The organism is Sorangiineae bacterium MSr11367 (genome assembly GCA_037157805.1).
GTDB lineage: Bacteria > Myxococcota_A > Polyangia > Polyangiales > Polyangiaceae > Pendulispora > Pendulispora rubella.
The window spans coordinates 5,476,750-5,534,420 of record CP089983.1 but is presented as its reverse complement, the minus strand read 5'-3'; the positions used below and the strand labels follow the sequence as shown (position 1 = coordinate 5,534,420).

Annotated in this window: 39 protein-coding genes (2 of these 39 only partly in view); 15 read left to right on the top strand and 24 right to left on the bottom strand. The window is 65.5% G+C overall.

Annotation, left to right across the window (positions count from 1 at the left end):
* Window positions 1-1,561 carry the 5' portion of a tetratricopeptide repeat protein gene (locus tag LVJ94_21455; GenBank protein ID WXB09784.1) on the bottom strand. Its footprint begins 128 nt before the window's first position, so only the first 1,561 of its 1,689 coding nucleotides appear in the window; it begins with the start codon at window positions 1,559-1,561; its stop codon lies off the left edge, out of view.
* A 43-nt stretch (window positions 1,562-1,604) separates the two neighbouring features.
* Here LVJ94_21455 and LVJ94_21450 point away from each other — a divergent pair, with 43 nt between their 5' ends.
* Both LVJ94_21450 and LVJ94_21445 read left to right on the top strand, forming a co-directional pair.
* Entirely contained in the window at window positions 1,605-2,705 is a 1,101-nt protein-coding gene (locus tag LVJ94_21450; protein ID WXB09783.1) for an aminotransferase class V-fold PLP-dependent enzyme, read from the top strand.
* Window positions 2,706-2,733: 28 nt separating this feature from the next.
* Window positions 2,734-3,516, top strand: coding sequence for a methyltransferase domain-containing protein (locus LVJ94_21445; protein WXB09782.1), 783 nt, complete (start codon window positions 2,734-2,736; stop codon window positions 3,514-3,516).
* On the opposite strand, the gene LVJ94_21440 is transcribed toward LVJ94_21445, so the two are convergent.
* Window positions 3,500-4,321: an alpha/beta fold hydrolase gene (locus LVJ94_21440; GenBank protein WXB09781.1), complete on the bottom strand. Its 822-nt coding sequence runs from the start codon at window positions 4,319-4,321 to the stop codon at window positions 3,500-3,502. The genes LVJ94_21445 and LVJ94_21440 overlap by 17 nt on opposite strands.
* Before the next feature lie 141 nt (window positions 4,322-4,462).
* Between LVJ94_21440 and LVJ94_21435 the strand changes: the two genes are divergently transcribed.
* Both LVJ94_21435 and LVJ94_21430 read left to right on the top strand, forming a co-directional pair.
* Window positions 4,463-5,353 carry an MBL fold metallo-hydrolase gene (locus LVJ94_21435; protein ID WXB09780.1) on the top strand — a complete coding sequence of 297 codons (891 nt, stop codon included), beginning with the start codon at window positions 4,463-4,465 and terminating at the stop codon, window positions 5,351-5,353.
* A 283-nt stretch (window positions 5,354-5,636) separates the two neighbouring features.
* On the top strand, window positions 5,637-6,440 hold the full coding sequence (locus tag LVJ94_21430; protein ID WXB09779.1) for an ABC transporter substrate-binding protein: 804 nt from the start codon (window positions 5,637-5,639) through the stop codon (window positions 6,438-6,440).
* On the opposite strand, the gene LVJ94_21425 is transcribed toward LVJ94_21430, so the two are convergent.
* The 4 genes from LVJ94_21425 to LVJ94_21410 form a co-directional block, all read right to left on the bottom strand.
* On the bottom strand, window positions 6,431-7,153 hold the full coding sequence (locus LVJ94_21425) for a hypothetical protein (GenBank protein WXB09778.1): 723 nt from the start codon (window positions 7,151-7,153) through the stop codon (window positions 6,431-6,433). The two genes, LVJ94_21430 and LVJ94_21425, sit on opposite strands and share 10 nt — an antisense overlap.
* 11 nt (window positions 7,154-7,164) lie before the next feature.
* Window positions 7,165-8,424 (bottom strand): hypothetical protein, encoded by a 1,260-nt coding sequence (locus LVJ94_21420; protein ID WXB09777.1) that lies wholly within the window; start codon window positions 8,422-8,424, stop codon window positions 7,165-7,167.
* 304 nt (window positions 8,425-8,728) lie between these two features.
* Entirely contained in the window at window positions 8,729-9,121 is a 393-nt protein-coding gene (locus tag LVJ94_21415) for a hypothetical protein (protein WXB09776.1), read from the bottom strand.
* Between the two features lie 40 nt (window positions 9,122-9,161).
* A complete protein-coding gene (locus LVJ94_21410; protein ID WXB09775.1) occupies window positions 9,162-9,662 on the bottom strand; it encodes a hypothetical protein in 501 nt (166 codons plus the stop codon).
* A gap of 287 nt (window positions 9,663-9,949) precedes the next feature.
* Here LVJ94_21410 and LVJ94_21405 point away from each other — a divergent pair, with 287 nt between their 5' ends.
* From LVJ94_21405 to LVJ94_21395, 3 genes are all read left to right on the top strand, one after another.
* Window positions 9,950-10,426, top strand: coding sequence for a response regulator (locus tag LVJ94_21405; GenBank protein WXB09774.1), 477 nt, complete (start codon window positions 9,950-9,952; stop codon window positions 10,424-10,426).
* A gap of 286 nt (window positions 10,427-10,712) precedes the next feature.
* Window positions 10,713-12,464, top strand: coding sequence for an ATP-binding protein (locus LVJ94_21400; protein ID WXB09773.1), 1,752 nt, complete (start codon window positions 10,713-10,715; stop codon window positions 12,462-12,464).
* A gap of 116 nt (window positions 12,465-12,580) precedes the next feature.
* Complete coding sequence (locus LVJ94_21395) at window positions 12,581-16,504, top strand: protein kinase (protein WXB09772.1); 3,924 nt, start codon at window positions 12,581-12,583, stop codon at window positions 16,502-16,504.
* Here the strand turns inward: LVJ94_21395 and LVJ94_21390 are convergent.
* The gene (locus tag LVJ94_21390; GenBank protein WXB09771.1) at window positions 16,496-16,942 is read right to left on the bottom strand and encodes a VOC family protein; all 447 of its coding nucleotides are present in this window, start codon (window positions 16,940-16,942) and stop codon (window positions 16,496-16,498) included. The two genes, LVJ94_21395 and LVJ94_21390, sit on opposite strands and share 9 nt — an antisense overlap.
* A complete protein-coding gene (locus LVJ94_21385) occupies window positions 16,939-18,168 on the bottom strand; it encodes an MFS transporter (GenBank protein ID WXB09770.1) in 1,230 nt (409 codons plus the stop codon). Before LVJ94_21385 ends, LVJ94_21390 begins: the two co-directional genes overlap by 4 nt.
* A gap of 187 nt (window positions 18,169-18,355) precedes the next feature.
* On the opposite strand from LVJ94_21385, the gene LVJ94_21380 reads away from it, so the two are divergent.
* Window positions 18,356-19,984, top strand: coding sequence for a hypothetical protein (locus LVJ94_21380; protein ID WXB09769.1), 1,629 nt, complete (start codon window positions 18,356-18,358; stop codon window positions 19,982-19,984).
* A 13-nt stretch (window positions 19,985-19,997) separates the two neighbouring features.
* Here LVJ94_21380 and LVJ94_21375 read toward each other — a convergent pair whose 3' ends face one another.
* Window positions 19,998-20,993 carry a phosphoribosyltransferase domain-containing protein gene (locus LVJ94_21375; protein WXB09768.1) on the bottom strand — a complete coding sequence of 332 codons (996 nt, stop codon included), beginning with the start codon at window positions 20,991-20,993 and terminating at the stop codon, window positions 19,998-20,000.
* A gap of 4 nt (window positions 20,994-20,997) precedes the next feature.
* Window positions 20,998-21,942 (bottom strand): hypothetical protein, encoded by a 945-nt coding sequence (locus tag LVJ94_21370; GenBank protein WXB09767.1) that lies wholly within the window; start codon window positions 21,940-21,942, stop codon window positions 20,998-21,000.
* 112 nt (window positions 21,943-22,054) lie between these two features.
* On the opposite strand from LVJ94_21370, the gene LVJ94_21365 reads away from it, so the two are divergent.
* The 3 genes from LVJ94_21365 to LVJ94_21355 all read left to right on the top strand — a co-directional run bounded on the left by LVJ94_21365 (window position 22,055) and on the right by LVJ94_21355 (window position 23,572).
* Window positions 22,055-22,378: a metalloregulator ArsR/SmtB family transcription factor gene (locus LVJ94_21365; protein ID WXB09766.1), complete on the top strand. Its 324-nt coding sequence runs from the start codon at window positions 22,055-22,057 to the stop codon at window positions 22,376-22,378.
* A gap of 14 nt (window positions 22,379-22,392) precedes the next feature.
* The gene (locus LVJ94_21360; protein ID WXB09765.1) at window positions 22,393-22,878 is read left to right on the top strand and encodes an SRPBCC family protein; all 486 of its coding nucleotides are present in this window, start codon (window positions 22,393-22,395) and stop codon (window positions 22,876-22,878) included.
* 160 nt (window positions 22,879-23,038) lie between these two features.
* Complete coding sequence (locus LVJ94_21355) at window positions 23,039-23,572, top strand: hypothetical protein (protein ID WXB09764.1); 534 nt, start codon at window positions 23,039-23,041, stop codon at window positions 23,570-23,572.
* Between the two features lie 8 nt (window positions 23,573-23,580).
* Here LVJ94_21355 and LVJ94_21350 read toward each other — a convergent pair whose 3' ends face one another.
* Window positions 23,581-25,113, bottom strand: coding sequence for an RtcB family protein (locus tag LVJ94_21350; GenBank protein WXB09763.1), 1,533 nt, complete (start codon window positions 25,111-25,113; stop codon window positions 23,581-23,583).
* Between the two features lie 208 nt (window positions 25,114-25,321).
* Between LVJ94_21350 and LVJ94_21345 the strand changes: the two genes are divergently transcribed.
* Together LVJ94_21345 and LVJ94_21340 are read left to right on the top strand one after the other, a co-directional pair.
* Window positions 25,322-26,071 carry a hypothetical protein gene (locus tag LVJ94_21345; protein ID WXB09762.1) on the top strand — a complete coding sequence of 250 codons (750 nt, stop codon included), beginning with the start codon at window positions 25,322-25,324 and terminating at the stop codon, window positions 26,069-26,071.
* 57 nt (window positions 26,072-26,128) lie between these two features.
* Complete coding sequence (locus LVJ94_21340; GenBank protein WXB09761.1) at window positions 26,129-27,034, top strand: sigma-70 family RNA polymerase sigma factor; 906 nt, start codon at window positions 26,129-26,131, stop codon at window positions 27,032-27,034.
* Here the strand turns inward: LVJ94_21340 and LVJ94_21335 are convergent.
* The 5 genes from LVJ94_21335 to LVJ94_21315 form a co-directional block, all read right to left on the bottom strand.
* Complete coding sequence (locus LVJ94_21335; GenBank protein WXB09760.1) at window positions 27,025-27,678, bottom strand: transglutaminase-like domain-containing protein; 654 nt, start codon at window positions 27,676-27,678, stop codon at window positions 27,025-27,027. The two genes, LVJ94_21340 and LVJ94_21335, sit on opposite strands and share 10 nt — an antisense overlap.
* 37 nt (window positions 27,679-27,715) lie before the next feature.
* A complete protein-coding gene (locus LVJ94_21330) occupies window positions 27,716-28,357 on the bottom strand; it encodes an SCO family protein (GenBank protein ID WXB09759.1) in 642 nt (213 codons plus the stop codon).
* A gap of 5 nt (window positions 28,358-28,362) precedes the next feature.
* Complete coding sequence (locus tag LVJ94_21325) at window positions 28,363-30,090, bottom strand: multicopper oxidase domain-containing protein (protein WXB09758.1); 1,728 nt, start codon at window positions 30,088-30,090, stop codon at window positions 28,363-28,365.
* Between the two features lie 13 nt (window positions 30,091-30,103).
* Window positions 30,104-31,201, bottom strand: coding sequence for a choice-of-anchor D domain-containing protein (locus LVJ94_21320; GenBank protein WXB09757.1), 1,098 nt, complete (start codon window positions 31,199-31,201; stop codon window positions 30,104-30,106).
* Window positions 31,202-31,359: 158 nt separating this feature from the next.
* Window positions 31,360-32,253 carry a LysR family transcriptional regulator gene (locus LVJ94_21315; GenBank protein ID WXB09756.1) on the bottom strand — a complete coding sequence of 298 codons (894 nt, stop codon included), beginning with the start codon at window positions 32,251-32,253 and terminating at the stop codon, window positions 31,360-31,362.
* A gap of 71 nt (window positions 32,254-32,324) precedes the next feature.
* Between LVJ94_21315 and LVJ94_21310 the strand changes: the two genes are divergently transcribed.
* Both LVJ94_21310 and LVJ94_21305 read left to right on the top strand, forming a co-directional pair.
* Window positions 32,325-33,914, top strand: a complete 1,590-nt coding sequence (locus tag LVJ94_21310; GenBank protein WXB09755.1) for a hypothetical protein — start codon at window positions 32,325-32,327, stop codon at window positions 33,912-33,914.
* Window positions 33,915-34,044: 130 nt separating this feature from the next.
* Window positions 34,045-35,601 (top strand): Ig-like domain-containing protein, encoded by a 1,557-nt coding sequence (locus LVJ94_21305; protein ID WXB09754.1) that lies wholly within the window; start codon window positions 34,045-34,047, stop codon window positions 35,599-35,601.
* Here LVJ94_21305 and LVJ94_21300 read toward each other — a convergent pair.
* From LVJ94_21300 to LVJ94_21265, 8 genes are all read right to left on the bottom strand, one after another.
* A complete protein-coding gene (locus LVJ94_21300) occupies window positions 35,595-36,896 on the bottom strand; it encodes an erythromycin esterase family protein (protein ID WXB09753.1) in 1,302 nt (433 codons plus the stop codon). The two genes, LVJ94_21305 and LVJ94_21300, sit on opposite strands and share 7 nt — an antisense overlap.
* A gap of 63 nt (window positions 36,897-36,959) precedes the next feature.
* Window positions 36,960-37,877 (bottom strand): cupin-like domain-containing protein, encoded by a 918-nt coding sequence (locus LVJ94_21295; protein ID WXB09752.1) that lies wholly within the window; start codon window positions 37,875-37,877, stop codon window positions 36,960-36,962.
* A 36-nt stretch (window positions 37,878-37,913) separates the two neighbouring features.
* Window positions 37,914-49,319: an amino acid adenylation domain-containing protein gene (locus LVJ94_21290; protein WXB09751.1), complete on the bottom strand. Its 11,406-nt coding sequence runs from the start codon at window positions 49,317-49,319 to the stop codon at window positions 37,914-37,916.
* Window positions 49,320-49,323: 4 nt separating this feature from the next.
* Window positions 49,324-51,534: a B12-binding domain-containing radical SAM protein gene (locus LVJ94_21285; GenBank protein ID WXB09750.1), complete on the bottom strand. Its 2,211-nt coding sequence runs from the start codon at window positions 51,532-51,534 to the stop codon at window positions 49,324-49,326.
* Window positions 51,535-51,581: 47 nt separating this feature from the next.
* Entirely contained in the window at window positions 51,582-51,719 is a 138-nt protein-coding gene (locus tag LVJ94_21280) for a hypothetical protein (GenBank protein ID WXB09749.1), read from the bottom strand.
* Window positions 51,716-52,810: a hypothetical protein gene (locus LVJ94_21275; protein ID WXB09748.1), complete on the bottom strand. Its 1,095-nt coding sequence runs from the start codon at window positions 52,808-52,810 to the stop codon at window positions 51,716-51,718. The genes LVJ94_21280 and LVJ94_21275 overlap by 4 nt, the downstream gene beginning before the upstream one ends.
* Before the next feature lie 220 nt (window positions 52,811-53,030).
* The gene (locus LVJ94_21270; GenBank protein ID WXB09747.1) at window positions 53,031-54,860 is read right to left on the bottom strand and encodes a carbamoyltransferase; all 1,830 of its coding nucleotides are present in this window, start codon (window positions 54,858-54,860) and stop codon (window positions 53,031-53,033) included.
* A gap of 76 nt (window positions 54,861-54,936) precedes the next feature.
* Window positions 54,937-57,671, bottom strand: partial view of an amino acid adenylation domain-containing protein gene (locus tag LVJ94_21265; GenBank protein ID WXB09746.1) — the 3' portion only. It continues 13,879 nt past the right edge of the window; the window shows 2,735 of its 16,614 coding nt (coding positions 13,880-16,614); its start codon lies beyond the right edge, outside the window — the gene reads right to left on this strand; it ends in the stop codon at window positions 54,937-54,939.

Sequence of the window (57,671 nt, the reverse complement as noted above, 5' to 3'; positions counted from 1 at the left end):
GGATCTCCCACAAAATCGCGCGTATCTCCTCCCGATGTTCCGGCTCGGCGCGTGCAATCTCCGTCAATGCCACGATGCCGGTCATTGCCGTCCAATCCATGGGACCGTGCACCAACGAAAGAAGCGCTCGCTTGCGCCAAGAGCCGTTCCATCCTTCGTCGATGGCCGCGAGCACATAGGCGCATGCCAATTGCAATCGTGGAATCCAGCGCCAGGGAGGCAATTGTTGCTCCGATAACGGAGGATGCACCATCTGTGCGAGAAGCAACGGTGCCTCCTCTGGGCGAAAGCCCTTGGCGGCGGCACGAGCCGAGCGAAGCCACGCCGCGGCTGAAAAGGGTTGCGATGCCAAGTTGACGACGCCTGCCATCTTTTCGCGATCGGGTGGGGGAAGGTTGGGGTGCGGCTCGGTCCCTTCGTAGCGCCAGACGAGCCAATCGACTGGCGCGAAAGGTACACGCGGGTCGGGTTTTGGGACCTGTTCCACGTCGAAGACGATGCGCGCGTCCGGGCGCACCACGGAGAGGAATTGCGCGGCCACGAGCCTCACGCTGGGGGCCTCGAGTGCGCTCACGTGAAAGGTCCACCGGGGCGAAGGCGGTACGGGCTTGCCCGATTCGATATGCTCCAGAAGCCCAACGATCGCGTGAATGCTCGATTCCTCGGGCGTTGGGAGATAACCGACCCAAGGGGTCGCCGCATCGAGCAAGGACTGCGCGCGTGCGTCGTCGGGGTGCGACTCGGCCAAGTCGTGAAGCTCGTGCAAATAGGCCCGATCTCCCGTTATTTCCAGCTTTGCACACAAAAGGGAGGCCTTCGCCCACGTGGAGTCGGGATCCAGGACCAGCGCGCGCTCGTAGGCATTGGCCGCATCCTCGAATCGTCCGGTATCGAGAAGAATATCCCCGATATCCAACCAAGCCGGAACCAGCTTTGGATCGAGTTGCAGCGCTTCCTCGAACATCGCGATGGCTTCGTCGTGCTCCCCGTGGGCGCGCAAGGTGGTGGCCACGATGACCGCGAGCTCGGGGGTGCGCATCTGCGCGTAGGCCTCACGCGCAACGACGAGTGCTCGCTCGTCGCCGGACTGGCGCAGAAGCCGAACGAGGGTTGCGGCCAGCGCGGGCGAGCGCGGATGGTGCGCGCGGAGTGCTTCGACGAGCTCGACGAAAAACGGAAGCAGCACGCGCGCGTACTCGTCGAGACGCGCCATGGCGGTGACGACCGCGCCAGCCGCCGACGTAGGATCGACCTGCTCTCCCGATTGCCGCGCCCATGCAGTGGCCCACGGGAGGTACGAGACGTCGGGCCTGGTCGCAACCACTTGCAAGAGCAACTCGATGGCTTCCGTGACCTTTCCCCGCGTCGCCAACACGCGCGCACGCAGGGCGACCATGGCAAAGGTGGTTTCCGTGTGGAGTGGGACGAGCTCCAGTGGGTCTTTGGCGGCCGCGATCCATGCATCGGCCAGCGCGAGCGTCTCGGAATCATTGGGCCGCACGGCGAGAGCCCGCGCGAGATCCTCGGCGGAATGGGGAGTGTCCTTTGTGTTCGGCGGCATCGTGCGCGCAGCCTAACCTTTCGACGTGCTACTGTCGCATTCGATGTACGTGTATCTCGACCACGCTTCACTCGTCCCGCCCGTGACGGAAGCCCTGGATGCGATGCGCTCGGCCGCGGAGTCCTTTTGGGGGCAGCCTGGTTCGCTCCACGGCATCGGGGCCCGCGCTCGGTATGCGCTCGACCAGGCCCGACAGGAGGTCGCGGAATACGTAGGCACGCTGGCCCACGAGATCGTGTTCGCGGCCAATGGGCGGGACGCCCTGCGTCGCGCGCTCGAGCTGGCGCTGGAGCGCGCGCCCGCCAATGCCTCCATCGTGTCGAGTCGTTTGGAGCATCCGTCGGTGCAGGTTCTCGTGGAGCAGGCGACGCGTTCGGGGCGCGCCGTCCATTGGCTGAAGTTGCCCGCGGGCGTGCCCAGCGAAGAAGATTTGATGACCCTGCGCGCGGCCGATCTCGTGGCGCTCTCGATATGCAATCACGAAATGGGGACGGTGCTCGATCTTGCGTCGGTCGCGCCCCATGCCGTGCGTGTCATCGACGCCGTGCAAGCGGCACCGTGGGTCTCGTTGGAGGGGTTGAACGATGCGCGAACGTTCTACGCGCTTTCGGGTTCCAAGCTGGGAGCGCCCATGAGCGTCGGTGTGCTGCGCGTGCCCAGCGATGTCCACTACGCCGCGCTCGCGGACGGATTGCAGCTCGAAGGGGACAGCCCACCATGGATGACCGCGGTTGGCCTTGGGGCCGCATGTGCGAAACGCGCTCCGCTCCGCGAGCAAGCCCTGGAGACGGCGCGGCAATTGGCGAATCGCCTGTTGCAGGGTTTGCGCGCAATCGAACCGACGCTGCTGCTGAATGGTGACGAAGGCGCGAGACTCGGGCCCATCGTGAATGTCTCGTTTCCGGGCCGGTTCGGAAAGTCGTTGGTATCGGCTCTCAGCCTCGAGAAGATTTGCATTAGCCATACAGCTGCGTGCCAGGCGCGGCATAGCGAGATGTCACCCGTGGTCCGGGCGGCCTATCCCGACACGCTGGCGCGCGCCGAAGGCGCCACACGGTGGAGCGTTTCCGAACGCGTGACCGAGGACGAAATCGACCATGCGCTGGAGACCACGCGGAAGATCCTGGCTCGGATGCGAAACTGATTCGAGCCGTTGCGCTGGACGGGTCGATGTGGGCCCGATAGCGTTCTCGATCATGTTCGATTACGACGCGGAGCTCCGTCGGTACACCGAGCATTTCCGGGCGGCTGCCAACATCGGGCCTGGGCATCGCGTATTGGACATCGGCTGCGGGGGCGGACAGTCCACGCGGGATGCGGCCCGTGCGGCGGTGGGCGGCCATGCGCTGGGCGTCGACGTCTCCGAGCGGATGCTGAAGACCGCCCGGGAGCGGGCCGTCGCGGAGGGGCTCGACAACGTCACGTTCGAGCTGGGCGACGCGCAGCAGTATCCGTTTGCCGACAGCCATTTCGATGTGGGCATAAGCCGCTTCGGCACGATGTTCTTCGCCGAGCCGGTGCGGGCCTTCACCAACATCGCGCGGGCGCTGCGGCCCGGGGCGCGCCTGGTGATGCTGGTATGGCAGGACAGTGACCTCCAAGAGTGGACCGGCGCTTTCCGTCAGGCTCTCGCACCGGGGCGGGAGGTGCGTACCGGGGCCAGTGGCGCCGCGTTCTCACTCGCCGACCCGGCCACGCTGGACGGCATCCTCGGCGCGGCGGGCTTCGGCACGATCCGCCGGACCGATTTGCGCGAGCCCGTTTGCTACGGGCCGGATGCCGCCAGCGCCTACGATGCGGTGCTCGACCTGTACATGACCACGGACCTTCTTGCCGAGGCCGACGACGAGCGGCCGCGCGCCCTCGAGCGGCTGCGCGCCTTGATGACTGCGCACGAGCGCGGCGATGGCGTGTGGTTCGACGCGCGGGCGTGGCTCATCACCGCGCACCGGTGATGTGCTCCGTGAGCCGTCGGAGCAAGTCGGCGAGGAGTGGGGGAGGCAGTTCGTGACCGACGCCATCCCAGCGGACCAGCGTCGCCTTCGGGATGCCCTTCGCGAGAACTTCGGCGTGGCCGTAGGGGTAGATGGGATCCTCGGTGCCGTGCACGACCAGGGTCGGCGCCTGGATCCGAGCCAGATCGTCGATGCGTGACGATGCCGAGGGCACGTAGCTGGCGGAGAGGTTCGTGCCCCGGGCGTGATCGGCGGCGACGACGGCGCGGTAGTACGGCGCGTCGAACGCGAAACGACTGCCGGCGATGGCGCGGCAGAACGCGACGGTTTGCTCGGCGATCGCCTCCGCGTTCTTGGCCGGCTGGTCGAAGCAGTCGAAGACGGAGCCGTCTCCCTTGGGAAGGCGTGCGTCCGGCCCGGGCGTGCTGCTGATGAGGGCTAGGGAGCGCACACGATGGGGGTGCAACAAGGCCGCCGCCAGGCAGACCATCGCGCCCATCGACACACCGACGAGGTGCGCGGCATCGATTCCGACCGCGTCGAGAACGGCCATCGCATCGCCGGCCATCGCATCGATCCCGTACGTGGCCGTGGCGGGATCGACATGGGTGGACAGTCCGACGTCCCGATTGTCGAACTGAATGACGCGGCACCCCGCGCCGACGAGCCCCTGGATCAGTTCGGGTGGCCACCAGACCACCGAGCCGCCACCGCCCATGACCAGCAGCACCGGCGTTCCTTCGGGCCGGCCGAGCTCCTCGTACCACAATCGCACGCCGTCTCTGTCCAGAAACCCCGAGGTCATCGCGCCACCTCCTTCGTGATTTCTATCCTGCCTCGAGCGCATTGCAATCTACGACTTGGATCCTCTCGCCAGGGGGTGGTGGCAGAAAACGAGGGCACGTTGTCCTGTCTGACACGCCGATCGCGCCGTACGTTGGCCCTCATGACGGATTTGCGAACCTATGTTGCAAGCCTCGTTGGGGCGCTCGTGCTGTCGGGCTGCGTGCCCGCCGAATCTCCCGCAAAGAACGATGCGGACGGGGCCATGGATGTACGGCTCATTCGAAGTGCGACCGTGCTGGTCACGTACACGAATGCGGCGCGTAGCATGAAGATCCTCGTCGACCCGATCTTGGCCGATGAAGGCGCGGAGCCGCCGATCGACTATTCGAACGATCTCAAGAATCCAAGAATCAAGTTGCCCATCGAAAAGAGCGAATTGATGAAAGGGGTCAGCGCGGTGCTGCTCACGCACTACCATTCCGATCATTTCGATATGGAAGCCGAAAGGACCTTGCCGAAGGACATCTTGATCTTCTGCCAGCCGTACGATGAAGCTCACCTTCGAGAAAAGGGCTTCACGAACCTGAAGGTCGTCCGCGATGTGGTTCACTGGGAGGGCCTCACCGTTTCTCGATTCCGCGCAAGCCACCACCAAGGGGCGACCGGAGCGCCACCCTTTGGGGAGTCATCTTCCTATTTCCTGCAAACCAGGAACGACGACGTCTTCTTCACCGGCGACGCCATCCTCGACGATTCATTGAAGAGCAGCCTGCGCGCCACGCAACCGAAAAGGATCGTGGCCAATACGGGGGAGTGTCAATTCACCAAAGAGAACCCGTTGTTGAGGCCGGGGATCACCATGACGCTGACCGCCGCGGAGCTGAAGGAAGCCGCACGATTGCTCCCTTCATCGAAAATCGTGGCCGTGCACATGGACGCGATCAACCATTGTCCTTTGACGAAGGACGCGCTGAGAAGGTACGTCGACGAGGAGCAATTGAACGATCGCATCCTCGTCCCGAACGAGGGCGAGTCGGCGCCGCATCCGTGATGTACTTTTCTGGCGTCGAAATTCCGTCCGGACAGGGCGAGGTTCACGCCCCAATCGCGTGGATGGGCACGCTGTTCGAAAGAAATCTGAAGGAGCACTCGAAGCGGTGTCCATCGCACGGCGCGCGGTTGCGTTGGAACACGTGAGTAGGGCCGCAGGACGAGGGAACCAAAGGATCACAGTGCGAATCTTCTTGGGCTAGATGGATATCCAAGATTGACGCTGGCGAAACATGAGCTAAACGCTCGCTGTTTCATCCGATACGTTCAAGGAGAGTCTCGTCTTGTCGACCCTCAAAAAGTGTTTCACGTTCGGCATCGCCGCGCTCCTATCGGTGTGCGCCGTAGGTTGCCGCAAGAACGCAGCCGATGTTCGGCTGGTCAAATCCGGCACCCTCATGACGTGCACGAACCTTCCGCACGCGCCGTTCGAGTTCGAACGCGATCGGACGATCGTGGGGTTCGACGTCGACATGATCGATCTGGTCGCAAAAAAGCTGGGCGTCAAACAGGCGTTCGTCGACACGTCGTTCGAAAATTTGAAGGCAGGAACGCTTCTCGACTCCGGTCAGTGCGATGTCGTGGCCGCAAGCCTGACCATCACCGAAGAACGCCGCAAGAACGTCGATTTCTCCGAGCCGTACTTCGACGCGCATCAAGTGCTCCTCGTGAAACGCGGATCCGGCATCACGGACCTCGGGACCCTCAAGGCATCGGGAAAGCCGATAGGCGCACAAGCCAATACGATTGGCGAAGATTTCATCAAGAGCAAAGGGTTCCAACCCATCTCGTTCGAGAGCACGGAGGCCGTGCTCCAGGCGCTTCGTAGCGGTCGCGTGGATGCGATTATCGAGGACCAACCCGCCGTCCAAAATTGGATGAAGGAGGCGGCGCACGCCAACTTCCAAGTGGCGGCGCAATTGGAATCCGGTGAGAAGATTGGCTTCGCCGTCAAAAAGGGAAATGGCAAGCTGCTCGCCGCGATCAACGAGGTGATCGCGCAGGCGCGCGCCGATGGCACGTACGAGCGCCTCCGCGAAAAGTGGTTCGGCCAGTCCCTGGGCGCCGTGCCTGCGCCTCAGAAGTGAATGCCCACACCGGCCGTGGCGGACCAGGCCGCGCCGACGCTCGACCCGCTGGCCTCGAGGACGCGGGCCTTGGCTTGATTCAACGTATTCACCTCCTGCGGTGTCGCCAGATCGCGTGCGGATACACCGTGTCGTGTGATGAACAGAAGGTCACCTCCCAGCGATGCGCCGAAGGACACGTTCTTGGTCGCATAGTAGTCGAGCCCGAGCGCTAGGCGTGTGTTGACACCGTTGACATCGAGCCCTCGCTCGAGGCCCGAGATGGCCGTCGAGAGCCCTCCGAACGTGGCATATCCGCCGGCCAGGGTGATGTAGGGCTCGAATCGTCCGAGCGGCGCGCGGAAGCCCAACTCGGCATCGAGGGTCCAGAGTTGGAAGCCACCGCGGCGGTCCGGTGCATCCGCGTAGAAGTTGCTGAACCGGCCACGCACCCCGATGGTCGCGAAGACGATGCGCACGCCCGCACCGAGCCCGATCGTGGGACCCGCGGCGGAGCCGGGCAGGACGCCCCACGTGACCGCGTCGGGGTTCGCCTCGAACGTGCGCAGGTGGAGGCTCTGGACTCCCAGCTCGGTGTTCGCCCATACGATCTCGCGTTTCGGCTGCGGCTCGTTCGGCTCGGCCCGATCTTTCGCGGGCTCGTCCGCGTGAACGCTTGCCGGAAGGAGATGCGCGATGACCATCGTGACGGTCACCGCGCACGCCCTGAGCATCGCGTTCGCCTTTACTTGGCGTGCGTGCTGCACGACTCCGTTACCTCCGCGCCGGCATTGGCAGCCACTTGCAGCGTCCCTGCAGAGTGCTCGGCCGCTTGGGCCGCAGCCGTTGCGCATGCAAGTGATTTCACGTCGAGATCGCCGGATGCATGCAGCACCGCGGAGCCGCTCGCGACGAGATCCTTGCCGATTTGGACGACGCTTTCTCCGTGCTCCTCGGCCGTCGCGAAGAGGGGACCCAGGTTCGCATTGATCGTCGCGACGAGCTTTTGCACGTCGGACGACGTTTGGGTGTCGCACGCGAGTTTGACCGTCGGGGCATCGCATTTGGCCTTGGCCGCCGTGCTGGTCCGACAGCTTGCGAAGCAGGCTTGGTCGATCTCGCACTTGGGCGGCGTGAAGGTCGTCTCGCAGACGGGGTCCGTATACGTCGACGTGCACGAGCCCTTGCACTTGACGCTCGCGCCGCACTCGATCCCTGCCGAGGCCTCCACCTGACAGCGCCCGGTGCATTTGCCCGTGCACATTCCGCTGCACTTGCCATTGCAATTGGCGTTGTTTTCGCTGATCTGGCCATTCGCGTCGGTGCACGTTCCTTGGCAGCTACCGCGGCATTCGGCTTCGCATTTGCCCTCGCAGTTGGCTTCGACGTCGACGCGGCCTTCGCAATAGGATTGCGCTTTGCACTTTTCCGAGCACTGCACGCTCAGCTGGCCGGGTTGACAGCGCTCCTCGACCTTCCCTGAATCGCATTTCGTTTTCGCCGTACACCCGGCCTCGCAATCGACTTGTGCCTGAAAGTCGGCCTGGCACTTTCCCCGCGAGACCACCAGGGCGAAATTCGCACGCTTGCCCGCATCGCTCTCCATGATGGCAACGATGCGTGCGCGAGCCGCGTCGCAGGCTCCTGTCCGATTCTCATTGGCAATGGACTCGTCTTTGTCGCCGATGGTCGACCAAGTATCCTGTGCACCGAGATCCGTTGCGACTTTGACGCACGCGTTCTTGACGTCCACCTTCACCTTGTCGGTAATGCTGCGTAAGCTCGCAGACGCCTGCATGAACGCGTGCACCTTCGCATCGACTTTGATATTCGCATCGATGGTGGCACCGCTCGTTTGAAATTCGGGGCATCCCTGGGTATCGCCATCGGATCCGGAATTCGACGACGTGGTCGACATACAGCTCGTAACCGCGAGCCCTCCAACGACGAGCGCGGTCGAGACCGCGAACGGCCGCAGGCCGAGCCTTGTTTGCACAAGATTCATTTCGTCCTCCTGGGTAAGGAATCGAACGGAGCCGACCTCACGAGGGTCGAGTCTGTCGTTTGCGACGAATCGCATAGGATATGCCATGCGCAAAATATGCAGCCTATCGGCGCACTATCGCATTAGGGCACTTCGCGAGAATGCTACGGCGGGGCGTCACCGCACGCCGCACGGCTGAAAATGAGCCCTGTTGGGATGTTTGCGGCCCTTGCGTAAGTGCGTGCTTACAGCTTCGCATGGTCCGGCTCAAACAGGCCGGTACCGCTATCGTGCAATGCGCCATGACGGGCGAGGTGTCCGTCGGTCAAGACGGCTTCGTCGATCGCGTGCGCGGCGGGTGCCACAAGCCTCGCAGCCAGCCAAAGATCAAGATGCAAAAGCCTAGGGGCAATAGCCACGCTTGATGAACGATGGCCCCAATCCACATCACGATCTGCCCTGCGATGCGGGTGTGAACCGCGCCGCGGGTCATGTGCCGAGACACATACCGCCCCATGGGGGTGCGTCGGTACGGCTCGAGATCACATCGAAATAGCAGCCACGCCGTCACGACGATGGAGGGTGCGAATGCGACGACCAGCGCGACCTGCCACCGTCCCTCCCACAGCAGCCAGGAAGACAGGAACGACGTTGCGAAGTCGGTCAGAAGCTTCACCGGGTGGATCTGGTGGTAGAGGAATTTGGCATTGCGATCCATGCGACGCTCTCTCGATGTCAATCGCTCGCCACGTGCTTGCTCACCACTTGCACTTATCGACGGTCTTCGTGCACTTGGCCTGGGGCACGCCATTGGGCTTTACGCGGATGCAGCAAACGTTCTCGCACTCGGCCGCGCATAGGTTGCAGTACTGGGGGCACCCGCTCCCGACGCAAACCCGAGAGCCGCAGTAGCACGACGGGCCGCCTTCCTTGCCGCACGCTCCCGCATCTTCCTCGACGGAACCGGCGTCCTCGCTCGAGCCAGCGTCTTCCTCGGCGCTGGCGTCTTGCCCGGAGCCGGCGTCCTGCCGAGGCCCGGCGTCCTGCCGAGAGCCGGCGTCCTGCCCGGAGCTGGCGTCCTCGTCGTACACCGTCGCATCCGCGGGACTACGACCGTCGGGCAGATCGAACGAGGCATCGCTACTGGGCCCGTCGACCCGACCATTGTCGAACTCCAGATCCGGGACGGATTTGCATGCGAGAAGAAGCGGCCCTGTCAAGACGGCGATGACTGCGACCAAACCACGAGATGAAGCCATCGACGAACGACTCACGATCGCATTGATTTAGCACGCCCGCCACCAGCTCGGAAGAGAGCCCCCGACAGGGCCTCCAGGGGCTTTGTGACATCCTGCGACTCCGCGCACAACGGTTCAGCGCGGCGTGCACGTTCGTGCTTGAGCTATGGCCATTTTTGACCCTTTCCACCGCGACCGCGACGCGCCGGAGCCGCATCAGAATAGGTGAATAGGCCATCATCGCGATGGCGACGATCCTGCACGGAAGCTGCTGCTAAGCCGCTATCCAAAGAAAAAGGGGGTAGGCCGTGGATACGCGATTCCTGAGCGCGACTGCGCTTCGATACGCTGACGCGTCCGATTCATCGCCGGCCGAACGGCCGACGGATCCGTCGTTCCCACTCCGAGGGGTGCACGTTCTCGTCGTGGATGACGACGCCGAGAACCGTGAAGCCATTCAGGAGCTGCTCGAAGACCGTGGTTCGCGCATTACCACGGCCGCCAGCGTGTCCGACGCGCTGGAGAAGTTCGAGCACGAGGTGCCCGACGTGTTGCTTTCGGACATCGGGATGCCGGGCGAAGATGGCTTGGATCTCATTCGTCGTGTGCGCGCTCGCCCGAAGTCCCTGGGCGGTGCGGTTCCCGCCGCTGCACTCACGGGCCACACGCGCGTGGAAGACCGCCACGATGCACTGTGCGCTGGGTTCATGGAGCACGTCCCAAAACCGGTGGACCCCGACGAACTGATCGCGCTGGTCTCCTCGCTGGCGCGTATGGCGGCCTGATGGCGCGATCCGGACTTCCCGTGTCCGCATCACGGCCCCGACACGACCCGTAGGTCGTGTGCCGACCGTCAGTGAGTACTTGCGTTCGGATGCCGGTGCTCGGCGCCCTATGTGACAACTTTGTTGGGCACATCGTTCGATGATCGACGCTTCGATACGATATCGTCGAATGGTCCGAAACCTGCGAACCCTCACAATCGTGCAAACGAGACAAACGGGAGCGGGTGCGATGCGGTTCTGTCGTACTCGCTCGTGGGGGGGCCAGCTCTCAAGGGGAGGCTAGCCAATGCGAAGCGAACGGAACCCTGCTTTCTCGACGCGGACCTCGCAATGGCTCGTCACGCCCCGCGAGGTGACGATGAACGACCGCGACGAAACGAAAGAGCTTTCGAACCCCGGCGACCTCCAGGAGCGCGCGCGCTCACTCGACGAGCCCATCACGAGCGTGAGGTCTCCCGTCACGTTTCGTATGCTCATCGAGAGCCTCAAGGACTTCGCCATCTTCATGCTCGACCCCGCTGGCGTCGTCTCCACGTGGAACGACGGGGCCAAACGCCTCGAGGGCTACACGGCCATGGAGATCATCGGGAAGCACTTTTCCGAGTTCTACCCGAGTGAAGACGTGGCCTCGGGCAAGTGCGAATGGGAACTCGAGATGGCTGCACGCGATGGGCGCTTCGAAGATGAAGGGTGGCGCCTGCGCAAAGACGGTTCGCGCTTCTGGGCCAACGTCATCATTACGGCCCTGCACGACGAATCGGGCGCGCTCGTCGGGTACGCCAAAGTGATACGTGATTTGACCGAGCGGCGCAAAGCCGAGCAAGAGCGGCTCCGGGCCCAACAGGAGCGGTTCGAGCTCGAAAAAATGCACGAGGCCAGCCGGATGAAGGACCACTTCCTGGCCACCATCTCCCACGAACTGCGGACGCCGCTCAATGCCATCGTCGGATGGGCGGAGCTCATGAAATCAGGGGATGACCCCACGGCCACCGAGAAGGGGCTCGATACGATTCTGCGCAATGCCAAAGCGCAAATCACGATTGTGGACGATATGCTCGACGTGTCGCGGATCGTTACCGGCAAAATGCGGTTGGAGCTCGGCTCCGTCGATCTCGCGGCCATCGTTCGTGATGCGATGGAGGTCGTGCGCCCGGCCGCCGATGCGCGCGAGGTCCGCCTCGAGATGGCGAGCCCCGATGCGCCGGCATTGCTCGTGGGCGATGCCGTTCGTCTTCAGCAGATGGCCTGGAACTTCTTGTCGAACGCGGTGAAGTTCTCGCACGCAGGCGGTGCGGTCTCCGTTTCGCTCCGGCGCGACGACTCCTCGATGCTCTTTTCCGTCGCGGACGGTGGACGGGGCATCGATCCCGAGTTCCTGCCGCACGTCTTCGAGCCGTTTCGCCAGGCCGACGTGGGGACCACGCGGCGGGTCGGGGGCGTGGGCCTTGGTCTCGCCATCGTCAAATACATCGTGGAACTGCACGGCGGGCAGGTCTTCGCCGAGAGCGAGGGGTACGGCAAGGGAGCCACCTTTACGGCGAAGATCCCGATACGCGCCGCGGTTTCGGTGCAAAGTACCGCTCCGAAGGGCACGGAAACGTCGCCGGTACCGGCGCGCCGCGAACCCGGTAAGAGTCTCGACGGAATTCGTGTGCTCGTCGTCGATGACGAGGCCGACGCGCGGGAGCTCTTGCAGGTGCTCTTTCGCGTGCGCGGTGCGACGGTGCAGAGTGCGGCATCGGCCGAGGAGGCGCGTGGAGCCGTGGCTTCCTTCGGGCCGGATATCATTCTTTGCGACATCGGTATGCCGCGCGAAGATGGGTATCAGTTTTTGCGAAGCATTCGAGAGTTGCCCGAAGAGCAGGGGGGAAGAATCCCCGCGATTGCGCTCACGGCGTATGCCTACGAGCGCGACATGCAGCGTGCCCTGGACGCGGGGTTCGATTGCCACTTGGCCAAGCCGGCGAATCACGTCGATCTGGTGCGGGTCATTCACGACCTTCTCCGCAGCTCGGGCACCCGAGCGGTTTCCCGTTGAGGCGCCGGGCCCCATCCTGCTGAGGCATCCAAGGCCGAATTCGCTCCACCGCGCCAGCCTCGATGTGAAACGGGCATGTTTGGCCATCGAGCAAAGGGCCATTGTATTCTGCTTTCATGCGGCCCGGCCATCTCCTCGCCGATCGATTCGAAGTCGACGCCCTCCGTGGAGCCGGTGGGATGGGCGCCATTTACCGCGCGCTCGACCGGCGCACGGGCGATTACGTGGCCATCAAGGTGCTTCGCGATGACCTGCCCGAGCATCGCGGACGATTTGCCCGCGAAGTATCCCTGCTCGAGGGGCTGCGCCACCCGCACATCGTGCGCTACATCGCCCACGGAGAGGAGCCCGCGGGGGATCTCTACCTCGCGATGGAGTGGCTCGATGGGATGGATCTTCAGCGCCGCCTGGCCCGCGGGCCGCTGGATGTGCCGGGCGCGCTCGCCCTGGCGCGGGCGCTCGCCTTGGCCTTGGGCCATGCGCACGGGCTCGGGATCGTCCACCGAGACCTGAAGCCGAGCAACTTGTTTCTCCTCGGTGGAGATCCTGCGCGCGTGAAAATCGTCGATTTCGGCGTGGCGCGGGCGCTTTCGCGGTCCGCGATGACCATGGCCGGTGGAATCGTCGGTACGCCGGGCTACATGGCCCCGGAGCAGATCCGCGGGGAACCGGCGATCGATGCGCGCAGCGATCTGTTCGCGCTCGGGTGCATCCTCTTCGAGGTCCTGGCCGGTCGCCCGGCGTTCGCCGCGAAGGACGTGCTGGCCCTCATGTTCAAGGTCCTGGTCGAGGACCCACCGCCCTTGCGCAGCCTCTGTCCCGAGCTCCCGGCCGCGCTCGAGGCGCTGATCCATCGCTTGCTCGCGAAGTATCCCGGCCAGCGGCCGCAAAGTGCCTCCGAGGTGGACGCCGAGCTAAGGACAATGGCCAGCGAATTGGAACTCGGCGTCGTCTCGCAACGCGCCATCGACGCCGTCGACCTCGGCGCCGTGCTCACCCCCGGAGAACAAGGCGTCGTCTGCGTGGTTCTCGCGGGCTATCCACCCCGCAAGGAGGACACCACGTCGGGGACGTTGCCTAGCGAGTGGGGTGGGGATCGACGCGCCAGGCTCCGTCACGTCGGTGCTCAGTTCCGTGCGAACATGGAATGGCTGCCCGATGGAACGATGATGGCGCTCTTGCCGGGTGGTCCGGAGGATGCGGAGCGGACGCTTCCTCCAGGCCATGGTGCGGCACGAACGCGCAGCGCGGTCGACCAGGTCGTGCTGGCCGCGCGTTGTGCGCTGGCCATGCGCGACGAGCTTCCCCGCGCATCGTGGGTCGTGGGAACCGGCCGCGCGGAGCTGCGCGATGAATGGCCCATCGGGGCCGTGGTGGACCGAGCCGTGAGCCTGCTTGGCGATGTGCCGAGCGGTGCCATCGCCGTCGACGACACGAGCGCGCGTCTGCTGGAGCCGCGCTTTCGGATCGCCGACGGGCGCCTCCTCGAGACGCGGGACGAACCGACCATGGGCCGTCAGCTTTTCGGACGCCCATCGCGGTTCGTGGGTCGCGATCGAGAGCTGGGCAATTTGCGGGCGATCCTCGATGGGTGCCTCGAGGACCGGCGCCCCGGCGCGGTCTTGGTGACCGGCCCCGCGGGCATGGGCAAGTCCCGGCTGATTTACGAATTTCTCGCCGATGTGCATGCGCGCCACCCCGACGTCGACGTGTGGTCGGCCTGTGCCGATCAAGTCAGCGGAAACGCACCGCTGTGGATGCTCGCGCAGGCGTTGCGCCATGCGGCGGGAAGCCAAAGGCAGGCATCTCGCGCCGCCATCGCGGAAAAACTCGAAGCGCGTCTCGTCGGGTGCATTCGGGAAGCGCAGATGGCCGAAGTTCGGGCGCTCCTCGAGGAGTTGTTCGGCGAGGCCACCGAGGAAGGGGCACCCGCGCCCGCCAGCCATGTTCCGAGGCGTCTCGATCCTTCCGTGCGCGCGGAACGCGTCCGACGAGGGTTTCTCGCGCTGCTCTCCGCGGAGTGTGCGCGCCATCCGGTGATCGTCGTCCTCGACGATATCCAATGGGCGGATGGCGCGTCGCTGCGCTTCTTCGATGCGGCCCTCGGGTATTTGGCCGAGGCGCCGCTTTTGGTCATCGGGGTGGCCCGCCCGGAGGTTCGCGACGCGTTTCCTCGACTTTGGACGAATCGACGCCTCGAGGAGTTTCGACTGCCCAACCTGCGTCCGCGCGCCGCCGCCGACCTGGCCCGTCACGCATTGGGCGACGCGCACTCCGAGGACGTCGTCGAACGGGTCGTGGCCCGCGCCGATGGCAATCCTTTCTACCTCGAGGAGCTTCTTCGGGCCGTGGTGGAAGGGCATGGCGAGGCGCTGCCCGAGACCGTTCTGGCCATGACCATCGCGCGGATCGATCTGTTGGAACCGTACGCGAGGCAGGTCCTGCGTGCGGCGAGCATCTTCGGGGAGAGCTTTCGCGAGGCCGAGGTTCGTGCGCTTCTCGAGAGCCCGGACGATCGCGAACGCATGGCCCACTGGCTCACGCTCCTCGTGGAGCACGAGGTGCTCGTTCGGGTGGATACCGAGGATGCCGCGTCGGCGTCGTACCGGTTTCGCCACGCGTACCTGCGCGAAGCGGCGTATTCCACCCTCACGGAGGCCAATCGGATCCTCGGCCATCGCCTTGCGGCCGAATGGCTCGAACGCTCCGGCGGCGCGGAGTCGGCCATCGTGGCCGAGCATTACATGCAGGCGGGGGATGCCCGTGCGTCGGTGCATTATCTGGCCGCGGCCCGCCAGGCTCTTCGCCGCAGCGATCCCGAGGGGGCCATCGATCTGACGTCCCGTGCCGCCCACGGCCCGGAGGCGGATCGCGAGACCGTCGACCAGCTTCGCACGGTGCATGTGCGTGCACGGGTCTGGCGCGGCGAATTCAGCGCCGTGTCCGAGCTTGCCCATCGAACCATGACGACGGCCCAACCCGGCTCGAAGGACTGGTGGCCCGCCGCCGGGCTCGCGATCAAGTCGGACTTGATGCTCGGCCACTCGGCGCGCGCGCGACGGAACCTTCGCCGCTTTGGCGAGGCCCGTCCGAGCGCGGATGCTTTGCCGACCTACATCGAGACGCTGGGGTCGCTCCTGCCGTTGACGTACTACGCGTGTGCGCACAGCTTTTCGGAGCGGCTGTATCGGCAATTCGCCGAGCACGCGCTTCCCGCCGCCGAGACCGATGGCTATGGCCGCGGGGTGTGGCTGCGGGTAGCCGGCGTTCGCGCGTTGACCTATTGCGACGATCCGTGGGAGGCCTTGAAGTTGGTCCAAACGGCCATCCCATTGTTCGAGGCAGCGGGCGATACGCAGCAGGTGCTGCACCTGCACGGTGAGGTGGCGTTGATTCTTGGCGACGTCGCGGATTTCGACGCGCACGAATCGGAGAGTCGGAACGTGCTCCGTGGGACGTCGCACATGGCGCTGGGCCCGACCATCGGTGCGGGACAGCTTGCGTACAACCTGGCCGAACTGGGGCGGGCCGAGCACGCGTTGGTGGACTGGGCACTCGAGCGCGCCGTCGAGCGCGGATTTGCCACGGGCGAGGGGACGGTGCGGGCAGGGCGCGCGGCGATTCTCTTGCTCGAGGGTCGCTTCGACGAGGCGGAGCGGGAAGCGCTCCAGGCCACGCGGCTCACGTTGACCGTGCAGCGTTTTGCGGCGCTGGCCTTTACGGCGCTGGTTCGGGCCCGTCTGGCGCTGGGGCGGATCGAGGCGGCCCTTCGTGCGAGTCGGGCGGCGATGGCTTTGGCGACGGTGTCGCGGTCGATCGGGCCGACGGAGGTCGGCCTCTTTCTCGTTCGCGCCGAAGCTCTTCACGCCGCGGGCGACGTGGCGGGTGCGCGCACGGCAATTGGCGTTGCCCGCGAACGCATAGGGGCCCGCGCGGAACGCTGCAAGGACCCCGGCGCGCGACGGCGCTACCTCGAAGGCGTGCCTGCCGTGGCGCGCACGCTGTCCCTCGCAAACGCGTGGCTCGAGCCGCTACGATGACTCGTGCAAAACGGCCTCCAGCCGATGCCCATCGGGATCGCGAACGAACGCCGCGTAGTAACCCGCATCGTAATGTTCGCGCACGCCGGGCTTCCCCTCATCGACGCCCCCCGCCGCGACGGCCGCGGCATGGAACCGGTCCACCGCCTCGCGCGATCGCGCGACGAAGGCAAGGTGAAAACCGGGCCCCGGCGTCTTGGCCTCCGCGCCCTGTCGAAGAATCGCCAACGGCGCCTCCCCCGTAAACCCTTCCGGCCCATACCCAACGCTCCGCGCGTTGCGCCACAGTCGCACGTACCCCAGCGCCGCCAAGGCCGCATCATAAAATGCCGCCGACCGCTCCAGGTCCGCGACGCCCAGCGAGACGTGATCGAACATGACCTCACCCACCGTACCATTGGTGACGCGGAGCGGCTCCGCGTCGTAGACGCGTCTCACGTTGCGGAGGACAGCTTGCGGTATTTGCCGAGGTGGTAAAGCCCGATCAGCGCCGCGACGAAGCCTGCGGAGGCGCCCACCGTCAGGGCCCAGCGTGGGCCGAAGGTGTCGGCGGTCCAGCCGACGATGGGGGCGCCGAGCGGGGTGCCTCCCAGAGCAATGGCCAATAGAATGGCCATGACCCGGCCACGCACGACTGCGTCGGTGGACAATTGCGCGAGGCTGGTGGCCGTCGTGGTGAACGTCTGGGCGAACATGCCAATGGCCACGAGGGCCATGCCAAAGGTCGCGTAGTTGGGCATGACGGCCGCGAGGAGCACGGCAAACCCGAAGGCGGCGGCCGACGCGGCCAAAAAGCCCATGCGAGGGCTTGTGCGCCGGGCAGATAGGAGCGCGCCGGAGACCGAGCCGATGGCCATCGTCGACGACAGAAGCCCGTAGTGGCGCGCGCCCTCGTGAAAAACGGTGACCGACATCGTCGAGATGAAAATGGGAAAATTCAGCCCGAAGGTCCCGACCACGAAAAACATGAGAATGACCGCGCGGAGATCCGGGCGCTTCCAGACATAGCGAAAGCCCTCCGTCAGGCTGCTGCGACTCCGCTCCGCCCGGCCCCGGCGACGAAGTTCGTCGACCTTCAGACGGCTCAGCGACGCAAGCACCGCGATGTACGACGCCGCGTTGATGAGGAAGACCCACCCCGAGCCCACCGAGGCCACGAGAAGCCCCGAGACGGCCGGGCCGATCATGCGCGCGCCGTTGAACGATGCGGAGTTCAGCGCCACGGCGTTGGACAAATCGGACTCCTCCACCAACTCCGAGGCGAAGGCATGGCGCGCGGGGGCGTCGAACGCCGTGACGCATCCGAGCAGAAATGCGAACACGTAAACGTGCCACAATTGGACGACGCCGGAGACGGTGAGCAGGCCGAGTCCTAGGGCCAGCACGCCCGCCGCGGCCTGTGTGGCAAACAGGAGCTTTCGCAAATCGAAATGATCGGCGGCGAAACCCGTCAGCGGAAGCAGCAACACCTGCGGCCCGAACTGGAGCGACATGACCACACCGACCGCGGTCGCATTGTTCGAGGTCAGCTGGGTAAGTACGAGCCAATCCTGGCCGGTGCGCTGCATCCACGTTCCGACGTTGGATACGATGGCCCCGGTGGCCCAAGTTCGATAATTGAATCCCCTCAGCGAACGGAACGTGCCCGTAAGGCCTTCACTCATGGCTGGGGATACGCCGTGACTTCGACGCGCACGGAAAAGCGAAGCCGTGTTGAAAGAAAGCTCATGGCTTCTCGCATACCATGTCCCGAACACCCCTGCGTGCCTATGGCTTGAAACGCCCCTGATCCATGGCGTCCTGCGCCGTTGACGGTGCTCGCTTTACACTGGTACGCCCGAGCGAGCACCGATGCGCACCTCTATGGAACGATGGGGCTCTGTCGCTTTGGCTCTGGCCTGCCTGACCGCCTGCTCCGAGCGGGTTGGCGGTGACGATGGGGCAAGGCAACGGCTCCAAGCCGAAAGCGACGCGGGGGACGGCGGCGTCGAGCCCGACGAGGACGACGCCGGGCTCGCACCGCTCCGAACGGTGCCCATCCCGCAGCCCTCCCATGGCGACATCGTCGATCACGCTGCCGCCGTGCAACTTGGAAAAGCCTTCTTCTGGGATACGCAAGCGGGGAGCGACGGCCAAACGGCGTGTGCGTCGTGCCATTTCGCGGCCGGTGCCGACAACCGCGTGGTCAATACGATGAACCCGGGGCCGAACAACCGCTTCGAGAGCAATGGCGTGACCGGCCCCGGCCAGACCGCGCTCATTTCGAACATCGGCAAGGACGACCGTCTGGGGTCCCAGGGTGTTCGCTCCGCAACCTTCGTCAGCATCGCTTCGGATCCCAGCAGTGCGGCCGACGTCTGCGTGGAGAACCCCAAGGCGCCCTTCGGGGGCGAGCGACAGGTCACCGGCCGCAACACCCCGTCCGTCGTGGGGGCCGTCTTCTTTCGCCAACTTTTTTGGGATGGGCGCGGCCACGACGTCTTCAATGGTTTGGATCCTTTTGGCACCACGGGAAACGCCGAAGGGACGCTCACGCAAATCGACCACGCAGGCCTTGCGTCGCAGGCCACGGGCCCCACCACCAACGACGTCGAGATGTCCTGCACCGGCCGGCCCTTCAATGGCCCGGGCAGCGTTGGTGCGAAGCTGCTCGCACGCCGGCCGCTCCAATTCCAAGAGGTGGCGCCCACCGACGGCGTCCTCGGTGCGCTCTCCGCGTCGCCCGAGCGAGGCCTCCAAGGCTCGTACCACGATCTCATCGACAAGGCCTTTCGCCCGGACGTGGCCGTGAATGCGGAAGCTCAGTTTTCTCGCATTTGGGGGCAGGCCATTCAAGCGTACGAATCGACGCTCATTCCCGACCAGACACCGCTCGATCGCTATTTGGAGGGACAAGCGTCGGCGCTCACCGCGAAGCAGGTGGCGGGGTTGAATCTCTTTGCCGGCAAGGCCGAGTGTTACCATTGCCACCCCGGTCCGGAGCTCTCCGATGCCACGTACACGTTTGCGGCGCAACACGGTTTGGTCAACGAGGATGGCGGCGATCAGGGATTTCACCATATCGGGGTCCGCCCGGTGGCCTTTCGCAATCCGGAAGATCTGGGCCGGGCGGCGAATGGACCGAAGGGCATCCCGTTCTCGGTCAGCCGTGCCAACGTCGATCGCGGTGCGTTCAAAACGCCGCAGCTTCGCAACATCAAGCTGACCGCGCCGTATTTCCACAACGGTGGCAAGGCCACGCTGACGGACGTGGTGAATTTCTACGCGCAAGGAGGCGACTTCTCGAATCCATCGAGCCGCCTGCGCGCCATCAATTTTCTCCCGGGCGAGGCTGCCGCGCTGGTCGACTTTCTCACCAACGGGCTCACGGACTGCCGCACCGAAAACGAGCGCGCACCCTTCGATCATCCCTCGCTCACCGTTCCCAATGGCCCGAGCCTGCCCGCCGTGGGCGCCGACGGCCACGGCGCCTGCCCCTAGGCAACGGCTCGGGTTACGGCTTCCACGCGTGCGCGCCGACCAGCGCGCCAGTCTGCGTGTAGGGATCCCACCAAATGACGCGCAACAGCGGTGCAAGCTGCGCAATCTGCAGCGCCTGCACGGCCTCGCTCTCGATGAAGTGCGTAATGCCTCGGCGCAGCGCCGCAGCCGCCTTGTGCGCCGCGGCCCCGCTGGGGGTCTCGTCGTGAAGATCCATCACCCGCATCTCGATCTGCATATGCGAAAAGCCGTGCCGTGCGAGCCACGCTTCGGTGCGCGCGCGATCGATCTCGGGCCGCCCCGTGATGATGAGGCGCACGGACGCAAGATCGATATGGGGGAATACGTCGAACGGCAAAAGCTCGTCGCGTTCGCTCAGGGCCGCTTCGAGATCTTCCTCGTAGCGGGCCTTGGGCACGTCCGGAAGGAGAATGCCATCCAGGTCGATGGCATAGGTGGCGTACTCGTGGTCCTCGCGCATTTTGCCGCCATAGCCATTCGCCGCGAGGGACCAATCGGCGCGGTGCAGTTCGGTGCGGGCTTGCCGCTCCCAAGGAAGCAGCGGTGCATACCCTCGCGCATCGATGGCGAAATCGGGCTGCGTGGCGCTGCGATCGTCGACGACGCCGGTCAGCGTTTTGATGACCAGCCCTTGCTGCTGCAAAAAGGCGAGGCAATCGCGCAGGGTAAATCCGTAGCCGGCGATGTCCTCGCAGAGCAGCACCTTCGAACCGGCGGGTGGCAGCGGCAACGTCGAATCCCACGCCACCGCGCGGGTTTGCCGCTCGTAGCGCAGAAATGCGACGGGCGCACCCGTGGCATGGGAGGCCATCAGCGCCAGCGGCGCACCGCCGCGCAAAATGCCAATCACCATGGTGAAGCGCTCTGCGAGCAACGCAGGCTGCAACGACTCGATCCATCGGTCGAAGTGCTCGTACGTCAGCGCCAAGGTCGGCCGGTCCGGCGCGGTGCCGTTCGGTGGTTCGATCTCGGTGGCGGAATGCTTCATCGTCTCAGCCCGGCTCCTCGTAGAATTTCGACAAGGCATCGAATCGGTTGCGTACGACAGGGGATTTCATGGGCTCGTACGCGAATACCTGGTTGCCTTGGTCACGGATCACGATGCGGTACGGTTGTCCGAGCCGCTCCGTCAAGTGATACCACGCGACGGCTTCGGCGAGGTCGTCGGACCAATTGCTGCTGGCATAAAGCGACACGAACGGCGTGCGCTGCAGGGCCGCGTAAACGGCCTCGGCGCGGTCGATGGGCAAAACTTCGCCCTCACGGCGGAACTTGACCCGGGCCAAGAGCGGGTCGCGGAAGGCGGGCGCGATGAGGGTTCTGTCGCTCCATGCGCTCTTGGTGAAGGCGCTACCCGGGGTGAGCCGCAGGCCGCCGTCCACCACGTGCGTGGCCTCGTGCAGCAGCACGTAGACGATGGCATCCATCGTCCCGGCCTCGATGGACACGCTCCGCGACGAGCCCGCCGTGTCGAAGCATTGCCGCTCCTTCTGCGTGAGAAACTCCGACAAATTCTCGCGAAGAATGCCCGCCCGGAAGGTGATGTGAAATAGGCGATGGGGTTCGTTCGCATCCGCGGGCGAGGTGAGCGCATTGTTGGGCATCCCATCGAGGAAGCTGATGGAGTGCAGCCGCTCGCGCAGGACGCGCCGATGCAACGGCGTGAGCGCCCCGAACGCCGCCGCGAGCTTTCGCCGTTCCTCCGGTGTGAGCGCATGCTCGGTGGGAGAAGGCTTGCCGTCTTCGGCGAGCATGCGCATCACGTCCGCGGGGGTCGCCCCGATGCGGGCCTCGCCCGGCGAATGCGCATCGAACCCTTCGACGGGCTCGTCCGGGCGCGGCATCGCGGGGACGGTGTGCGTTTCATTCGCGCACGCCCCGGCCCCGATGGCGAGAAGAACGGCAAGCAACGGTAGAGCGCGCCTAGCGGCTTTCATCCCTAGTTTGATAGCGGCGATTCCAAGGCGGACCAGCTGCGCAACGGTCACGAATGCCACCGGCCGCCATCGCATTGACTTGCCATCCGTAAGCTGTAACTTACGGTAAGCTGTGACTTACGCAGATCGTACACTCGATGCATTGGGCGATCCGACGCGCAGGCTCATTTTCGAGCGGCTGCGCGGGCGTGCGCTTTCCGTGGGGGAGCTTGCGGCGGGCATGTCCGTGAGCCGCCCTGCCGTGTCGCAGCACTTGAAGGTGCTGAAAGAGGCCCGGCTGGTGACGGATCGGGCGGAGGGCACCCGGCGGCTCTACGCCGTGAACCCGCGGGGATTGGAAGCGCTGCGCAAGTGGCTGGAGGGATTCTGGGACGAAGCACTCGACGCGTTCAAGGAAGCGGCCGAGCGCGAAGCAGCAACGTCGAAGAAACCATGACGATGGAGGACGCAATGGCGAGCAACACCGATTCGAACGACAAGAACAGCGTGCGCAAGTCCATCCTGGTCAACGCCTCTCAGGCGGTGGCATGGCGCGTTTTCACCGAGCGCATGACCACCTGGTGGCCATTGGAGCACTACAAAATAGGCAAGGCCAAAGCCGTGGAGGCCGTCGTCGAACCGCGCGTCGGAGGGCGGTGGTACGAGCGCGGCGACGACGGCAGCACCTGCGACTGGGGCAGCGTACTCGCATGGGAGCCGCACACGCGCCTCGTCCTCTCGTGGGATATCAGCGCCGATTGGCAATACGATCCGACCTTGAAGACGGAAATCGAAGTGCGGTTCATCGCCGAAGGGGACGATCGAACGCGCATCGAGCTGGAGCACCGCCACCTGGATCGCTACGGGGCGCGTCGCGATGAGATGCATACCGTCTTCGACAAATCGGGGGACTGGGGGCGCATCCTTGCGCTGTTCGCGCATGTCGCGGAGGGCTGAGCCAACGCGGCGTATGACGCCGCCATCGCAAGGTGTGCAACGTTGGGCCACCGGACGTGGAGGCGTTTGCAAATTCGTCGATGAAAGGGCCAGTGCACGCTGGATCGGCGCGTGCTTTCAGATGGATCCGGTACGCTCCGTACCGCTGGAGGCTCCTGCCATGAATGCCCTGCTTCGTTCGGTCCCGTGTTGGATGGCTCTCGTGGGGGCAGTCGCGTGCAGCTCCGCGGCGCAGCAGTCGTCGTCCCAGCAGGATGGGCTCGGCGGCGGCAACCACGACCGCCCGTGCACGGCAATGGCGGCGATGCGCGGGCTGGGGCTGGACATCGATCCGGCGTTTGCGCCGAAGGTCGAATCGGCGACCCTCTCGGTGTGCTGGGCCGGGGCCTGCCAGTCGCCCACCGTGTACCTTTCGCCGGCGACGAAGACCGTCGACCAAGGATGCCAAGGCCAAGTGTGCAGCGGGCAAGCGGTGCCCACGGGCGGCAAAATGGCCTACATCCCGGTGCCGGAGCTGCCGACCCAATCGGTGCAGATTACACTGAACATGGCCGATGCCTCGGGCGCCGCACACCCGGTGCAGACCCTCGACGTGGTCCCGACCCTGGTGTACCCGAATGGCGCCGACTGCGGCGGCGAGGCTCCGCAGGCGAACCTCGTCGTCGCTGCCGACGGCACGCTGCACGTCCGCTGAGGGGCGCATCATCCTTTGACGGTGCACAGGGGCAGGAGCCGGGCGACCTTGCGCGCGATGCGGGCCGCCTCCACCGAGTCGATGACGGGTTCGACGGCCTTGTAGGCATAGGGCGCCTCCTCCATCACGCGCTTCTCGTATTTGTCGAGGATGTCACGGCGCCGGGCGAGGTGCGGTGCCCGGGGATCGATGGGGCCGACCACGCGCAGCTTGGCCAGCTCGCGCGCGAAGACGTCCTTGGGGACGTGCGCCGTCTTGGCGCGGGAAAGCGCACGGCCGGCTCCGTGGCAGGCACTCTCGAGTGCGTCGGCGTGTCCCATGCCGGCGAGCAGAAAGCTCGCCGCGCCCATCGATCCGGGGATGATCACGGGTTTGCCGTGGTAGTCGGTACCCGAGGGGCCGGGAGCAGGGGTCGCGCCTTTGCGGTGCACGAGGGCTTCGCCCGCGCGAAAGATCAGGTTGTGCGGCGCATCGTAAACGAGCCTCGTCGCCACCGCGTGCCCCGTGGCTTCCTCCACGGCTCGCACGGCCATGAGGCCCAAAAAGAGCCGATTCGCAAACGCGAAGTTGGCGGCGTTGCCCATGCCATCGAGGTACGAGCGTCCTTCCTCCGCGCGCGGACCCGACGTGGGAAGGGGAAAGAACCCGCCCTTCGGTGACCGGATCACCGTGGGAAAGATACCCCGTGCACGATCCATGAAGTGCCCGCCGACGGCGTGGCCAAGGCCCACGGAGCCCGAGTGGATCATGATGGCCAGGCAGCCTTTGGAGACGCCCCAATCGCGTGCGGCGTGGCCATCGAAGAGGGCGTCGACCCGCTGCAGTTCCACGAAGTGGTTGCCGCCGCCGACACATCCAATCTGCGGATCGCGCCCGTCGATGCGGCCGGACGATGCAATGAAGCGTTCGAAACCGAAGAGTCCACGCGTGGCGAAGCTTCCTTCCTCGTGGGCGCGCGCGAGGTTTTCCTCCTCGATGGCCGCATCGAAGCGCCGCCAAATGCCGCGATGGGCATTGTCGGCGGCGGTTCGCACCAAGCCGGGGAGGCCGTCGCGCAAAACCGCCTCGCGCTGGCGGGGTGACATGGGGATATCGCGTTCGCCCGCGAAGAAGATGCCGCGGAGCCGCTTCTGGATCGCGGGCCAATGCGGCTCGAGCATGTCGGCGGGCAGATCGGTCACCAACAGGCGCATGCCGCAGCAAATGTCGTTGCCGATGGCTTGCGGAATGCACATATCGTGCGCACGTGCGACGGTGCCTACGGGTACGAGGGACCCTTTGTGGAAGTCGGGCGTGAGCACGACCTTGTCGATGCCCGCGGGTGCATCGCCGAAAAAGGTGAGGCGACCACGGGCTTCGGCCTCGCGGATGTCCGCGACGGCGCGGGATACGTCGAGAAAGTCGAAGAGCTGAAGGAACGCGTCCCGCTCGACGGGGACGGAAGGGTGCGCAAAGAGACGCACGTCGAGCCCCAACGGGTTCTCGACGTCGAAACACGCAGCGTCCACCTGGCTGGGACGCAGGAAATCATAGGAATGCATCGTGGCTGCCTTGGAACGGACAACGGCGGCCGCTTTCTACGGATGAGAAAGCCCGGCCCCGCGAGAGATGTTCGACAGAGAAGCGCAGGGGGACGCCTCTCCGCAGCAGCGGCGGGCAATGTGGATCGGACTTCGCGCGCCGTCAAGGCGCGGTTCAAATCGACGGCCCACGATGTCACCTTTCGGCGGCGTCTCCCGATGACGATGCATGCGCAGCTTCGTGTTCGTCGTGGGCGTGGTCGTCGGGGTCCTTTGCGGACCGTCGTTGCATGCGGAGACGGCGATGCCGCCACTCGGTGGCGAATGGCTGGAGGAGCTCTCGGACGAGAAAGGAAAGGCGGGATTCGCGGCGATTCCTCTCGGCTCGACCGGCAAGCGGCCGCTGGTCGTGGCGTTGCACGCGGCGATGGACCATCCCGGCATGGCCTGTGCCGAGTGGCGCGGCATGTTTGGGCCCGAGGCCTTCATCGTTTGCCCGTACGGCGAGAAGGTGAACGCCAAGGCGTATGCGTGGGGCGATCCCAAACGGCTCCGCGCCAGCATCGAGCGCGTGCTCGCCGCCGCCGAGGCGCGTTATCCGCAGCGCATCGACCGAAGCGGTGCGGTGTGGGCTTCGTACTCGCAGAGTGGCATGCTTTCGGCGCACGCCCTGGCCCTGCCTGGAATGGGCTTTCGCTATGCGGCGTTGTTCGAAGGTGTACCCCGGGACCTCGCTCCGCTTCGCGCGGCCTTCCAGCACGCGGGCATCCGGCGGGCGCTCTTCGCCAGCCAACAGCGCGGCTGGACATGGAAGCACCGCGCCGCGGCGGAGGCGCTCGCCCCGGCCATCGAGGCAAAGCACATCCTCGTAGGCGATGGCACCTGGGGACACTTCATCCGGGGCGAAACCATCGAGCGCATGCGGCAGGCGCTGCCGTGGCTCACGGCCGGAGATCCCGTGTGGGCGGCGGGGCCTTGAGCGCGCATTTTTCTTTGTCACGAACGGCGGGGGAAGCCCGATAGCCCTCCGAGCCCCATGACTGGCCTATCCCTGCTGCGCACCGAGATTCACGAGGGTTCCGTTTGGCCGCTGCTCCGCGGCGTGGTGCGCCGGCGCGTTCCCGCCGCCGATGTCGACGATGTGGTGCAGGCCACGCTGTGCGACGCCATGGGCGCGGGCCGCATCCCGGAGCGGCGGGACGACTTGCGCCGTTGGCTGGTGGGCATCGCGCGCCACAAAGCCACGGACCACATTCGGCGCATCTGCCGCGAGGCCGCCTTGGAGGCGGACGATGTTTCGGCGCCCGCACCGCCCACCGACGTGATCATCCTGCTGAAGAACGCCATCGCCGATGCCGCGCAGCAGCCCGCCATGCGCAGCACCATGGAGCTTGCGCTGCGCGAGGCCGATGGCGAATCCTACGCCGAGCTGGCCCGTTCCGGCGCCGCGACGGAGGTGGCCCTTCGTCAGCGTGTGTCGCGTTTTCGGCGAAGCATGGCCGTGCGATGGCTCGCCGCCGCGGCCGTGGTCGGCTTGCTCGCCATGCATGCCGCGTGGTCCTGCCGACATCGGCCGCGTGCCATTCTGCCCGACGTCGACGTGGCCACCCAGATTGCGCTTCGTCCCGTGGAGGGCACGTGGGAGCTCGTGGCGTGGTCCGGCGCGGAGTCGATCCATGCCGTGGACGTCGAGGTTCGCGCAGGGACCGTGCGCGTGCTCACCCCCGCGGCGGAGTACCTGTTCGCCGCCTCGGCCATCGAGCCCCAAGGCGAGGCTTCCACCCTGTGGCATCTCTGGTCCCCCTCGAGCGGGAACGCTACGATCCTCGTGGAAGAGCACGGGGATACCGCCACGGTCACGATTCGGGATGGCCGATGGGCGGGGACCGGAAAACTCGTTCGCCGCAGCGCCGCGCCAGGTAATCCAGGTGATCAACGCTGAAAGACGTCGTCGGGCTGCGTGCCGGGGCGGTGGAGTTCCACCTGGCCGTAGGTGGTCACGAACGCGTCGATCATCTCGTCGAACGGCAGATCGACGTAGCATCCGCGGTCGTGCAGGTACTCCATGTACGTGTGCCCCTGTCCGTCGAAGGCGTGAAGCAGCGCGTTGTGCCGTCCATCGAATTCGAGCGGCTCCACCCCCACCCGCACACAGAGCTCGGCGTTGAACGCGGGGCTCACCTTCAGGGGCTGACCATCGATCCAAAGCTCGGTGTAACCATGAAAGACGAACAGGTCCGTCTGCATGGCCTGCCGCAGCTTCTCGCTCGACAAGTGATTGCGCACGTCTGCAAATCCGAGTCGCGACGGAATGCCCACCGCGCGCGCCGCCGCGCAGAGCACCACGGCTTTCGTCACACAATAGGCGCGCGACTGCTTCAGAATCGAGCTGGCCCGGTAATCCTCCCGCCTGGGCGAAATCGTATACGGATCGTACCGAAATCGGTCCCGCACCGTGCGAAAGAGACGCCGCGCGCGCTCCGCATCGGTGGACGCATCGCCGCACGCCTCCGTCGCAAATGCCACGATGTCGGGATGATCCGATTCGACGAAATACGCAGGTTCGAGAAATTCGCTTGAAGCCACAGGCCAAGTGTAGCGACAGAGCCCGCGGCGAGAAGGTCTAATTGGCCGGGGAGGCCATGAACCAGCGAATTTGCTCGACCATGACCTCGGGGTTCGACAGGGAGGGGCAGGCGGCCCACTGCTCGTGCTTCACGTTGCCGTAGAGCACCACGCCGATGTGTGCGCGCTTTTGGGCGTCGACGCTGGGATCGGGGTCGATGAATCCGAATTTGCGCCTGACCCGCTCGAGGTCGGCGCGGGTGCCCGTGAGGAAGATCCAGCCGGGTTTGACGTCGTTGGCTTTGGCGTAGGCGTTCAACGCCTCGGGGCTATCCTCGTCGGGTTTCAGGGTGAACGAATAGAAAAAGACGTCACGTCCGACGGCCTCGCCAAGGGCATCTTGGACCTTGCGCAGATTCTTGGTCGTACCGGGGCAGATACCGTCGCAGCGCGCATACATGAAGTTGACGACCACCGCCTTGTCGCGCAACAGGTCCTCGTAAAGACGTACCCGTTTTCCCTCGTGCGTCGTGAGCGGGATATCGCCAAAATAGTCCGCCCCGAAGCCACCGCGCATAGGAGGTGGCAAGCGTGGGGTCGTGCGCGGCGGTCGCTCGCTGGCGAACACATAGGCCGCCGGAGCGAGGGCGCAGATGCCGTAAAGGCTCCAGCGCAGGAGACGCTTGCCGAAGTTTCCCATGCGGCTCAGACGATGTCCCAGCGGATCATCATGGCGTGGTCCTCGTGCACCGTGTTGTGGCAGTGCATCACGTACCGTCCTTTCATATCGCGGAAACGAAGAAAGATGCGCGCCTCGCTGCCGTTGGCCCGCCCGAGCTCGAGCACGTCTTTGCGGCCGGCGTTGCGCGTCGTCGGTGGGGCGCCGTCGAGCGTGATGACCTGGAACTCCTCGAAGTGAATGTGAATCGGGTGCGACCAGCCGCCCGAGGTGTTGCGCAGTACCCAGATTTCGGCACTGTCTTGCCGCGGTCGCGCCCGGATCACGTTGGCGTCGAAGAACGCGTTGTTCACCGTCCATGCGCCTTGGCTGCGGCCGAAGTCCCACACGCGGGTCACCGCGGCCGCGCTCGGATCGGCCGGTGGCAGCTCGCGCAAGGTGGCGGGCACCCGGCTCGGATCCGGTGCATCGCGGTCGACGCGGAATTCGAGCACCATGTTGCCCTGGCCCGGTGGCAAAATGTTGCCCGTCGGGCCGCGCCCGTCGACCTGCTCGAGGCGGTTCTCCAGGTAAATCTTGTCGCCTAAGGCGTAGTTGGAAAAGTCGATGACCACGTCCACCCGCTCGGCGACCGCAAGCCGCACGCTCTGCACGTCCACCGGCGCGGGGAAGAGATTCCCGTCGTTCGCAATGTGCGTAAAACTCGCCCCGTTGCTGAGGAAGAACTCGTAAAAACGCGACGGCCCGGAATTGAGAAGACGAAAACGGTATTTCCGCCTCGCCACGCGAAAGCAGGGTTGAATCTTGCCATTGACGATGAACTTGTCGCCGATGATGCCATCCAGATTGAACAGATCGAACAACAGCTGCCCGTCCTGGTCGAAAACACGATCCACGATCTGCAAAGGCACGTCGAACTCACCGCTGGGCAATCGCAAGGCCAGCGGGTTCGGATCCCGCTCGTCCCCTGAATCCAGCGCATCGAAAAGCAAATAGAAGCCCGACAAACCGCGATAGGTATTCTGCGCGGTGAAGTCCACACGATGGTCGTGGTACCAAAGCGTGCCCAGGGCCTCGCGCGGATCGCCCAGGGGTGCGAATTCGGGCAGGGTAAAGCCTGCATACGTATTGAGGTAGTGGTGATCTTTGAACAGCCCCGTCGCGTAAAAATCCGCGGGAAAACCGTCGCTCGCGGATGCATTGTGCAGGTTGTGCAGGTGCGTTGCCACCTCGGGGCGGCCAAAGCCCGTGTGCTGCGCGATGGCCGGAAGCCCATTGCGCATGCGCACGGTGATGGGCTCCCCATAGCGCGCGTGGAAGGTTGGTCCGGGCACCGTTCCGCCCCAGCCCCAGGCCGTATTGAGGGGAAGCTGCGCATGAAAGCGATGTTGAATCGCCTGCGCAACGAGCTCGTACGCCTTTTGGGGCGGCAGCGAATTCCAAAAGAGATGATTCCCCCGCGCCACCTCGCCCGCAATCGGCACCTCGGCCGGCGCCGGCGTGAGGAGCGTGGGCTGCGCGACCTGGGGGACCACGAGCTCCTCGGTGAAGGGCGCCGTCGGCGGTGAGGCCAACGTGGACAGGCCCCCGCTCGCCCACGCGCTCAATCCGCCTTTGCTCACCAGGTAGCCGCTGGCGGAGACGAGGCCCATCTTGATCAACTCGCGCCGTGTGAGTCCTGCGGCGATGATCTCTTGCCGATTGCGGCGCGCGATCGTGCCCAGTTTGCTCGGGCGCCACTTCAGTAAACGCATGGTGCGTTGCCTCTCAGGGAAGGAGTTTGCCCGCCAGCTCGAACAGGTTCGTCTCGATGGTGAAGACGCCGCTGCCGCCCACCCCCGCGCCCTCGACGCGGAAGAAATCGTGCCCCGCGGGGCTGCCCACGATGCGGTGTGCGACGGAAGGATCGCCGAGGTAGCCCGGCGGCGCCTGCGGGGCGAACGCAGGGTCCCACCGCAAGAAACGCTGCAGCACCTGGCTCTTCACCGCCTGCCGGAAATCGCACGGGCTCCCACCGCACCCGATGTCCTCCGTCCAATCGATCTTGCCCGAGGCGTCGGCGGATACCGTGCTCGTCCCGAATGGATGCGTGAACGTATAAGGCACCGACGGCGATACCCCTTCGAGCCGCAGGCGAACGCGTCCAAAGACGATTTGCTCGCCAATGGCCACTTGGCCCGCGCCGCCGAATCCGCCCTCCAGGGCGAGGATCAGCCGCGCGCGAATGCGATTCGTCGGCCGGATTTCCGCCTCCGCCGACCAATAGGCCGCTTCCTCCGGAAAATTGACGAACGCACGGGTGACCGATGGCGGCTCCAGCAAATCGGGCAGCGCATTCGGACAAAGGCTCGCGCTCTCGAGGCATGGCTCGAGCCGGGTGCCGGAGGCATCTTGGTACCAGGCGGGAAATCCGTGGCGTGGATCGATGGGGCCCGCCATGGGCGTAAACGCCGTTCCCGTGCTGCCGCGTCCGATCAAGGGTATTTCATGCGTGTTTCCCGCAGCATCGTTGGGCACTTCGAGCGTCGCCGCGCGTACTCCGGCGCCTGCGGGCTCGAAGGCCACGTCGACCGAGCAGCGGCCTCCCGGCGCGAGGGTCGTGCCGGAGCAGGTGCTGGGGCCCAGGACGAAGTCGTGCGCTTGGCTGCCGGTGACGGACAGTCCGCCGAGGGTGAGCGGCACACTTCCGTCGTTTTGCAGGGCGACGGACTGCGTCGCACTGCGTGTGCCGACGGGCTGTGCCTCGAAGGAAACTTGATTGAAGGGCCCGGCGAGCACCAGAAACGCGCCCGTGGGTTTTAGAAACGACGATTCGGTGCCGACGCTTCCCTGACCATTGCCCTTTGCGCCGCACGCGCTCAACATTCCCAGAGTGCCCAGTAAAAGGGTGAGATGACCTGCGAGTGGAATCGAGTTGGCTTTCAAGGTGGATAGCTCCGCGAGTCGTTTCTCGAAAGCATCTCCCGGTCCAAATGGTGATTACGCGCCAAAACGGTAAATGCCTTGGGCGAATTTGGATAACTTTACCCTCTCGACTGCTTCGTCCGAGATCCATGTTGCTCGCGCAACCGTCGGGGCACTTCGCGCAAGAGGGCGTCCAAGATGGCCTGGTGCGCGCGTGGGTAGCTGGGTTGCCGCCAGTAGTGCAGCACCACCGGTGAGGTGATGCTCTGCAGGCCGGGCACTTCACGCAGCCGGCGTTTGCCTCGCAAGAGATGGCGCGACACGACGGCGCGGCCGAGGCCCTGGGCGGCGCCGTCGAGAAGGCCGTAGATATCGTCCAGGTACCAGCGGGTCAGTCGCGAGGTGCTCTGCCCATTGCGCCGGAGAAAGCGCTGCGTGGTGGTGTCGGACGCATCGTGGTCGAGAAAGATGTCCTGCGGCGTCGGGTGCACCGTGCTTTCGACGAGGACCAAGCGTTCCACACCGAGGCGTACATGCTCGAGCCCCACGCGCTCGAGCGCGCGATCGAGCAGCACGAAGTCGGCACCCGCCCGATCCAGCAGGCCCGTGAGCTCGTCCATTTCGCGCGACGCGATTTCCAGGCGGAGGCGGCGGTGGGCCCGTGCAACCGGGGCGAGGGCAGGGACCACCAGCGAGCGCACCACCGACGAGAAGCCAGCGATGCGGAGCGTGCCCCCCAGCCCTTCACCGGGCGGGGCGGTCAGATCCGAGACCAACTCTCTCTCGAGCGTCTCGCGCGCCTGGGCGTAACGCAATAGCCGCGTCCCCGCATCCGTGAGCCCGATGCCGCGTGCGCTGCGCAGGAAGAGGCGCTGGCCCAGCTCCTCCTCGAGCGCCTTGATGCGCATGGAGAGCGCGGGCTGGGTCAGATGAAGTGCCTTGGCCGCACGCCCGAAGCTCTGGGCACGCACCACGGCGTAGAAGGCATCGAGCTGCAAGGCGGAGAGACTCATCAGGAAAATTGATGGGTACATCATATCATTCAAATGGACTGAGGCGCGCCCGCGAGCTACCTCGCCGGGCGATGAGTCTTTGGAGAAAGGTCGCGGTGGCGTCGGTTGCGATGGTGGCGGCTTGCGCGCGCATGCCGGAGGATGCGCCGGCGCAAGTTTCCGAGCTGAGACCCGCGGGGTGCGCGGCCCAAGGCCCGACCGGTGCGCCCTCGGGCAACCACGACGCGGTCGCGGCACTGCTCGGGGCCTCGCCCGAGTGCCCGGCCAATGTGCTCGAGTTCCGCGCGCGCCTCGAACGCGAGCCGGCGACGCTGGCGACGGCCTTCGTGGACAACCGCGGATTCCACAACGGGGCGGCGGGGAGCTTCAGCCTCTTCGAAAGCGTGACGGGCGTGGTGGCGGGCGTGACGGTGGCACCCGGAGACTTCTTTTTCGGGCACTTCACGGAGAAGCGCGGCACGGAGCTGGTGCTCGAGCAGACGCCCGAGGACAAGGCGCTCCTCATCGAGCTCATTGCGTGGGATCCCGCCAAGGGACTCTTCAACTTTTACGAGCTTCGCGGCGACGGCACGCGCGGGCAGTGGTTCTACCGCGGCGACTCGGCGGACATACTGCGCGACATCGCCCGGCTTCACCGGCAGGACGATCCCGCGCACCCGGTGTTCGGGCAGCGGCTTCGATGTTCCGGGTGCCACCTCGGTGGAGGGCCCATCATGAAGGAGCTCGATGCGCCGCACAACGACTGGTGGACCTCCGCGCGCCCGCTGCCCCTCGCCGGGCTCACCCCGGAGCCGTCGCTGTCTCGCATCCTCGGGCAGGGGCTCGGCGATGCGGAGGGCCTCGCCGCGCGCGTTCGGCAAGGGAGCGCGAGGCTCGAGTCGAGCGTCGCCTTTCGTGCCGCACGGCGGGCAAGGACGCGCCAGGAGCGACTCCGTCCTTTGTTCTGCCCCGAGGAGATGAACCTCGCGTCGGACGCGACGTCCAACGAGGCCCGGGCCGCCCAGGTCAAACCGCCGAGCGCCTTCTTCGTGGACCCGCGCCTTGCCTCGCGCGAGCTCGCGGTGCCGCGGGCCGCGTACGATGCCGCCCTGCGGGCGCTGAAGAGCGCATTCCCGGAGAGCGGGCAGCCCGATGGAGACCATCCGTGGTTGGCCCCCGTGAAGGCGGCCGCCGATGCCGCCGCCGTCGACGCGCTCGTGCGGGAGCACGTCGTCGACGAGGAGTTCGTCGCGGACGTTCTCGCCGTGGACGTGGGGAATCCGGCGCTTTCCCCCGCGCGTTGCGCACTTTTGCGGCTGGTGCCGGAGGATGCCCAAGGCGGGGACGCGGCCTTCGTGCGCGCGCTCGCCGCGTCGAAGGAGCCCGCGGCGCACGAGCTCCACGCGAACCTCACCGAGCCGGCCCGCGATGCCGCCTGGCATCGTGCGCAGGCGGCGGCCATGCTCGAGGCGTGTGCGCGCAGGCTTCAGTCGGGAGACGTCACGCCGTACGTCGAGCTGTTGGCCCAACGCCGTGCAGAAGTGTTCGCCAACGAGATCTCCAAGAACCCGCGCGGCCAGATCCTCGAACCGGGCTTTCGCGTCATCTTTCCCGATGTCACGCCGGACCCCCGTCCCGGAGCTCGGGTGCTCACCCGCGAGTGCACGGTCGTCCGTCGCTAGCGCTGTGACTTCATCGCCACACGCGATGCGAGACCGCGGATGCACGATGGTCTTGCGACGCACGTCGCCGAGACGCCGTTTCGTGCGTGGCTCGGGGTTTGCTGAGGCTTCGCCCATACGAGGCTTCGACATGCACAAATGGCTTATTGGGGTGGGCGTACTGCTGGCACTTTGGCTTTCCGCGCCAAGTGTTGGCGCGCAGGACGCGGGAGGTCCCGTGGTCGATGCGGGCGCGCCCGTCGCCACGGCGGTGGAGCTCACGGTGACCCCGAACCGGCCGCGCTATGGAGAAAAAGTGCAAGTTCGCGCGCGGGTCACGTCGGCTGCGGGGGAACGCGTCCCGACGGGAACCGTGCGATTCGCGGCGAAGTCGCCTAGCGGAAATACCGAGACAGCCGTCGCGCTCGATGCTGCGGGATATGCGAGCCTGGAGTTCGTCCCCACGAGCACCAAGGTCAACGAGCTTGCCGCGAGCTACACGGGCGATGCGACGCACACTCCCTCCTCGTGGAGCGTGCCTTTGTACATCGACAAGGCGTCTTCTTCGACGGCGCTCTCGTCCTCGTCCAATCCGGCCAAGGTGGGCACGCTGCGGGTGACGGCCACCGTGGCGGCTGCATCGGCCGCGCCCCGTGTGCCGTCGGGCAAGGTGCACTTCTTCGTCGGGAACGGGGAGGTCGCGGCCCTTGCGTTGAACGCGAACGGACAGGCCGTGCTCGATGCCACGAAATACAAAATAGGTCTCTACGACTTCTCGGTCCGGTACGACGGTGACGAGAATTTCATCGAGAGTGCCCCGCGAGATGCCCTCGCACAGAAAATCGAGCAGTACGCGACCACGGTGAAAGTCGATATCTCTCCGACGAAGGCCGTTTTCGGCGACCCGGTTACCTACACCATCACGATTCAAGGAGCGGACGGTGGCTTCCCGGCCGTGCCACATTCCGTGACGCTCTACGATTCGTTCGACGGCTACAACAACTGGCAAAAAGCCGTGATGCTCTGGGTGGAGACACCCGGCAAGGTGACCTACACACCGAAGGGTTCTCAGCGCCCGGCGGGCGGTAACCATACGCTGAGCGTGCGTTTCTACGGTGACGACAAATACGACTACGCGGAGGGATCGGCGACGCTCGTGGTGACCCAAGCGCCGACCAAGACGACGCTCACGGGAACGGGCTCGTCGCTCGAAGCGACCATCTCGTCGGACACGAAGGGATTCACCTTCGCGGGCTCGGTGGACCTTTGCGAAGGCTCCGTACGGGTCGGAGGCGGTCGCGTGGACGAGTTCGGTTCCGGCCGCCTCACCATCGAGGGGCTCAGCACGGGGACCCACGACGTGGTGGTCGTGTACAACGGAAACCGCGATTTCGCATCGAGCCGTTCGGAGCCGCTGACCATCCAATACACGGCCCCGCCGCCCAAGCCGGACGGGGGAACCGGTTGGCCGTACGACGGAGGGTACAACCCGCCGCCTTCGAAGCCGCCCTCGAATCCTTGGCCGACGTATCCCCCGTACGACGCGGGACCGCTGCCCGACTACGACGACTACAGCTACGACGACGAGTACGCCTCGCCGAGCTGTGCGGCTTCGCCCCGGCCGGTGTCCCAAGGTGCTGCGCTGCTTGGCGCCGTCGGGATGGCCCTGGTCTTTCTCCGCCGTCGAGGTGGGCGACGCCCTCAGTGAAGCTGCTCTGACGTTGGCAGGTACAGCACCGCGTCGTATTGGCGCCCGAGCACCACGTTGCCAAAGCCGAATCCATGCCCATTGGCGAACACGGATCCGGGTTTCGTCACCGGAAGGTCCGGGTGGGGCACGCGCAGATCGATCCACGTGGGACGGGCGCCAAAGACGCGTTGGAAGGACGGCTCGAGCGACGACGGCGGTTCGGTGCACGTGGTCCCGCATGGCACCAAGGTCGCAATCGTGACGAGCGTGGTGAGTGAGCCGCCGGAGGCCGCGGCGAGCCGCTCACCGAAGGACACCGTCCCTTGGGGAATGCCTTCGCGGAAGCGCCCGCCGTCGGCCGCGTCCTCGATCAGCCCCAGCTCGGAGGCATGCTTCGCGGCATGCCAGTCGTGCATCCAGAAGAATACCTTCTTCCCGGGGAACCGAATCCGTTGCAGCGCCTCGTAGATGCGGAAGCGCGCCTCGTCCGTTCCGGAATACGCCTCTCCCTGCCACCGAATTCGCATCTCCACGGGTGCCTGCGGACTCTCGAGGTACGAATCGGCGATGCGCCGGATGAGTCCCACGTAGGTTTGCACGCTGAGAACATGCAGCCGCGCCAGCGCCAGGTCGGTTGACTCGGGAATCGACGACGCGAGCGCCCCCTCGATCCGACCCAGGCCCTCGAGGCAGGCCTTTCGCTCCGCGGCGGTGTACGAAACGCGCCCTCGGCGCTGGAGCGCGAACACCTCCTCGGCAAAGTCGAGGTCCGTCCCGAATCCGTCGTTGCCCGCGCGGCAAACATCGATGCCGGCGAGAAGCGTGGCCGCGTGGTCCGGGGCCGCGTCCCGAAGAAACCGCGCGAGCGCGTGCAAATCGGTCACCGGCTGCTCCGGGTGGTAGCCCGCCAGGACGATGGGATCCTGCGGGTGCGCGCGATTGAAATCGCGAATCCACACGAGCATTCGCGTGACGTCCTCGGAGACGAAGGCACCATGGAGGAAGAATTGCTCGCGCGCATCGAGCTCCACGCGCTGCGAGCTCATGAAATCCGCGAGGGCATCGGTCAATCCCCATGGCGCCTCGAACGCGAACACCCGGAAACCGTGACGCTCGACGAGCCGCTCGAACACCACCGGAACGAGCCGGTGGATCTCGGTCATGCCATGTGAATCCTCTCCAAAGTTCACCGCCATCGCCCCCTCGACGATGGCGTCGAGGGGATCGTTCGGCGCTCCGTCCTGCAGCGCACACGCTCCGAGAAATGCCAACGAGAACCACCCGACCAAACATGCCGGTCCAAGCCAACGCATGCGCGCAACGCTAGCCCGCGGCCGCGTCTCGGTCGGTACCGGCTTGTATCGCTTCGTATCGTGTTACGGATTGACCGGATTGAAGATCCGGTCCTGCATCACTTGAAGGCACATGCGCTGCACCTCGGGGCGCACGCCCTTGTCGATTTCGCCGCACAAGGTATCGAAGGCGTAGTGAATCTTGAGCAGCTCCGGGGTCATCCACCACGTGTTGACGGAGATCCCGAAGGTGGGCGTCTCGATGTGGTGAAGCCAGCAAATGGGGATGTAAAGCATCTCCCCCGGCTCCAGAACCGTCTCGTAGGCGCGTGCCTTGCGGAAGTTCGGGAACTGTTCGTCGTCCACCTTGGTGAAGTCGACGCGGGTATGCCGGTCGTGAACCGTGCCATTTCGATTGAAGTACAGGTTGTCGTGGTCGGCGGGCGAGAAGAGGAGAACGCGCTTCTTGCCGCGTAATTGGAGGAGAAAATTCTCTTCCGTATCGTAGTGGGCGACCGTAATGGTCCCTTCGCCCATCCACGTGTAGCGATTGACCACGTTCGCCTCGGCCGGAATGAGGTGCGAGAGTGGCAGATCCTCGAGGAGCGTTCCGAGCTTGTTGGGCGGGCACTGGTAAATGTAGCAGCGCTCACCCTCGGCGAGGATGGGGTCTGGGCGCTTGCCTTGGAGCCGGTCGAAGTATTCCGACAACGTCATCTCGACGATGCGGAACTTCTTCGGGTCCCACGGTCCGGTGCCGGTCGCAAACTGGCCCTCCGCCGCGACCATCACCGGCAGCATGACATCGCCCAACGTGCGTCGCAGACCTTCGTCCGAGAGGCGCTCGGTGTACGAAGGCGGAAGGGGAACCCCCGTGAGCACCACGGGCCTGCCCGTGCGCAGATTGCCATATTCTTTCGCGAATTCTTCCGCGCTGGCCATCAGGGGGCGTCGCTCGATTTGGTCAGCGATGACCGGCCAATCCTTCAATGTCCTTACCATGGATTCATGTACTCCAAAAAAGAGGTGTCAAAGGCGTCAGCTCACCCGGGCGAGCAGCAATTCGATGTAGCGGTCCAAGAGTCGAGCGACGCGTTCGCGCTCGAAATAGGCGCCGTCGTGGTTGACCACGATCATCACTTGGTCCTCCCCGCGGTCGACGGAGACGTGAAGATTCAAGGGATACGAGAACTTGTCGTGCGTTCCGAAGTCTTCGAAATGCAATTGGTCGTGCTCGGCCTCCTGAAACGCATTGTGGAAGTTGACGAAGTTGAACGTCGCAACGAACGCTGGCTCGGCACCGGACGATTGGGCAATCCGGCACCCTGGGTAGATGGCATACGGCTCGAGCTGCGCGAGGGCGTGCTGGATGGCGCGCACGTGCTCCTCGCGGGCGCTCTCCCCGCGGCGTACGCACAGGGGCACGAGATTCCAAAAGAGCCCTAGTGACGAGAGCGGATCCGACAAGCGATCCGACCGGCCATTGGCCACGATGCCGATGGTGGGACCCGCCGAGGGGACTTCGCGCTCGAGCAGCTCGAGGTACGCGCTCAGCGCCACGGCCTTGATGGAGACGCCCTCGCGGCGCGCGGTCGCGTAGAGACGCTGGACGATGCCTTCGCCCACGAACCGCTGCAAGGCGTCCTCGCTTCGCTCCGGTGGTTCGCGGCGCGGGAGCGGCTCGGGGGCCGGCAGGCGCTGTGAACGCCAGAATTCCGCAGCTTGCGGGGAGCTGCGCATCTCGTCCTCCAACGCAACGTACTCCTTGAAGACGTTGGCCACCGGCGCCTCGGGCGAGGGCGCGTGCCCTGCCTTGGCCTTCTCGTACAGGTCGAACATCCACGTGAGGAGGTACTGATTGCCCCATCCATCGTCGATCGCATGGTGGATGGACCTCACCAGGCCGAACGTGTCCTGCGCAAAGTCGACCCAATGGAATCGCAGGAGGCCATGCGGACCGTTGCCCTCGGGGAAGGGATCGGCGCGATCGGCCAGGACGAGTCGCTGCATGTAGTCGTGCCGCGCGTCTTCGGCGACGTGGCGGGCGTCGTGCCGCACGAACCAGACCCGATCGTGGCGTTTGACGACCTGGTAGGGCTCGCCGTCGGGACCCGTGAGGATGCGGGTTCGCAAGACCGGATGGCGATCGAGCAGGGTTTGCGCGGCCTGTTCCATCGCATCGGCGGAGGCCCGGGCGTCTCGAATGCGAACCCAATGCTGGGCGTGAAAGACACCGACCGCGTGCCCACGGTTGGCGAGGTAGGCCTGCCGCATCTCACGCTGCATCGCGGTGAGCGGGTAGGCGTCCTCGCAGTCCTCGGGCACCTCGAACCTCGGGAGGCGTTCGATCGGTGCAGGCCCGAGGGGTGATGCGTCCTGGGACGCCGTCGCGCCAAGCGCACGGGCGATGCCGGCGATGGTCTGATGCTGGAAGATGGTCGCCACCGCGAGGGGAATGCCCCGCTGCGAGGCCATCCGAGCCACCTTCACGGCCAGAATGGAATCGCCGCCCGAGGCAAAGAAGTTGTCGTGCGTCCCCACCGGCACGCCGAGGGCGTCCTCGAAAATGGGGGCGAGCACTTCCTCGGTCGCGTTCAGCGGCGCCACGGGCGCTTGCTCGACGGAGCGGACGCGCGCCATCGACGCGAGCAGCTGCGCGCGGTCGACCTTCCCGTTGGCGGTCAGCGGCACCGATGCGAGAACGGTGAAGTCGGCAGGCACCATGAAGGGCGGCAAGCTCGCCGCGAGGTGCTGGCGGATCGCCGGAACGTCGACCGCGCCCCCCGCGGGCGCAACCAGCCACGCCGCGAGTCGCTGCTGCGTTTCCTGCGAACCGATCGCCAGGACGATGGCTTCCTGAACGTGCTCCCGGAGAAGCGCTTCGATTTCGCCGAGCTCGATGCGGTAACCGCGAACCTTCACCTGGTTGTCGACCCGCCCGAGGTAATCGATGTCGCCGTCCGGCCGGCGCCTGGCGCGGTCGCCCGTGCGATACAGGCGCGCGTTTGGGTCACTGGAAAACGGATCGCGAAGGAAGCGTTCGGCGGTGAGCTCCGGCCGTCGAAGGTAGCCACGGGCCAACCCTGCGCCACCGACGTAAAGCTCGCCCGGGGTTCCGACGGGAACGGGGTCGAGCCGGTCGTCGAGGACATAGAGCTGAAGATCGGGCATCGGACGGCCAATCGGGCTGCGCCATGCATCGGTCACGTCGACGGCGCGCACCACCCGATGCGTGACGTGAACGGTGGTTTCCGTGATGCCGTACATGTTGACGAGCGTCGGGTGCGCGTCGCCGTAGGCCTCGAACCACGGTGCGAGCGACGACAGCTCGAGGGCCTCGCCGCCAAAGATCACCGTGCGCAAGGCCGGTAGCGAGGGCGCGCCCGATGCATCGCTCTGTATGGCCCGAATCAACTGTCGAAACGCCGACGGCGTCTGATTGAGCACCGTGATGGCGTCTTTGCGAAGCAATTCGAGCATCGCCTCGGGCGACTTGGTGACCAACGGCGGAACGACGACCAGGCGCCCACCGTAGATGAGCGCACCGAAGATCTCCCACACCGAGAAGTCGAAGGCGTACGAATGGAACAGCGACCAAACGTCGTTCGGCCCGAAATGGAAGTATGCATCGGTGGCCGCAAAAAGCCTGCACACGTTGTCGTGCGTGACCAAGGTACCCTTCGGCGTACCCGTCGAGCCCGAGGTGTAAATGCAATAGGCCAGGTGGTGTGGAAGCGTGCGCGGGCGGTGCGGCGCCGGGCCATCGTGCGGCGGAAGTGCGTCGAGGCACACGACGCGGGCGTGATGCTCGGGAAGGCGATCGAGAAGCGCTTTCTGCGTCACCAGGATGCGCGCCTCCGAGTCGGCGAGCATGTACGCGAGGCGTGGCGCGGGGTAGGCCGGGTCGAGCGGAAGATAGGCTCCGCCCGCCTTGAGAATGCCCAGCAAGCCCACGATCATGTCGAGCGAGCGCTCGACGCAAATGGGCACCAAGGTGTCCGGCTCGACGCCCAGATCGCGCAGGTGGTGCGCGAGCCGGTTTGCGCGCAGGTCCAGCTGGGCGTAGGTGAGGGTCTGCCCTTCGAAGACCACGGCCACCGCGTTCGGGTTGCGCGCGACTTGGTCCTCGAACGACTCGTGCAGGCACCGCTCCGTCGGAAATACCGCGGGCTCGTGGGCCACGAGACGCTGGCGCTCGGCGTCCGTCAGCAGCGAGAGGGTGGACAGTCGCGGATCGGTTTCACGGGCCAACCCCGTGAGCAACGTTTCGAAATGCCCCGAGATGCGTTCGATGGTCGCATGGTCGAAAAGATCCGTCGCGTACTCCCACGCCAGATGAACGCCGTCCGGTGACGTGCGCACGTTGAGCGTCAGATCGAACTTCGAGGTGCCGTGCTTCACCGGGACAGGCGCGAGGTGGAGCTCGCCCAGATCGGGTGCAGCCTCGGGGATCTCATCCATCACGAGCATCGTCTGGAAGACGGGATCGTGCGACGGATCGCGGGGGATGCGAAGTGCGTCGACGATACGCTCGAAGGGGACCTCGTGGTGCTCGCCCATGGCGAAGGCGTCGGCCTGCAGACGGCGGACGTAGTCGCCCCACGATTCGTCGGCGCGTGGCTGCACGCGGTGGACGATGGTGTTCACGAAGAGGCCCACCACGCCTTCGACCTCCGCGTGCGTGCGGCCGGCATGCGGTGTGCCGATGAGCACTTCCTCCTGGCCGCATAGGCGCGTGAGCAGCACGCCATACGCGGCGAGGAACGTCACGAACGGGGTGACCCGTGCCTCTTGGGCACATCGCTTCAGTGCGGCCTGGAGCTCGGGCCCCAGGGTATGCTCGTACGTCGCGCCGTCGAAGCCCTTCGCCGCCTTGCGCGGACGATCCGCGGGCAGTGCGAGCACCGGCAGCTCCCCGCCGAGGTAGTCCCGCCAATAGGCGAGGTGCCGCTCGATCTCGGCTTCCGTGAGGTGCTCGCGCTGCCAGTGCACGTAGTCGACGTAGTCGTGGGCGAGCTCCGCCCAGCTCGGAGGACGCCCCTCGAGGCGGCTCGCGTAGGCTTCACCGAGCTCACGCTGCAGGATCTCCTGCGACCAGCCGTCGATGACGGCATGATGGAAGATCCAGAGCAAGGTGTACTTGGGCCCGGGCCGCTCGAACAGCGTCGCGCGCACCAGCGGTTCCTCGGCGTCGCCCACGCGAAAGGCTCGCTGCACCTCGCGCTCGGCCGCTTCGTGCGCACGGGCTTCGCCGACGAGGGTGTGTTCCAGCGCGAGGGACGCGGGGCCTTCGCATTGGTAGGCATCGCCCTCGTCATCGACGATGCGAAGGCGCAGTGCCGTGTGCCGCGCCATCACGTCGTTCAAGGCCGCGCGCAGGGCCTCGACGTTCACGCGCCCTTGGAGATCGAGCACCAGCGCGACGTTGTAGGCGGCGTCGCCGCCCTCGAGCTTGCTCAGGAACCACATGCGTTCTTGCGCGTAGGTCAGGGGATACCGTCCCGTGCGCGCCGCCTTGCGGAACGGGCGGGCGAGGGGCCCTCCCTTGGCCTCCGCAAGCAGCTTCGACATGGTGCGGACGGTGGTGGCCTCGGAGAATTGACGAAGCGTCAGCTCCACGCCGTACGCTTTCCGGATGCGCGCGAGCAGGCGCAGGCTGAGAAGTGAATTGCCGCCGGCATCGAAGAAGTCGTCGTCCACGCCGAGCGTGCCCGGCTCGATGCCCAAAAGCTCGACCCAGAGGGCCTGCACTTCGCGTTCGCGCTCCGCGCGCGGGGGTTCGATCGCGCGGGTCTCCATCACGGGCGCCGCCGGAGCGGGTGCGGCGACGGCCGCGGGCGCAACCTCGAGAACGGACTCGGCCTGCATGGGGTCGAGGCATTGCGACAATAGCTCGCGAAAGCGCCGCGCGAAGCCGACGACGGTCGCGTGGTCGAACAGATCCGTCGAGTACTCCCAACGAAGCGAAATGCCCGAGCCCGAGATTCGTGCGGTGACCTCCATGTCGAACTTCGAAAATCGTTTGTGCGACAAGGATGAGACGAGCTTCGCTCCGGGGAGGTGGAGCTCTCCGTCCGGCGTTTCCTCGACGGCGAACATCGTCTGGAAGACGGGGTCATGCGAAGGATCGCGGCGCACGCGCAGTGCCTGCACGACGCGTTCGAAGGGAACCTCGTGGTGCTCGGCCACCTCGAAGGCGGCCGTCTGCAGACGCCGGACGAAGTCGTCCCACGTCTCGTCGCCGCGCGGGCGGACCCGATGGACCACCGTGTTCACGAAAAGGCCAATGACACCCTCCATCTCCGCGTGGGTGCGCCCGGCGTGGGGTGAGCCCACGATGACCTCGCGCTGGCCGCTCAACCGCGTGAGCAGGAGGCCGTACGCTGCGAGCAAGGTCACGAACAGGGTGACGCGCGAGCGTTGCGCGTACTGCGTCAGGGCGGCGTGAAGCTCCGGCCCGAGGGGCTCCTCGTAGGAAGCGCCTTCGAAGCCCTTCACCGGCTTGCGCGGGCGGTCCGCGGGCAACGCAAGCACCGGCAGTTCCCCCCCGAGGTAGTCGCGCCAATAGGAGAGGTGGCGTTCCATCGCCGACTCGGTGAGGTGCTCGCGCTGCCAATGCGCGTAGTCGATGTAGTCGAAGGGCAACGGCGCCCAGCTGGGCGTGCCGCCGGCCAGCCTTTGCGCGTAAGCCTCCCCCAGCTCGCGCTCGAGGATTTCCATCGACCAGCCATCGACGATCGAATGGTGAAAGACCCAAAGCAGCGTGAACTTCGACGCCGGGCGCTCGAACAGCGTGATGCGCGCGAGGGGCTCGTTCACGTCGCCCACACGGAACGGCCGACGGAGCTCGCGCTCGACGGCCTCGCGGGCCTCGGACTCCGTCACGGAGGTGTGCGCCAGCGCGGGCGTGCCGTCGGCATCGCACTGGTAGGCCTCGCCGTCGCGTTCGACGATGCGAAGGCGCAGCGCCGTGTGACGGGCCATCACGTCGGTCAGTGCTCCGCGCAAGGCTTCGATGTTCACGCGGCCCTCGAGGTCGAGCGCCAACGCCACGTTGTAGGCCGCATCGCCGCCTTCGAGCTTGCTCAGAAACCACATGCGCTCCTGCGCGTACGTCAACGGGTAGTGGCCCGAACGCGGCGCTTTGCTCAGCGTGTGCGCGCCGCGGCCGCTGCCCGTGAGCCGCTTGGCCATGGCGCGAACGGTGGCACCTTCGGCGAATTGCCGCAGCGAGAGCTCGGCACCGTAGGTGCTCTGGACGCGGCCGAGCAAGCGCAGGCTTTGAAGCGAGTTGCCGCCCACGGCGAAGAAGTCGTCCTCGACGCTCAGGTGGTTCGGGTCGATGCCCAGCACCTCGCTCCAGAGCTTCAGCACCTCGCGCTCACGTTCCGTGCGCGGCGGGACGATCGCACGCACGTCCTCCTCGCGCTCGGGCACTTGCTTCTGCAACGCCGCACGGTCGACCTTGCCATTGGGCGTGAGGGGCAGCTCGTCGAGCCGCAGCAAGCGGCCGGGAACGAGTGCCGCGGGAACCCTCTGGCGCAGCGCATCGCGTACGAACGATGGATCCCATGCGCCGGCTTCGCGCGTGACGCAGAACGCAACGAGCTGCTTTGGGCCCTCGCCGCCCATGACCAGGGCGGCCGCGGCCTCGATGCCGGGCACCTGGAGCAGCGCGCTTTCGACCTCGCCCAGCTCGATGCGCACGCCGCCGATCTTCACCTGCTCATCGTTGCGCCCCACGAAGAGCAGCTCGCCGCCTCCGAGGTCGCGCACCAGATCGCCGGTGCGGTACATGCGTGCGCCCGGTTCGTCGGCGTACGGATCTTCCAGGAACACGGCGGTCGTCTTCTCGGGATCGCCCACGTACCCGAGCCCAACGCCGAGACCTCCCACGTAGAGTTCCCCAACGACCCCCTCCGGAACGAAGGCGAGCGTCGGGTCGAGCACGTAGAGACGTTGCCCGTGCAGCGCTCGCCCGATGGGAACCGTCGGCCATACGAGCGCGTCGCCTGGGCCCACGATGGCGTGCGTGACGTCGTCGGAGCACTCCGTCGGGCCGTACGCATTTACCAGGCGTGTCCGAGGGGCGAGCTCGAGCCACTCGCGCGCCAGCGGGGCAGGGAAGGCTTCGCCGGTGACCATGACGAAGCGCACCGATTCGAGCGAGGGACGCTCCGCAGCGCTCTTGAGCCAGTGCGTCAGCACGCCCAGGTGCGACGGCACGGTCTCCACGACCGTGGGCCGCTCGTGGGCGATGCGCGCGAAGAAGGCCGCGGGAAGCCATGCGACGCTTTCCTCGAAGATGGCCACCCGCGCACCGATGCACAGCGGCGCGAGGAATTGCCAAATGGCCACGTCGAACGATTGCGTGGTCGTCTGCGCGACGACGTCGTCGGCCGTGAGGGCCAGGTCTTCGCACTTGGCAGCTAGGTGATTCAGCATGCCACCGTGATGCACCATGGCGCCCTTGGGGACACCCGTGGAGCCGGACGTGAAGAGGATGTACGCAAGCGCGCCGGCCTTTGGCGCGGGACCTGCGTCGTCCGCATCGTGTTCCGTCGCGGTCTCGTAGATGGCCAGGGAAACGCCCCACTCCGACGCTTCCTCCGCAAGGTGCGCTTGCGTGAGAACGAGGCGGACCGCCGCCTGTTCGAGCATGGACTTGGCCCGTTCGCGCGGGGTGCCAGGGACGATGGGGACGTAGGCCCCACCGCTACGAAGAATGCCCACGAGCGAGACGAGAAATGCGATGGACCTATCCATCACGAGCGCCACGGGCGCCTCGTCGCGAACGCCCCGCGCACGCAGGTGCGCCGCCACGCGCCGTGAGGCGTCATCGAGCTCGGCGTACGTGAGGGACCCGCGGCCATCGGTCGCGGCGATGCGCGAAGGCCCGCGGCGTACCGCGCCCTCGAAGGTATCGACGAACGTGGTCCCATCGAGCCCCGGCCCCGGATCCGGCCGCGAAAGAACGCGCCGCGCGCCCGGCGTGAGCCGCACCTGGGCGAGAGCCTCCGGTCCGGATGCGGGGGCGACGAGATGCGCGAGAAGCGTGGTGAACGCGTCGGCCCAGCGGGCGATGGTGGGCGCATCGAACAGCTCGGAATTGTATTCGAAGCGACACGATATCTGGTTTGCGCGTTCGATCGCGTTGAGCGTCAAATCGAAATTGGAGAATTGCACCGCCGGTGACACCGCGTTCACCGGCCCGGCGCCGCGCAGCGACGCGCCCTCGAGGGGCGTGTTCTGGACGAGGCACAAGACTTGGAACAGCGGCGTTCGCGAAGCGTCGTGCTCGATCTTCAGATCGGAGACGAGCTGCTCGAACGGATAATCCTGCCGATCGTAGGCGCGCATCACGGTCGCGCGCGTCGATTCGAGCAGGTCCGCGAACGTCGCCTGCTCGGGCACGCGCACCCGGATGGGGACCGTGTTCAAAAAGAGCCCCACGGCCGCCTCGAGCTCCCGCGTCGACCGGCCCGCGAAGAGCGTACCGATCACGATGTCGGGCTGGTTTGCGATGCGGCTCAAAAAGACGGCGAACGCGGAGACGAGGACCTGAAACAGCGAGAGCCCTCGACCCGTAAGCAGCGCGCGGAGCCGCGCGACGGTTTCATCGCTCAGGTCGAACGCGTGCGTCCCACCCGCGCGCCCGAAAACGGCGGGGCGAGGGAAGCTCGTGGGGAGCTCCAGGGCCGAGGGGACCCCCGCGAGCTCCGCGCGCCACTGGTCGCGAAAGACGCGTGCCTGCTCCGACTCGAGGATTTCACGCTGCCAGCGGGCGTAGTCGATGGGGCTGACCACGGGGCGCGGTAGCTCCACGGTGCGATCGACGGCGAGCGCATTGTAGAGGGTCGCGAACTCCGAGAGCAGGATGCCCAGAGACCACCCGTCGACCACGATATGGTGAAAGACGATGGCCACGCGCTTCTCGTCGCGCGTGATGCCGGCGCGCAAAAGCGGCGCGCGCGACAGGTCGAACGGGCGCTCACAGAACGCCGCCACCTCGGACGTCTCGAGCTGCTCCACCTCGAAGAAGGCTTCCGCGACGATCTCCTGCAGAACGTCCGCCCCTTGCGCGACGAACCGGGTGCGGAGCGCCGGATGCCGTTCGACGAGCCGATCGAGCGCGCGCGCGATGGTGGAGGCGTCGAGGCTTCCGTCCACCCCCAGCACCACGGGAACGTTGTGCACGCCGGAGTGGGGGAGCAGCTGCGTTTGGTACCAAAAGCCGAGTTGCCCCAGCGAAAGCCGCCCCATGTTCGCATCGGCAGGATCGCGAGGCCGTCCGGCCACCAGCGGTGGCAAAAGGGCGCGCCGCGTCCCGGCCAGCGTCGCCGCAACGTATTCGGCCTGTTCCCGCAGGGTGCGGCGCAGGAAGAACTCGGCGATCTCGAGCTCGTTGCCCCAGGTACGCCGTGCCCGCGCGGCGACCTGCATCGACGAGAGCGAGTGCCCTCCCAGTTCGACGAAGTCGCTGGAGGCGCCGACCTCGGTCACCTTGAGGACCTCGCGCCAGAAGGCGCCCAGCTGGTACTCGATTTCCGCATGCCGTTCGCGCTGCGCGCCACCGGCGTTCTCGGCGTGCGAGGCGAGCCACTGTCGTCGAAGTTCCTCCACGGAGGTGCCCGCAGCACCGGTCCACTCGAAGACGGACACCTCGCGCGCCAGCTGTGTGGCCACGCGCTCGGCCACGTTGTCCGGCGCGGGTCGGAGCCGCGCGTCTTCCCCGGCCTCCGGCGTTTCCACGATACAGACCAGACCAGCGGGGCCCGCATCGTGCCAGAGCGCGACCCTCTGGCCCATGGCCTCCGAGAGCGCACGTTCCCGTCGTTCGAGCGAGGCCCACTCGCCGTCGATCCGCATCCACCGCGCGCCGAAGCGCAGCTCCAGCAACGAAGGCGAAAGGGTGCGTGCCCGCGGCGAGGGCGCGGGACCGAGCGTCCCGAACTCGAGCGGGAGCACGGGCCCCCGTTTTCCATCGATGAGGACATCGGTCGATGGGCGCACGAAGACCATGTCTTCCGAGGTGCCCACGCGATGCCCAAGCAGGCCGAGGCCCTCGATGGCGACCGGCTCGCGAAGCGTACCATCGCCGAGGACGATGTCGCTGCCCGTCCGGATCCTCGCGAGAAGATCAGCCACCCGCACGCCGAGCGACGAGGGGAGTGCCTCCAGGACCACGCCGAACTGGCGGAAAATCTCGGCGGCGCACGCAGAGGCCAGTGCGTCCTCGTCGATGCCGCGGCCGAGCAGAAGGTCGATGTGCAGATCGTTGCCCGAGGGCAGAACGCGGATCTCGAACGGAAACTCCGTCCCTTCCTCCACGCTCGCTTCGGTGACCTTCACCTCGCCGAACATCGCTTGCATCGTCGATGCGGCCGGGTAATTCTCGAACGCGATCAGCGTATCGAACGGGCGTCCTTTCTGGCCCGCGAGAACCTCGGAAAGCGAGAGAAACCCGTACTGCAGATCGGACGTGCGGCTGGCCTGGTGGCGGACGACGAGCTCGCGCACCGTGGAGCGCTCCATGGACGAGAACCGGCACGGGAGCGTGTTGATGAACAGCCCGATCATGCCGTCGCTACCCGGCAGCTCCGGCGGGCGTCCCGAGCTGACCGTGCCGAAGACGATTTCCTGGCTCCCGACGTGGCGCGCGAGCAAAACGCCCCACGCCACCTCGACCAACGTATTCAACGTAACGCGCAGCTCTTTGGCCACGTTCCGCAAGGCGGCCGCGGTCTCCGGCCCCAGCTCCTGCCTCCGCGACGTGCCCGCCGCCACCTCGATGCGGTCGTTCGGGGCGCGCGGAAGGGTGGGGGAGAGCAACGAGGTACCAACCCGCCGCAAGCGGGCATTCCAGTACATCGTGGCCTCGGCCACATTGGCCTTCTGCAGCCAGCGAATGAACTCGCGGTACGGGCGCCTCGCCGGCAGTCGCGCGGCCGCTCCTTGCTCGTACGCGGCGATGACGTCATGGAGAATGTGCCCCATCGACCAGCCGTCGAACAAGAGATGGTGCGTGGTGAGCACCAGCGCGCTTCCGTGCTCCGTTCGGACCACGGACGCGCGCATGAGAAGGGGCCGCGCCAGATCGAATCCGCGCCGCCGATCCTCGTCCGCAAACCGCCGCACCGCCTGACGGAAGGCCACCGCATCGCCCGCCGATTCATCCCGAACCTCGATGCGAAACGGGTATTCGCGAAAGACCAATTGCAACGGGCGGTCGCGATCCTGCCAGAAAAATGCGGTTCGCAGTGCCGGGGTGCGTCCCAGAACGATGCGAAAGGCACGCTCTAGCCGTGCGACGTCCAAATGGGTGACGACGGTGGCCACCAATTGAACGACATAAAGCGACTTCTCTTCCGGCCGGGAAACGCATTCGAAAAGAATGCCCCGCTGGGTTCCCGATAGCTCGTAGACGTCTTCGACCTTTTCCAAGACTTTAGCTCGTAGATTGGATCACTTGAAGGGAGATTCTCCGGCGGAACGGGGCCGCGGGGGAATCCGTGCGATGGTCGTTGACCACCACCAAACCGCGCTCGCGCAGATCGTCGAGCGTCTTCATCCATCCATCGTCCTGGACGTCGAGATCCTTGGCCCGCGCGCGAATCTCGTCGAGGTAGCGGGGCGTGCCCGCGAGGAACTCCACCAGCCACGCGATGCTCGCCGGCAACACCGTGCACTTCGACGAGATGAAGTTCACCACCAAGAGCACCCCTCCGGCCTCCAGCACGCGGGCGATCACGAAGGGCGACAACGTCAAGCCAGCGTTCTCGGAAAGGCTTCCCTCGTAGCTGTTCGCATAAATGCCAGGGTGCGTCCGGCGTGGCGGAACGACATGGGCGGCCTCCAAGCGCCCGAGCATGTCCGTGAACACGGGGTGCTCGAGCATGGGAATCGAGCTCTGACCCTGGAAGGTGCTTAGCATGTGGCCCTGGTCGAACTCCGCCTGCTCGGCCTTGGTCAAAATGGCCCCGTAGGTCATCGCCGCCGTCGACTTGATGGTGCCCAACGCCACGTCCTGGTAGACGTAATCCAATTGGAAGCGGAGAGGGCCGAGTGGCTCTTTCCGTCCATAATTGAGCCCCGCCACCGCGTCGCCGAGCGAAAGGCCGATGCGGAATTCGCCCAGGCGATCGATCCCTTGGTTGGGCCCGTCCACCGAGCAATAAACGTCATTGGTGATGAATCGATATTTCGGTGCGATATCCAGATAGTCTTGCGCCCAGCCTCGGGGGTGCAAATCGTACTTTCCGAGCTCCTGGAAGATCGGCTGGCCCGGCATCACCGCGAACGGCTCGGTGTTGACGTTGAGGTTGACGAACTCCTGTTGGATCTCTTGGAGCACGCGGGCCGTGTGCAGGAAGCGGTGTCGCGTATCGCCGGGAAAGCCCGCGATGAGCCCCGCCTGCACGACCATGCCGGTCTGGAGAAAGGAACGCAGCGCGTTGATGTTGTGCGCCTCGGCGCGGCGCTTGCGCATGACCTCGAGCGTCTCGTCGGACATCGACTCGATGCCGAGAAACACGTTGCGGCAGCCCGCCTCGAAGATGAGCGACGCCGTATCGGGCGTCATGTCCGCCCGCATGTACCCGCCCCAGAGGACGTCGAGCTTCTGCTTTTTCGCCGTTTCCGCGAACTCCACCAGTCGCGACATTTTGCCGTTCAGCAGCGAGTCCGAAAACCAAATACCATCGGCGTTGTACTTCGATTTCAGCTCCTTGAGCTGCTCGACGGCCCGGTCCGTGGGGCCGACGCGGTAGGTGCGCCAGAAGACCCACTCACTGCAAAATGAACATTTGTCCGTGCAACCGCGCGACAATTGGAAGGGCAGAATGCGCAGGTTGTTGTACTTCGGATCGTCGTACGGACGGCCATACGACAGGATGGACATTTCATCGAAGCTGGGAAGCGGCAGCTCCTTCATGCGTAGGGGCTTGCGCTCGGTGATGCGGAAACCGTTCGTCTCCGGATCGCGCTGCATGGTGCCTGGGACCGGTTTGGTGACCTCGCCGTTGCCCTGGCAGAACTCTTCGTAGAGGCAGAGAAGCGTTTCCTCGCCCTCGCTCTGGGCGACGGCATCGAACAAGCCGCTCGCGAGGCCGAGCTGCCCGCAGTGGATGCTCTCGGTCACCTGCGGGCCGCCGACGACGATGAACGGCGGCGATTTGCGCCGCTTCAAATGCGCCGCGGCCAGCATGGTGGCGAGAAAGTTCGTCGTCCAGCAGGAAAACCCGATGAAGCGCAGATCCTGCACCTGAGAAAACACGCGCTCGAAGAACCGATCGAGCATCGTCAGGTAATTGTGCAGGTACACGGAGTTGATGACGCGCTCCGCGCAATAGCGCTCGAACAACTCCGTCGGCGGGCCGATCAGCGGTTTGCCCTCTTCGAAGTTGCGCAGCATCTGCAGGACCAGCGGCAGCTCGGGAACGTCGAGGACGAAGGTCTCCCCGAATGCGCCCACCTGCTGGTGCGTGGGCGCGAAGCTGTAGGGAACCCAGAGCCGCAGATCGAGAAAGTCGAAATCATGGCAGCCGTTGGCCTTGAGGTAGCCAAGTAGCGCGGCGGGGCCCAGCGGCACCGACGTCAGCGGATACGGCGGGACGATGCACAGAAGATTGGGCTTCAGCCGGAGGTTTCGGTCGCTCACGAGATCTCTTTTCTTCGATGGGATCGCCGGCTCGAGCCGGCGGTATTTCAGCGCAGCGGATACACGGTGGAGGTCAATCGCGCGCGCTTCTTCTTTCGGCGAAAGACGAAGTCGACCAGCCGCACCCACCAGGGTGACTTGGCCGGCGGCTCGGGCGGCAACGGCGCGAACAGATCGCGGCTCACGGCCGCACCGTTCCTCGTGTCGAGCCGGATGGCGGCAACACGTGCTTGTCGAGCAAACGCGCCATGCCGTCGTAGCCGTGGTCGTTCAAGTGCATCCGATCCACGAAGATGTAGTCGCGGTAAAAGTCCGAGCCGCGAATGAGCTCGTTCGAGTCGTAGAAGGGAATTCCCAACTCGGTACAGCCTTCCTTCAAGCCGCCGCAGTACTGCGGGTAGACCTCGCGCCCCAGGATGTTGCCAAAGAGGCGCCAGAAGTTGTTCGGACAGCTGTCCGTGGCATGAATGATGTCTTCTTCCTCCGGCGTGAACTCGTTCTTCGTCCAAGTCGTCAGCGGCTGGAGGACGAAATCGAGCGACGCATTGTGCGGGGCGAGCAGCGACTTCCACTGCACCAGCGCGCGGGTGGTGGCGTCGACACAGCGGCGGATGCGCGTCGGCGTGTCCACGCCCTCGTCCGTGAAAATCGGTTCGGCCTTGTCGTTGACCGCGTTGGTGAGGCGTTGCAAAAGGCTTTGCTTTTTGCGCCCCTGCTCCTCGTTGTACATGGTCATGTAATGCATGTACTCGTACGAGTAGTAATACTGACCGTGGTCGCTCCGTAGCTGCTCGGGCAGCCCCTCGAGGACGAAGTTGTTCATGCCGCTCAAGATGATGACTTTGTCGATCTTCTTGAAGCGATGCATGTGCATCAAAAACAGAATGATCTCTTGCGTCGAATTGTACGCGCGCGCCGCGAAGTTCAGCCACGGTTCCTTGCGGTGGTGGGCGAGGCGCGATGCAATGGTGTAAGCGTCGGATGCGGAGCCCGTGCCCATGGCGGTGGAGCTTCCAACGAGCAGGTTCACCGGCTCGTCGTGCACTTCGGAAACGCGGTACACCTTGCCGTGTGCCGTGGTGAGGCGAAAGCCCATGTCGTCCGTGTTGATGGCTTTGGACACGAAGTTCTTGTGCTGGAAGAACATCGTATAAGGGAGCCAGCGCATCCTGGAGGGGGCCAGGAGCTCGTCGATGTCCCGGATCTGCGGAGTCAGCCGATACGTTTCCTGGACGGCCTCGTCGTGCGTGAGCTCTTTGCGCTTCGATCCACTCATGGCTTTTCCTCGATGGTCAATGGATTGATTCCTTCGGAATGGGCAGCCACGTGGCCGCACCGTCGTCGGTAGGTGGTGGCGTTCCGGTCATACCGCAAGCCCATGGGATTTCTTCCAAGTGCCCTGAAAATGCCATTCAGCGGCACGAAAATGACGAGGAAGACAATCGCGAGAAGGGGGCGGGCGAGGAGTCGAACGATGGCTTTCACGGATCATTTCCTCAATCGAGTTCGAATTCCATTTGCCCGCGTGGATCCTTCCATTCAGGCTGGAGCGATTTGTCGAGCAGGAAGTCGCCCAATACCAAGTAGTCCATGGCCGTTCGCATGAAGCATGCGTAGGCATCGCGAGGGCTCTCCACGATGGGCTCCCCGCGCACGTTGAACGAGGTGTTGACGATGACCGGACAGCCCGTGAGCCGCTCGAAGGCCTCGATGACTCGGTGAAAGCGCGGGTTCAGGTCGCGGTGCACGGTCTGGATGCGCGCCGAATAGTCCACGTGGGTGACCGCGGGGATCGTCGAGCGAACGACCTTGAGCTTGTCGAGCCCGAACAGTGCATCTTCCGCATCGGAGGTCTCGCGACAGTGTCGCTTGAGCACGGGGGCGACGATGGACATGTACGGGCTTCGGCCCGAGAGGTTGAACCACTCGCTCGCCTTTTCGGCCAGTACCGCCGGCGCGAAGGGGCGGAACGATTCGCGTTTCTTGATCTTCAGGTTCATCACCGACTGCGTCTCGGAGCTGCAAGGATTGCCGAGGATCGATCGGGCGCCGAGCGCGCGGGGGCCGAACTCCATGCGGCCTTGGAACCAGCCGACGACGTTGTCCTTCGCCAAGAGCGCCCCCACCTCGTTGGGCATGGCGTCGCCGTCGAGCCGTCGGTACATGGCGCCCACCGAGTCGAGGTACGCTTTGATTTCCTCGGGCGAATAGCTGGAGCCGAGGAACGCTCCCTTCATGGCATCCCCGACGGGCGTCGTGCGCGCCTTCTTCATGTCGAAGTGCCATGCGGCGTACGCGGCCCCTAGAGCACCCCCCGCATCCCCGGCGGCCGGCTGCACCCAAATGTCCTTGAAGGGCCCCTCCCGGAGAAGGCGACCATTGGCCACGCAGTTGAGGGCTACGCCACCGGAGAGACAAAGATACGGTTCTCCCGTTTCGGCGTGGATGGTGCGGGCCAGGGCCATCACGATTTCTTCCGTGACGACCTGGACGGAGGCGGCCAAGTCGAATTCGCGCTGCGTGATTTCGCTTTCCGGTGCGCGGGGCGGTCCGCCGAAGAGCTCTTCGAAGTGCGCATTGGTCATGGTGAGACCGGTCGCGAAGTCGAAATATTTCATATTCAGGCGAAACGTGCCGTCCGCCTTCAAGTCGAGCAGGTGCTCCAGAATGAGATCGCGGTAAATGGGGCGACCGTAGGGCGCCAACCCCATCAATTTGTATTCACCGGAATCGACCTTGAAGCCGCAAAAATACGTAAACGACGAATAGAGGAGACCAATGGAATGGGGGAAATCCAATTGCCACAGCGGCGTGAGCGAGGCTCCGCGGCCCTGCCACACCGAGGTGGTCGCCCACTCCCCGACTCCATCGATACAGAGCACGGCCGCATGTGGAAATGGGCTGGCAAAAAACGCCGATGCGGCGTGCGACTGATGATGTTCGAAGAACGACAACTCGGGCAGGCGGTGCAGACCGAGCGCGGCCAATTGGCGTTTTAGCTCGGACTCGACGTGCAACTTGTCCGTCAGCCAGTGGGGCATGTCGGTGACGAACGTGCTCAGACCCTTGGGTGCGAAGGCGAAATAGGTGTGCAACAAGCGATGAAACTTGAGCGACGGCTTTTCGTAGTACGCGACCCGTTCGAGATCTTCCAACGAGATGCCGGCCTGCTTCAAACAGCTGCGAATGGCATTGGCCGGAAAACGGCTATCCTGCTTCTTGCGAGAAAACCGCTCTTCTTGTGCCGCCGCAATGATCTCTCCGCCCTTCAACAAGGCGGCGGCGCTATCGTGGTAGTAAGCGGATATTCCAAGGACGTAACTCATCGTAAGCGCTCACCCTTGCGCGACACACGTGCGTGCGCAGGCAAAATAAAGGGTATTTCAATATAGCTCGGTTGTCTCACGTGACCAGCTCCAAATGGGCACGAAGCGCCGCGAGATCGTCGTCGGTGAGCGTGGCGGCGGAGAAGTCGCTCGTGACGACGACGTCGGCGCCCTCCAATGCGCCGTCTTGGGCAAACAGCGCGAGCTCCTCGCAGAGTCCATCCAAGATTTTTCGAATGGTCCATGCGTCGTGCTGGGCGCCATGGCCTATCACGACGTGGAGCTGGCCATTGGACAGGTACCCCGCCACGTCGAGGAGTTCCATGCGGCCGCATTCGGGGGCGCGCAGTCCGCCGATCAGGGGCTCGACGGAGCGCAGGAGCGGATGGTTGCCGGCGGCCCGGTCGAGATCGCCCAGGTAATTCAGGGTTACGCCGTAGGGCAGGAGTTCGCGCTCTTCGGTGGCCTCGAATCCGACGAAGCCCGAACCGCCGCGCGCCACCGCGCGAATGGCATCTTTGGCCGCGCGTATGCGCTGGGCGCGGTCCTCGGAGGCGTCGAAGGTGACGGGGTAAATGGCGGTGAACCATCCGACGCTGCGGCTCAAATCGACGCGCTCGTCGAGCTCGTCGCGGCCGTGTCCTTCGAGCCAGAGCGTGATGCCCTCGCGCGGCATCCATTCCGAGAGCGACGCGGCGAGCGCCGAGGCCAGCGCCTCGAGGGGCTGAATGCGGAAGTCGTCGCGAAGCCGCGCGAGGAGCTTTTGCGTGGTCGCGGCGTCGAACGTGTACGAGAGATGGGCGAGGTCGCCTTCGCGATCGTCGACGCCCTCGTGATCGACGGGGATCGCGCCAGCGGGGAAGGCTCGTTCGATGGATGCGCCCCAGAAGGCCTTCTCCTCGGAGAAATCGGGGGCGTTCGCCAGGTTGCGCAGGGCATCGAGCCAATCGCCGAAGCCGCTCACCTCGGCCATGGCGTCCGTCTTGGCTTCGTGGGCGCCGTCGAGCAAGACGAGCAGGTCTTCGACGAGGATCTGGAGCGACACCGCATCGGTGACCAGGTGGTGTGCGACGAGGAGGACTTCGCCGGGTTGGTCATCGACCAGACCCAGGGCGAGCTTCGCACCGGTAAGCGAGATTTCGCTGCAGAGTCGCTCTTCGCCGCAGAGTCGCTCGACGCCGTCCGCCGGGACGGAGAGGACCGCCACCCGGCCATCTTCCTGGAGGATTTGCTTGACGCCGTCGGCGGTTCGCTCGAAACGGGCCCGAAGCATGGGGTGCGTGCGAAGCAGGACTTCGCCCGCCGCCGTGAGCTCCGAGAGCGTCACCGCGCGCGTGAGACGAAGGCGCACTCCGAGATTCCAGCGGTCCAAGCCTTCGCCCGGCATCGCGAAGAATCGCTTCTGCAGGGGCGAGAGGGGGACTTCGCCCGTGTGCAGGAGCGCGCTGGCACGCGTGTTCGTCTCATCGACATGCGCCGCGAGCTCGGCCACCGTCTGATGCTGGAAGACGTTCTTGGCCGTGATGCGGAATCCGCGCTGGCGAAGTTTGGATACGACCTGGAGACTGGAGATCGAGTCGCCGCCCAGCTCGAAGAAGTTGTCCGCGCGCCCCACCGCATCGAGGCCGAGCACCTCCGCGAAGACGTCGCACACGGCGACTTCACGTGCGGTGCGCGGGCCATCGATGGCGTCGCCCGCGGTCGTGGTGCGGGCGAGCTCGAGGGCGCGTCGCTCGAGGGCCTTGCGGTCCACTTTGCGGTTGGCCGTCAGCGGCAGGGCGTCGAGGAGCGCGATATGGCTGGGAACCATCGCGGCGCTCACGCGTTCGGCGAGATGGGCGCGCAATTCGCTGGCGTCGCCGCCCGTTTGCTCCGTTTGCCCGCTCATCGCCACGAAGGCGACGAGCTTCGGCGGCGCGTCGTCGGACTTCGCCAGCACGGTCGCCGCCTCGCGTACGCCCGGGAAGGAAGCGAGCACGGAATCGATTTCCCCGAGCTCGATGCGGTGCCCGCGCACCTTGATCTGATGATCGCGCCGGCCGAGAAACTCGATGACGCCGTCGGGTCGAACGCGGCCCACGTCACCGGTTCGGTAGGCCCGTGAACCCGGTTCGACCGCGAAGGGATCGGCGACGAAGGTGAGCGCCGTGCGCTGCGGATCCCCGATGTAGCCGCGCCCCACGGGAATGCCGCCCGCGAGGATCTCACCGGGCACACCGAGGCCACTGAGCCGCATGCGCGCATCGACCACGTACAGGTTCGCATTGTGGATGGGGCGCCCGATGGGAACGCGCAGGCCACGGGCATCATCTTGGGTGATGAAGTGGTGCGTGATGTCGTCGGAGCATTCCGTCGGCCCGTACGCGTTCAAGAGGCGCACTTCGGGAAAGAGCTGCAAAAAGCGCGCACAGAGCGCGGGCTGCACGGCCTCGCCCGTGACCGAAACGACGCGCCATCCCAGCGCGGGTGGGATGGGGAACGCATCGAACGCGTCCAGCATGGCGCCGAGGTACGAGGGAACGATCTGGAAGACGGTCACGCGGTCGTCCACCAGCGCGCGAAGCTGCACATCGGGCTCCCGAACCACGTCGTCGTCGTAGACCACCGTGGTGCCGCCCACGCCAAGGGCGGCCACGAGCTGCCAGACGAAAATGTCGAAGGAGAGACCCGCCGTCTGGGCAACGACGTCGCCGGGGCCGATGCCCAGGTCTTCGATCTTGGCGAAGAGGTGGTTGACCATTCCGCCGTGTTCGACCATCGCGCCCTTGGGCTCGCCGGTGGAGCCCGAGGTGAAGAGCAGATAGGCGAGGC

Bases quoted from the DNA above. Each gene is read 5' to 3' on its own strand.
- LVJ94_21450 (WXB09783.1), top strand. From the start codon at position 1,605: ATGTACGTGTATCTCGACCACGCTTCACTCGTCCCGCCCGTGACGGAA.
- LVJ94_21440 (WXB09781.1), bottom strand. From the start codon at position 4,321: ATGACCTCGGGGTTTCTGGACAGAGACGGCGTGCGATTGTGGTACGAG.
- LVJ94_21435 (WXB09780.1), top strand. From the start codon at position 4,463: ATGACGGATTTGCGAACCTATGTTGCAAGCCTCGTTGGGGCGCTCGTG.
- LVJ94_21425 (WXB09778.1), bottom strand. From the start codon at position 7,153: ATGCTCAGGGCGTGCGCGGTGACCGTCACGATGGTCATCGCGCATCTC.
- LVJ94_21420 (WXB09777.1), bottom strand. From the start codon at position 8,424: ATGAATCTTGTGCAAACAAGGCTCGGCCTGCGGCCGTTCGCGGTCTCG.
- LVJ94_21415 (WXB09776.1), bottom strand. From the start codon at position 9,121: ATGGATCGCAATGCCAAATTCCTCTACCACCAGATCCACCCGGTGAAG.
- LVJ94_21410 (WXB09775.1), bottom strand. From the start codon at position 9,662: ATGGCTTCATCTCGTGGTTTGGTCGCAGTCATCGCCGTCTTGACAGGG.
- LVJ94_21400 (WXB09773.1), top strand. From the start codon at position 10,713: ATGCGAAGCGAACGGAACCCTGCTTTCTCGACGCGGACCTCGCAATGG.
- LVJ94_21395 (WXB09772.1), top strand. From the start codon at position 12,581: ATGCGGCCCGGCCATCTCCTCGCCGATCGATTCGAAGTCGACGCCCTC.
- LVJ94_21385 (WXB09770.1), bottom strand. From the start codon at position 18,168: ATGAGTGAAGGCCTTACGGGCACGTTCCGTTCGCTGAGGGGATTCAAT.
- LVJ94_21380 (WXB09769.1), top strand. From the start codon at position 18,356: ATGCGCACCTCTATGGAACGATGGGGCTCTGTCGCTTTGGCTCTGGCC.
- LVJ94_21375 (WXB09768.1), bottom strand. From the start codon at position 20,993: ATGAAGCATTCCGCCACCGAGATCGAACCACCGAACGGCACCGCGCCG.
- LVJ94_21370 (WXB09767.1), bottom strand. From the start codon at position 21,942: ATGAAAGCCGCTAGGCGCGCTCTACCGTTGCTTGCCGTTCTTCTCGCC.
- LVJ94_21360 (WXB09765.1), top strand. From the start codon at position 22,393: ATGGCGAGCAACACCGATTCGAACGACAAGAACAGCGTGCGCAAGTCC.
- LVJ94_21355 (WXB09764.1), top strand. From the start codon at position 23,039: ATGAATGCCCTGCTTCGTTCGGTCCCGTGTTGGATGGCTCTCGTGGGG.
- LVJ94_21350 (WXB09763.1), bottom strand. From the start codon at position 25,113: ATGCATTCCTATGATTTCCTGCGTCCCAGCCAGGTGGACGCTGCGTGT.
- LVJ94_21345 (WXB09762.1), top strand. From the start codon at position 25,322: ATGCGCAGCTTCGTGTTCGTCGTGGGCGTGGTCGTCGGGGTCCTTTGC.
- LVJ94_21340 (WXB09761.1), top strand. From the start codon at position 26,129: ATGACTGGCCTATCCCTGCTGCGCACCGAGATTCACGAGGGTTCCGTT.
- LVJ94_21330 (WXB09759.1), bottom strand. From the start codon at position 28,357: ATGGGAAACTTCGGCAAGCGTCTCCTGCGCTGGAGCCTTTACGGCATC.
- LVJ94_21325 (WXB09758.1), bottom strand. From the start codon at position 30,090: ATGCGTTTACTGAAGTGGCGCCCGAGCAAACTGGGCACGATCGCGCGC.
- LVJ94_21320 (WXB09757.1), bottom strand. From the start codon at position 31,201: ATGTTGAGCGCGTGCGGCGCAAAGGGCAATGGTCAGGGAAGCGTCGGC.
- LVJ94_21315 (WXB09756.1), bottom strand. From the start codon at position 32,253: ATGAGTCTCTCCGCCTTGCAGCTCGATGCCTTCTACGCCGTGGTGCGT.
- LVJ94_21310 (WXB09755.1), top strand. From the start codon at position 32,325: ATGAGTCTTTGGAGAAAGGTCGCGGTGGCGTCGGTTGCGATGGTGGCG.
- LVJ94_21305 (WXB09754.1), top strand. From the start codon at position 34,045: ATGCACAAATGGCTTATTGGGGTGGGCGTACTGCTGGCACTTTGGCTT.
- LVJ94_21300 (WXB09753.1), bottom strand. From the start codon at position 36,896: ATGCGTTGGCTTGGACCGGCATGTTTGGTCGGGTGGTTCTCGTTGGCA.
- LVJ94_21295 (WXB09752.1), bottom strand. From the start codon at position 37,877: ATGGTAAGGACATTGAAGGATTGGCCGGTCATCGCTGACCAAATCGAG.
- LVJ94_21275 (WXB09748.1), bottom strand. From the start codon at position 52,810: ATGAGTGGATCGAAGCGCAAAGAGCTCACGCACGACGAGGCCGTCCAG.
- LVJ94_21270 (WXB09747.1), bottom strand. From the start codon at position 54,860: ATGAGTTACGTCCTTGGAATATCCGCTTACTACCACGATAGCGCCGCC.